The 53,423-nt window shown below is 72.1% G+C and carries 58 protein-coding genes (2 of these 58 only partly in view); 20 read left to right on the top strand and 38 right to left on the bottom strand.

The features are described from left to right. The 3 genes from ACWGJM_RS09925 to ACWGJM_RS09915 form a co-directional block, all read right to left on the bottom strand. Window positions 1–303, bottom strand: partial view of a hypothetical protein gene (locus ACWGJM_RS09925; protein ID WP_453411150.1) — the 5' portion only. It extends 243 nt beyond the left edge of the window; only the first 303 of its 546 coding nucleotides appear in the window; the start codon lies at window positions 301–303; its stop codon lies off the left edge, out of view. A gap of 232 nt (window positions 304–535) precedes the next feature. Further along, window positions 536–2,425, bottom strand: coding sequence for a rhamnogalacturonan lyase (locus tag ACWGJM_RS09920; RefSeq protein WP_453411149.1), 1,890 nt, complete (start codon window positions 2,423–2,425; stop codon window positions 536–538). Between the two features lie 37 nt (window positions 2,426–2,462). Further along, entirely contained in the window at window positions 2,463–3,440 is a 978-nt protein-coding gene (locus tag ACWGJM_RS09915; protein ID WP_453411148.1) for a helix-turn-helix transcriptional regulator, read from the bottom strand. A gap of 39 nt (window positions 3,441–3,479) precedes the next feature. Between ACWGJM_RS09915 and ACWGJM_RS09910 the strand changes: the two genes are divergently transcribed. Both ACWGJM_RS09910 and ACWGJM_RS09905 read left to right on the top strand, forming a co-directional pair. After that, window positions 3,480–3,959: a hypothetical protein gene (locus ACWGJM_RS09910; protein ID WP_453411147.1), complete on the top strand. Its 480-nt coding sequence runs from the start codon at window positions 3,480–3,482 to the stop codon at window positions 3,957–3,959. Then, window positions 3,956–4,438: a hypothetical protein gene (locus tag ACWGJM_RS09905; protein WP_453411146.1), complete on the top strand. Its 483-nt coding sequence runs from the start codon at window positions 3,956–3,958 to the stop codon at window positions 4,436–4,438. The genes ACWGJM_RS09910 and ACWGJM_RS09905 overlap by 4 nt, the downstream gene beginning before the upstream one ends. On the opposite strand, the gene ACWGJM_RS09900 is transcribed toward ACWGJM_RS09905, so the two are convergent. The 3 genes from ACWGJM_RS09900 to ACWGJM_RS09890 all read right to left on the bottom strand — a co-directional run bounded on the left by ACWGJM_RS09900 (window position 4,401) and on the right by ACWGJM_RS09890 (window position 6,778). Further along, complete coding sequence (locus ACWGJM_RS09900) at window positions 4,401–5,150, bottom strand: class I SAM-dependent methyltransferase (protein WP_453411145.1); 750 nt, start codon at window positions 5,148–5,150, stop codon at window positions 4,401–4,403. The two genes, ACWGJM_RS09905 and ACWGJM_RS09900, sit on opposite strands and share 38 nt — an antisense overlap. Window positions 5,151–5,155: 5 nt before the next feature. Then, on the bottom strand, window positions 5,156–5,461 hold the full coding sequence (locus ACWGJM_RS09895; protein ID WP_453411144.1) for a 4a-hydroxytetrahydrobiopterin dehydratase: 306 nt from the start codon (window positions 5,459–5,461) through the stop codon (window positions 5,156–5,158). Window positions 5,462–5,674: 213 nt separating this feature from the next. Beyond that, complete coding sequence (locus ACWGJM_RS09890; RefSeq protein ID WP_453411143.1) at window positions 5,675–6,778, bottom strand: ADP-ribosylglycohydrolase family protein; 1,104 nt, start codon at window positions 6,776–6,778, stop codon at window positions 5,675–5,677. A gap of 119 nt (window positions 6,779–6,897) precedes the next feature. Here ACWGJM_RS09890 and ACWGJM_RS09885 point away from each other — a divergent pair, with 119 nt between their 5' ends. The 3 genes from ACWGJM_RS09885 to ACWGJM_RS09875 all read left to right on the top strand — a co-directional run bounded on the left by ACWGJM_RS09885 (window position 6,898) and on the right by ACWGJM_RS09875 (window position 9,618). Next, window positions 6,898–7,734, top strand: coding sequence for a helix-turn-helix domain-containing protein (locus ACWGJM_RS09885; RefSeq protein ID WP_453411242.1), 837 nt, complete (start codon window positions 6,898–6,900; stop codon window positions 7,732–7,734). 98 nt (window positions 7,735–7,832) lie between these two features. Further along, on the top strand, window positions 7,833–8,696 hold the full coding sequence (locus ACWGJM_RS09880; protein WP_453411142.1) for a helix-turn-helix domain-containing protein: 864 nt from the start codon (window positions 7,833–7,835) through the stop codon (window positions 8,694–8,696). A gap of 106 nt (window positions 8,697–8,802) precedes the next feature. Continuing rightward, on the top strand, window positions 8,803–9,618 hold the full coding sequence (locus ACWGJM_RS09875; protein WP_453411141.1) for an SAM-dependent methyltransferase: 816 nt from the start codon (window positions 8,803–8,805) through the stop codon (window positions 9,616–9,618). 72 nt (window positions 9,619–9,690) lie between these two features. Here ACWGJM_RS09875 and dnaK read toward each other — a convergent pair whose 3' ends face one another. The 4 genes from dnaK to ACWGJM_RS09855 form a co-directional block, all read right to left on the bottom strand. Further along, a complete protein-coding gene (dnaK, locus tag ACWGJM_RS09870; protein ID WP_453411140.1) occupies window positions 9,691–11,553 on the bottom strand; it encodes a molecular chaperone DnaK in 1,863 nt (620 codons plus the stop codon). 153 nt (window positions 11,554–11,706) lie between these two features. Then, window positions 11,707–12,132, bottom strand: a complete 426-nt coding sequence (locus ACWGJM_RS09865; protein WP_453411139.1) for an OsmC family protein — start codon at window positions 12,130–12,132, stop codon at window positions 11,707–11,709. A gap of 168 nt (window positions 12,133–12,300) precedes the next feature. Next, the gene (locus ACWGJM_RS09860; protein WP_453411138.1) at window positions 12,301–14,391 is read right to left on the bottom strand and encodes a phage holin family protein; all 2,091 of its coding nucleotides are present in this window, start codon (window positions 14,389–14,391) and stop codon (window positions 12,301–12,303) included. Between the two features lie 97 nt (window positions 14,392–14,488). Next, the gene (locus ACWGJM_RS09855; protein WP_453411137.1) at window positions 14,489–14,920 is read right to left on the bottom strand and encodes a hypothetical protein; all 432 of its coding nucleotides are present in this window, start codon (window positions 14,918–14,920) and stop codon (window positions 14,489–14,491) included. An 84-nt stretch (window positions 14,921–15,004) separates the two neighbouring features. On the opposite strand from ACWGJM_RS09855, the gene ACWGJM_RS09850 reads away from it, so the two are divergent. Both ACWGJM_RS09850 and ACWGJM_RS09845 read left to right on the top strand, forming a co-directional pair. Beyond that, window positions 15,005–15,778, top strand: a complete 774-nt coding sequence (locus ACWGJM_RS09850) for an MBL fold metallo-hydrolase (protein WP_453411136.1) — start codon at window positions 15,005–15,007, stop codon at window positions 15,776–15,778. Beyond that, window positions 15,775–16,401, top strand: coding sequence for a DedA family protein (locus ACWGJM_RS09845; RefSeq protein ID WP_453411135.1), 627 nt, complete (start codon window positions 15,775–15,777; stop codon window positions 16,399–16,401). Before ACWGJM_RS09850 ends, ACWGJM_RS09845 begins: the two co-directional genes overlap by 4 nt. A 15-nt stretch (window positions 16,402–16,416) precedes the next feature. Here the strand turns inward: ACWGJM_RS09845 and ACWGJM_RS09840 are convergent, their stop codons facing one another. The 4 genes from ACWGJM_RS09840 to ACWGJM_RS09825 form a co-directional block, all read right to left on the bottom strand. After that, window positions 16,417–17,475 carry an MBL fold metallo-hydrolase gene (locus tag ACWGJM_RS09840; protein ID WP_453411134.1) on the bottom strand — a complete coding sequence of 353 codons (1,059 nt, stop codon included), beginning with the start codon at window positions 17,473–17,475 and terminating at the stop codon, window positions 16,417–16,419. After that, window positions 17,472–18,830, bottom strand: coding sequence for an aminotransferase class I/II-fold pyridoxal phosphate-dependent enzyme (locus tag ACWGJM_RS09835; protein ID WP_453411133.1), 1,359 nt, complete (start codon window positions 18,828–18,830; stop codon window positions 17,472–17,474). Before ACWGJM_RS09835 ends, ACWGJM_RS09840 begins: the two co-directional genes overlap by 4 nt. A gap of 61 nt (window positions 18,831–18,891) precedes the next feature. After that, on the bottom strand, window positions 18,892–19,611 hold the full coding sequence (locus ACWGJM_RS09830; protein WP_453411132.1) for a hypothetical protein: 720 nt from the start codon (window positions 19,609–19,611) through the stop codon (window positions 18,892–18,894). Window positions 19,612–19,811: 200 nt separating this feature from the next. Beyond that, window positions 19,812–20,606, bottom strand: coding sequence for an RNA polymerase sigma factor SigF (locus ACWGJM_RS09825; RefSeq protein ID WP_453411131.1), 795 nt, complete (start codon window positions 20,604–20,606; stop codon window positions 19,812–19,814). A 298-nt stretch (window positions 20,607–20,904) separates the two neighbouring features. Between ACWGJM_RS09825 and ACWGJM_RS09820 the strand changes: the two genes are divergently transcribed. The 5 genes from ACWGJM_RS09820 (at window position 20,905) to ACWGJM_RS09800 (ending at window position 26,528) form a co-directional block, all read left to right on the top strand. Further along, window positions 20,905–22,713, top strand: a complete 1,809-nt coding sequence (locus tag ACWGJM_RS09820; protein ID WP_453411130.1) for a thiamine pyrophosphate-requiring protein — start codon at window positions 20,905–20,907, stop codon at window positions 22,711–22,713. A 100-nt stretch (window positions 22,714–22,813) separates the two neighbouring features. Then, a complete protein-coding gene (locus ACWGJM_RS09815; RefSeq protein ID WP_453411129.1) occupies window positions 22,814–23,191 on the top strand; it encodes a DUF2795 domain-containing protein in 378 nt (125 codons plus the stop codon). Beyond that, complete coding sequence (locus tag ACWGJM_RS09810) at window positions 23,188–23,844, top strand: diguanylate cyclase (protein WP_453411128.1); 657 nt, start codon at window positions 23,188–23,190, stop codon at window positions 23,842–23,844. Before ACWGJM_RS09815 ends, ACWGJM_RS09810 begins: the two co-directional genes overlap by 4 nt. A 36-nt stretch (window positions 23,845–23,880) precedes the next feature. Then, window positions 23,881–24,423, top strand: coding sequence for a type 1 glutamine amidotransferase domain-containing protein (locus tag ACWGJM_RS09805; RefSeq protein ID WP_453411127.1), 543 nt, complete (start codon window positions 23,881–23,883; stop codon window positions 24,421–24,423). Continuing rightward, window positions 24,423–26,528: a catalase gene (locus ACWGJM_RS09800; RefSeq protein ID WP_453411126.1), complete on the top strand. Its 2,106-nt coding sequence runs from the start codon at window positions 24,423–24,425 to the stop codon at window positions 26,526–26,528. The genes ACWGJM_RS09805 and ACWGJM_RS09800 overlap by 1 nt, the downstream gene beginning before the upstream one ends. Window positions 26,529–26,592: 64 nt before the next feature. On the opposite strand, the gene ACWGJM_RS09795 is transcribed toward ACWGJM_RS09800, so the two are convergent. After that, on the bottom strand, window positions 26,593–26,880 hold the full coding sequence (locus ACWGJM_RS09795) for a DUF6158 family protein (protein WP_453411125.1): 288 nt from the start codon (window positions 26,878–26,880) through the stop codon (window positions 26,593–26,595). Between the two features lie 57 nt (window positions 26,881–26,937). On the opposite strand from ACWGJM_RS09795, the gene ACWGJM_RS09790 reads away from it, so the two are divergent. After that, entirely contained in the window at window positions 26,938–28,053 is a 1,116-nt protein-coding gene (locus tag ACWGJM_RS09790) for a baeRF2 domain-containing protein (protein WP_453411124.1), read from the top strand. A 27-nt stretch (window positions 28,054–28,080) separates the two neighbouring features. On the opposite strand, the gene ACWGJM_RS09785 is transcribed toward ACWGJM_RS09790, so the two are convergent. Beyond that, the gene (locus tag ACWGJM_RS09785; protein ID WP_453411123.1) at window positions 28,081–29,700 is read right to left on the bottom strand and encodes an ABC-F family ATP-binding cassette domain-containing protein; all 1,620 of its coding nucleotides are present in this window, start codon (window positions 29,698–29,700) and stop codon (window positions 28,081–28,083) included. A 42-nt stretch (window positions 29,701–29,742) separates the two neighbouring features. Next, entirely contained in the window at window positions 29,743–30,399 is a 657-nt protein-coding gene (locus ACWGJM_RS09780; protein ID WP_453411122.1) for a histidine phosphatase family protein, read from the bottom strand. 97 nt (window positions 30,400–30,496) lie between these two features. Between ACWGJM_RS09780 and ACWGJM_RS09775 the strand changes: the two genes are divergently transcribed. From ACWGJM_RS09775 to ACWGJM_RS09765, 3 genes are all read left to right on the top strand, one after another. Further along, window positions 30,497–31,990, top strand: a complete 1,494-nt coding sequence (locus tag ACWGJM_RS09775) for a phosphatase PAP2 family protein (RefSeq protein WP_453411121.1) — start codon at window positions 30,497–30,499, stop codon at window positions 31,988–31,990. 90 nt (window positions 31,991–32,080) lie between these two features. After that, entirely contained in the window at window positions 32,081–32,896 is an 816-nt protein-coding gene (locus ACWGJM_RS09770; protein ID WP_453411120.1) for a class I SAM-dependent methyltransferase, read from the top strand. A 48-nt stretch (window positions 32,897–32,944) separates the two neighbouring features. Further along, entirely contained in the window at window positions 32,945–33,115 is a 171-nt protein-coding gene (locus tag ACWGJM_RS09765) for a hydrophobic protein (RefSeq protein WP_453411119.1), read from the top strand. Between the two features lie 19 nt (window positions 33,116–33,134). Here the strand turns inward: ACWGJM_RS09765 and ACWGJM_RS09760 are convergent, their stop codons facing one another. From ACWGJM_RS09760 to ACWGJM_RS09700, 13 genes are all read right to left on the bottom strand, one after another. Then, window positions 33,135–33,416: a gas vesicle protein K gene (locus ACWGJM_RS09760; protein WP_453411118.1), complete on the bottom strand. Its 282-nt coding sequence runs from the start codon at window positions 33,414–33,416 to the stop codon at window positions 33,135–33,137. Continuing rightward, window positions 33,413–33,601, bottom strand: a complete 189-nt coding sequence (locus ACWGJM_RS09755) for a gas vesicle protein (RefSeq protein WP_361802846.1) — start codon at window positions 33,599–33,601, stop codon at window positions 33,413–33,415. Before ACWGJM_RS09755 ends, ACWGJM_RS09760 begins: the two co-directional genes overlap by 4 nt. After that, window positions 33,598–34,386, bottom strand: coding sequence for a GvpL/GvpF family gas vesicle protein (locus ACWGJM_RS09750; RefSeq protein WP_453411117.1), 789 nt, complete (start codon window positions 34,384–34,386; stop codon window positions 33,598–33,600). Before ACWGJM_RS09750 ends, ACWGJM_RS09755 begins: the two co-directional genes overlap by 4 nt. Then, window positions 34,383–34,718, bottom strand: coding sequence for a gas vesicle protein (locus ACWGJM_RS09745; protein ID WP_453411116.1), 336 nt, complete (start codon window positions 34,716–34,718; stop codon window positions 34,383–34,385). Before ACWGJM_RS09745 ends, ACWGJM_RS09750 begins: the two co-directional genes overlap by 4 nt. Next, window positions 34,715–35,863, bottom strand: a complete 1,149-nt coding sequence (locus ACWGJM_RS09740) for an SRPBCC family protein (RefSeq protein WP_453411115.1) — start codon at window positions 35,861–35,863, stop codon at window positions 34,715–34,717. The genes ACWGJM_RS09745 and ACWGJM_RS09740 overlap by 4 nt, the downstream gene beginning before the upstream one ends. Next, on the bottom strand, window positions 35,860–36,513 hold the full coding sequence (locus ACWGJM_RS09735) for a DNA primase (protein ID WP_453411114.1): 654 nt from the start codon (window positions 36,511–36,513) through the stop codon (window positions 35,860–35,862). The genes ACWGJM_RS09740 and ACWGJM_RS09735 overlap by 4 nt, the downstream gene beginning before the upstream one ends. Then, complete coding sequence (locus ACWGJM_RS09730) at window positions 36,510–36,773, bottom strand: gas vesicle protein GvpG (protein WP_453411113.1); 264 nt, start codon at window positions 36,771–36,773, stop codon at window positions 36,510–36,512. Before ACWGJM_RS09730 ends, ACWGJM_RS09735 begins: the two co-directional genes overlap by 4 nt. Window positions 36,774–36,799: 26 nt before the next feature. Then, window positions 36,800–37,570 (bottom strand): GvpL/GvpF family gas vesicle protein, encoded by a 771-nt coding sequence (locus ACWGJM_RS09725; RefSeq protein WP_453411112.1) that lies wholly within the window; start codon window positions 37,568–37,570, stop codon window positions 36,800–36,802. Beyond that, window positions 37,567–37,995 carry a gas vesicle structural protein GvpA gene (locus ACWGJM_RS09720; protein WP_453411111.1) on the bottom strand — a complete coding sequence of 143 codons (429 nt, stop codon included), beginning with the start codon at window positions 37,993–37,995 and terminating at the stop codon, window positions 37,567–37,569. Before ACWGJM_RS09720 ends, ACWGJM_RS09725 begins: the two co-directional genes overlap by 4 nt. Window positions 37,996–38,063: 68 nt before the next feature. Next, a complete protein-coding gene (locus tag ACWGJM_RS09715; RefSeq protein WP_453411110.1) occupies window positions 38,064–38,456 on the bottom strand; it encodes a gas vesicle protein GvpO in 393 nt (130 codons plus the stop codon). 105 nt (window positions 38,457–38,561) lie between these two features. Beyond that, window positions 38,562–39,503, bottom strand: coding sequence for a non-homologous end-joining DNA ligase (gene ligD, locus ACWGJM_RS09710; RefSeq protein ID WP_453411109.1), 942 nt, complete (start codon window positions 39,501–39,503; stop codon window positions 38,562–38,564). Further along, window positions 39,500–41,347: a transketolase gene (locus ACWGJM_RS09705; RefSeq protein ID WP_453411108.1), complete on the bottom strand. Its 1,848-nt coding sequence runs from the start codon at window positions 41,345–41,347 to the stop codon at window positions 39,500–39,502. Before ACWGJM_RS09705 ends, ligD begins: the two co-directional genes overlap by 4 nt. Then, window positions 41,344–42,966 (bottom strand): FAD-dependent oxidoreductase, encoded by a 1,623-nt coding sequence (locus ACWGJM_RS09700; RefSeq protein ID WP_453411107.1) that lies wholly within the window; start codon window positions 42,964–42,966, stop codon window positions 41,344–41,346. Before ACWGJM_RS09700 ends, ACWGJM_RS09705 begins: the two co-directional genes overlap by 4 nt. A gap of 174 nt (window positions 42,967–43,140) precedes the next feature. On the opposite strand from ACWGJM_RS09700, the gene ACWGJM_RS09695 reads away from it, so the two are divergent. Further along, window positions 43,141–44,100, top strand: coding sequence for an LLM class F420-dependent oxidoreductase (locus ACWGJM_RS09695; protein WP_453411106.1), 960 nt, complete (start codon window positions 43,141–43,143; stop codon window positions 44,098–44,100). 92 nt (window positions 44,101–44,192) lie between these two features. Here ACWGJM_RS09695 and ACWGJM_RS09690 read toward each other — a convergent pair whose 3' ends face one another. Further along, a complete protein-coding gene (locus ACWGJM_RS09690; protein WP_453411105.1) occupies window positions 44,193–44,675 on the bottom strand; it encodes a phage holin family protein in 483 nt (160 codons plus the stop codon). 135 nt (window positions 44,676–44,810) lie between these two features. On the opposite strand from ACWGJM_RS09690, the gene ACWGJM_RS09685 reads away from it, so the two are divergent. The 3 genes from ACWGJM_RS09685 to ACWGJM_RS09675 all read left to right on the top strand — a co-directional run bounded on the left by ACWGJM_RS09685 (window position 44,811) and on the right by ACWGJM_RS09675 (window position 46,286). Continuing rightward, window positions 44,811–45,362, top strand: a complete 552-nt coding sequence (locus ACWGJM_RS09685; protein WP_453411104.1) for a hemerythrin domain-containing protein — start codon at window positions 44,811–44,813, stop codon at window positions 45,360–45,362. Window positions 45,363–45,458: 96 nt separating this feature from the next. Continuing rightward, the gene (locus ACWGJM_RS09680; RefSeq protein ID WP_453411103.1) at window positions 45,459–45,806 is read left to right on the top strand and encodes a VOC family protein; all 348 of its coding nucleotides are present in this window, start codon (window positions 45,459–45,461) and stop codon (window positions 45,804–45,806) included. Between the two features lie 132 nt (window positions 45,807–45,938). Further along, window positions 45,939–46,286, top strand: a complete 348-nt coding sequence (locus ACWGJM_RS09675; protein ID WP_453411102.1) for a DUF6204 family protein — start codon at window positions 45,939–45,941, stop codon at window positions 46,284–46,286. Here the strand turns inward: ACWGJM_RS09675 and ACWGJM_RS09670 are convergent. From ACWGJM_RS09670 to ACWGJM_RS09640, 7 genes are all read right to left on the bottom strand, one after another. After that, window positions 46,264–46,809: a GNAT family N-acetyltransferase gene (locus ACWGJM_RS09670; RefSeq protein WP_453411101.1), complete on the bottom strand. Its 546-nt coding sequence runs from the start codon at window positions 46,807–46,809 to the stop codon at window positions 46,264–46,266. The two genes, ACWGJM_RS09675 and ACWGJM_RS09670, sit on opposite strands and share 23 nt — an antisense overlap. A gap of 60 nt (window positions 46,810–46,869) precedes the next feature. Beyond that, window positions 46,870–47,796 carry a S66 peptidase family protein gene (locus tag ACWGJM_RS09665; protein ID WP_453411100.1) on the bottom strand — a complete coding sequence of 309 codons (927 nt, stop codon included), beginning with the start codon at window positions 47,794–47,796 and terminating at the stop codon, window positions 46,870–46,872. Beyond that, window positions 47,793–49,745, bottom strand: coding sequence for a prolyl oligopeptidase family serine peptidase (locus ACWGJM_RS09660; RefSeq protein WP_453411099.1), 1,953 nt, complete (start codon window positions 49,743–49,745; stop codon window positions 47,793–47,795). The genes ACWGJM_RS09665 and ACWGJM_RS09660 overlap by 4 nt, the downstream gene beginning before the upstream one ends. A gap of 15 nt (window positions 49,746–49,760) precedes the next feature. Beyond that, complete coding sequence (locus ACWGJM_RS09655; protein ID WP_453411098.1) at window positions 49,761–51,065, bottom strand: M20/M25/M40 family metallo-hydrolase; 1,305 nt, start codon at window positions 51,063–51,065, stop codon at window positions 49,761–49,763. Next, the gene (locus tag ACWGJM_RS09650; RefSeq protein ID WP_453411097.1) at window positions 51,058–51,891 is read right to left on the bottom strand and encodes a M55 family metallopeptidase; all 834 of its coding nucleotides are present in this window, start codon (window positions 51,889–51,891) and stop codon (window positions 51,058–51,060) included. The genes ACWGJM_RS09655 and ACWGJM_RS09650 overlap by 8 nt, the downstream gene beginning before the upstream one ends. Window positions 51,892–51,968: 77 nt before the next feature. Next, complete coding sequence (locus tag ACWGJM_RS09645) at window positions 51,969–52,700, bottom strand: class I SAM-dependent methyltransferase (RefSeq protein ID WP_453411096.1); 732 nt, start codon at window positions 52,698–52,700, stop codon at window positions 51,969–51,971. Window positions 52,701–52,844: 144 nt separating this feature from the next. Continuing rightward, a protein-coding gene (locus ACWGJM_RS09640; protein WP_453411095.1) for a SpoIIE family protein phosphatase crosses the window boundary here: on the bottom strand, window positions 52,845–53,423 show its 3' end. 1,923 nt of this gene lie beyond the right edge of the window; only the last 579 of its 2,502 coding nucleotides appear in the window; its start codon lies off the right edge, out of view; its stop codon occupies window positions 52,845–52,847.

Here is a 53,423-nt window from a genome sequence, read left to right as displayed (position 1 = left end):
GCTGCCGCCATTCTTGATTTTCACCGTGAACCCCACGTACGACGTGTTCTCCGGATCGGCATAGGCGCCGGACACGGTTCGTTTGAAGCCGGAAAGGCTGACTTCGACGTCGGATTCGTAGGTGACCGTGTCGGTCAGGGCGTAGACCCCGTCGTCGGTCTCGTCGGGCGTGGGGCTGGCCTCTTCGTCGGCCGCGGCGGCACTGTCGTCCTCGCCGACGGTCCTGGTGACGGTCACGGTGGGGCTCGGCTCGGCCGCCGTGTCGCCTCCCGCGACACCAGCGGTGATCGCTGCCGCGACCACGGCGCCGATGGCGGCTGCCGCGGTCGCGACGACGACCGTGTTCGTCTTCTTGGGCGGCACCGGCGGCGGAACGGCCGGCCCCTATCCGGGCATGGGCGGTGGCGTGATGTTGGTGCTCATTGGTCCCCCCAGGGATGATCGTTGAGTGATGAATCATCCCTCACCCAGGCCCCAGTGTGAACTCCTCGTAATGAAAGTGTGCCCAAGATCGGTGTAGCCGTCATTTACCGGCTCAGGGGGTGTATACCGCAGGCCTCGGTGCCGTCGCCATCCCGTCGCCGATGAAGAAGCTCGGGTGGGGCGGTTGATTGTATGCGGTGTTCTGCCATGCGAGTGCCGTGCGGTACTGGGTGTCGTGCAGCAGCGTCGTGATGCGCGTGCCGGTCTCGTACGGCGTGGAGTAGATGCGCAGCGCCGTGTTGTCGGTGGTGGGCCAGGCGACCTCCTCGCGCCAGTCGCCGAGGATGTCCCCGGACAGGGACGGAGTCGCCTTGGTGCTGTTGTTGGAGTGGACGCCGGATCCGGTCAGCAGCCGGGTGTCGGACGAGGTGCCGTACTTGTCGATGTGGGTGTCGTCGAGGAGTTCACGGACGGTGTCGCCGTCCCACCAGCTCAGGAAGTTGATGCTGCCCGGCTTGCGGCTAGCCACCACGGTGCCCTGCGGGTTGCGCACCCCGTCGGCGTGGGACGACCAGGACTCGGCGCCGGGGCTGCCCGCCCAGACGTCTCCCGAGACGCCCCTGCCGTTGTCCCCGTCGGCCGCCGTCGACCACAGGATCTGCCCGGTCTTCGCGTCCGCCATCCAGGACGCCGGCTTCGAGGAGTCCTCGTCGACCTTGAACTCCTCCAGGCCGGGCCGGGACGGATCGAGGTCGCCGACGTGCATGGCGTCGCCGTGGCCGTTCTTCGTCGTCCACAGACCGTAGCCGTTGTCGTCGACCGCCATCGAGCCGTAGACGATCTCGTCCTTGCCGTCGCCGTCGACGTCCGCGACGGACAGCTGGTGGTTGCCCTGTCCGTCGTAGCCCTTGCCGCTGTTGGTGGAGGAGTTGGTGTCGAAGGTCCAGCGTCGGGTGAAGGTGCCGCCCCGCCAGTCCCAGGCCGCGATCACGGTTCGGGTGTAGTAGCCGCGGGCCATGATCAGTGAGGGGCGGGAGCCGTCCAGGTAGGCGGTGCCCGCCAGGAAGCGGTCGACGCGGTTGCCGTAGGAGTCGCCCCAGGAGGAGACCGTGCCGCGTGCGGGGACGTAGTCGACGGTCTGCATCGCCTTGCCGGTCTGCCCGTTGAACATGGTCAGGTACTCCGGGCCGGACAGGACGTATCCGCTGGAGTTGCGGTGGTCGGCCGACGCGCTGCCGATGACCGTGCCGGTTCCGTCGACCGTGCCGTCGGCGGTCTTCATGGCGACCTCCGCCTTGCCGTCGCCGTCGTAGTCGTACACCTGGAACTGCGTGTAGTGGGAGCCGGAGCGGATGTTGCGGCCCAGGTCGATGCGCCACAGGCGGGTGCCGTCGAGTGTGATGCCGTCGAGGACGGTGTCGCCGGTGTATCCGGACTGCGAGTTGTCCTTGGCGTTGGTCGGCTGCCACTTGAGGACCAGGTCCAGTTGCCCGTCGCCGTCGAGGTCGCCGACGGAGGCGTCGTTGGCGTCGTAGGTGTAGGCGACGCCGTCCGGTGTGGTGCCGCCGGCGGGCGGGGTGATGGGCACGTCCTTGTAGCCGGTGCGGAGTTGGAGGGCGTGCTCGGAGTCGGCCTGCTCCACGCCGTTGACGATGGCGCGGACCGTGTAGTCGGCGGAGGCCGGGGCGCCGGAGTGGAAGTAGTCGGTGGAGGCCGTGACCGGGCTGGAGTTGACCTTCGTACCGGCCCGGTAGACGTTGAAGGAGACGTTGTCCGGGTCGGTGCCCAGCCAGCGCCAGCTGATCAGGTTGCCGCTGTCGGTGTGGACGCTGACCAGGCCCCGGTCCAGCTTCTCGACCTGCCGGGCGGTGGCGGCCTCGGCGCTGCCCGGGGTGAGGGCGGTCAGTCCGGCGCCGACCAGCGACGCCGCGGCCACCACGGCGGCGAGGACGGCACGGCGGCCACGCTGCCGGTGCCGGGTGCGGGGGTGCGGGTGCTGCATGAGACGAACCTCCTGCGGAGAGGGACGGGTTCGCTTCTCAGTCGCCGCCGTGCGCACGGGAGTTGCCGCACCTGCCGTACCGCTCGGCCAACTCGGCCGCCGTCCGGGCGATCCGCTCGCGCAGTTCGGCGGGCTCGAGCACCTCGATGTCCGTGCCCAGACGCAGGAACTCCCCGTGGGCGTGCTCGACGGACTCGATGGGGACGGCGGCCAGTGTCCATCCGGACTCGTCCGTACGGCCGCCCGCGGCGACCGCCGCCGCGCCGGCTCCGGTGAGCCGGGCGCCGGGGGCGAGCCGGATCAGGGCCTCGGCCCGGTACAGACGGTCATGGAAGTCGCGCTGGTACGCCGTCCAGAACGCGGCCAGGTCGAAGTCGTCGGGGCGGGTGAACTCCTCGTCCCGGACGGTCAGTCGGAGGATCTGGTCGACGCGGTAGGTGCGCGGGCCGGGGCCGGCGACGACGTACCAGCGGCCCGCCTTGTGGACGAGTCCGTACGGCTCCAGGCGGCGCTCCACGTCGGTGGGTTCCCGCCAACGCCGGTATACGACATCCAGTATACGATTGTTCCATACGGCGTCGGCCACCGCGGACAGGTACGGTGCCTGGTCGGCGTCCGCGTACCAGCCGGGCGCGTCGAGGTGGAAGCGGCAGCTGATCCGGTCGGCGTGGGCGCGCAGTTCCGGCGGCAGGGCGGCGCGGACCTTGAGCTGGGCGGCGGCCAGCACCGGTCCGAGGCCGAGTTCGGCGGCGGGGCCGGGGGCTCCGGCGAGGAAGAGGGCCTCGGTCTCGCCGGTGGTCAGGCCGGTGAGGCGGGTGCGGTAGCCGTCGAGGAGACGGTACCCGCCGGCGTGGCCCGCGTCCCCGTACAGCGGGACGCCCGCCGCGCTGAGCGCCTCGACGTCCCGGTAGACCGTGCGCACCGACACCTCCAGTTCCCCGGCGAGCTGGGCGGCGGTCATCCGGCCGCGGGTCTGCAGCAGCAGGACGATCGAGACGAGGCGGCTGGACTTCACTGACACAGGATGTCAGGGAAGCCGTCCTAGCGTGCGGGTATGGCCTTCACGGAGAAACTGCTGACCGTGCCGCCGCCGGTCGAGGTGGCCGGGCGGCGCGTCAAGCGCTACCACGTCACCGCCGACCCGGCGGGCATCGCGCCCGAGGTGGAGAAGGCGGCGTACGCGATCCTGCCGGAGCTGCTGCCCGAACCGGACGGCACGCCGCCGGCGACGTTCGTCGTCCTCCACCGGGGAGGGGACGACGGCGTCTATCTGAACGCGTACAGCTGGGTGTGGGACAACGTGCTGCACTTCGGCGGCGCGGCGGCCGGCCAGCCGGTGCTCGGCTGCCCCGACGACGACCCGACGCACTTCGTCCGGCCCGGCCTGCCGTGGATCGGCTGCGTCTGGGAACTGCCGCCGATCCTGCACGAACGCGACGCGTGGGTGCGCCACATGCTCGCACCCGAACGCCCGGACCTGGCCGCCTATCTGGCCGACACCCTGCCCGAAGGAACCACAGGAGACCGCTCATGAGCAGCGCGCACGACTTCGACTTCTTCCACGGCGAATGGACCGTCCTCCATCGCCGCCGCACGGACTTCCTCGATCCGGACAGCGGCTGGGTGGAGTTCCGGGCTACGAGCCGCTGCTGGTCCCTGTTCGACGGGGCCGCGAACATCGACGAGATCGACATACCGCACCTGGGCTCCAAGGGGCTGACCCTGCGGCTGTTCGACCAGGAGAACCGTCAGTGGTCGCTGAACTGGTCATCCAGCCGCAGCGGGAAGCTGTTCCCACCGGTCGTCGGCCGGTTCGCGGGCGACCGGGGCGAGTTCTACGGCGACGACACGCACGACGGGAAGGACGTGCGGGTGCGGTTCGTGTGGTCGAGGGTCTCCCCCGCCGCCGCCCGCTGGGAGCAGGCCTTCTCGGTGGACGGCGGGGAGACCTGGGTGGCCAACTGGATCATGGAGTTCACCCGGCTGGAGGCTTCCGGAACGAGCGCAGGCTGAAACAGGGGTCGGCGCGGGGCCGGTCCTGGTCCGGGAGGGCCGCCAGCCGCTCGGCGAACCGTTCGGTCAGCGGGTCGCCGGGCGGCAGTACCGTGAACCAGCCGCGGCGCAGGTCGGCGATGGTGCCGCGGGGACTGCGGCCCTGTCCGAGGCCGCGGAAGGACGTATGTCCGGCGGGACGCAGACCGTGCCGGGCGGCGTGCTCGGCGACCGCGCCGGCGGCGTCCTGGGCGGGGCGGCGCGGGCGCGGGGCGAGGACGGCGTCGAGGTCGCTGCCGACGTCGTGCGCGGCCGCCTTGTCGACGGTGGTGACGTAGACGCCGCCGGGTCTGAGGACGCGGGCGCACTCGGCGACGATGCGGTCGGCGTCGGCGGGGTGGTCCAGCAGGTGCAGCAGCCACACGCTGGTCACGGCGTCGAAGGTGCGGTCGGGGAAGGGCAGGCGGCGGCTGTCGGCCCGGACCACCGCCCCGGGCAGCCGGGCGGCGGCCATCCGGGTCATGCCCTGGGCCAGGTCCGCGCCGGTGACCCGCATGCCGGGCCGGGCCGCGGCCAGCCGGCGGGTGACGATGCCCGTGCCGCAGGCGACATCGAGGAGGCGGTGGGCGCCGTCGGGTATCAGCCCGAGGACGGCCTCGGCGGCCGCGGCGGCACGGGCCTCGCCGCCGCGCGTCGCATCGTAGGCGTCGGCTTCTTTCTCGTAGTCGAGCACGTGGCTCAGTGTGCTCCGTGGCCTGCGGCGAGTTCCTCCACCCTGCGGGCGAGTTCGAAGTCCTTCTCGGTGACGACACCGCCCGCGCTGTGCGTGTTCACGGTGAGCGAGACCGTGTTGTATCCGAGGGTGAGGTCGGAGTGGTGGTCGAGTTCGTCCTGGACCTGGGCGATGTGCACGACCATCGCCGTCGCCGCGAAGTGCGAGCCGAGCCGGTAGGAGCGGGCGATGCGGTCGCCGTCGATGGACCAGCCGGGCAGTTCGGCCAGCCGGTCCTCGATCTCCTTCTGCGACAGCGGTTCGACGGCCATCCCTGGCTCCCTTCCTGGGTGTCGGGTACCTGTTCAGCCTGCCACAGGCGGACCGCCGGGGCGCTGGTCAGGATGGTGTCGTGGGGTGGTGCCGGGGGTCGGGGCGGTGATCGTCGACTGGGGACGACGACTGTAGACGAGGACTGTAGACAATCATCGTCGACAATCGACCGTCGGCAATCGGCAATCGGCGTCGGCAATCGGCCGTCGGCGTCAGCCCCGCACACACTCCGCCGCCAGGTCGTCCGCCAGCGCCGCGATCCGGCCCCGCCCCTCCACCTGCTCCACCCACGCGTGCGGCAGCCCGTGGTCGCCGTACCGGGCGCCGAGGATGTTCCCGCAGATGGAGCCGGTGGAGTCGCTGTCACCCGAGTGGTTGACGGCGAGCAGCAGGGCGTCCTCGACGCGTGGCGCGGCGAGGGCGCTGTAGACGCCGATGGCGAGGGCCTCCTCGGCGATCCAGCCGGCGCCGAGTCTCTCCAGCTTCTCGGGGGTGCCGTCGCCGTCGGCGGCCAGGTCGAGGGCCCGGGTCAGGGCGGTGGTGGTCTCGTCGTGGCCGGGGTGGCGGGTCAGTAGGCGCAGGGTGCGCAGGACGGCGCCCTCGACGGAGTCCCCGGCGACGATGTGGGACACGATCGTGGCAAGCGCGCCGGCCGCGTAGTAGCCGGTGGGGTGGCCGTGGGTCATCTGGGCGCAGCGGGCGGCGAGGCCGAAGGCGCTGCCGGCGTCGGTGCTGGCGAGTCCGAAGGGTGCCGAGCGCATGACGGCGCCGCAGCCCTTGGAGTCGGGGTTGACGGGTCCGGGCGGGCCGAGTTCAGCCCAGGGCTCGGGTACGAAGTCCTGGGCGAGTCCGGACAGGCAGGCGTTTCCGGGGGCGCGCCGGGCGTACAGCCAGGGTTCGGTGACGAGGCCGCCGCGGGGGCCGTCGTAGGAGCCGCCGGTGGGGCGGGCCGGGTCGCTCGCCTCGGGGCCGGGTTTGAGCTGGGTCTCCAGCCAGCGTGCGTAGGCCCGGCGCAGCAGGTGGGACCAGCCGCCGCCGATGCCCTTGAGCCGTTCGCGTTCGACGGCCTGCCGGATGCCCTCGACGGTGAAGAGGGTCATCTGGGTGTCGTCGCTGATGCGGCCGGTGACGCCGTCGGCGTCGGGGACGAGCCCGGTCACGCCGCGTGGGCCGTGTGCGGCGCGGATGGTGTCGAGGGAGTTGAACTCGACGGGGTAGCCGAGGGCGTCGCCGAGTGCTCCGCCGAGGAGGCAGCCGCGGACTCTGGCCCGGTACACCGCCGTGGCCTCCCAGGACAGCTTCCAGGGGTCGTTCATGCGCACACTCCTCGACTACGGTCGTCCGTATGACCATTGTGTCCTCGCGTCCCGCCGCCCCGGCCGGGCCCCCCGCCGTGTCCGGCACCGCAACGGCCGTGTCCGGCACCGCAACCGCCGTGTCCGGCAACGCAACCGCCGTGTCCGGCAACGCAACCGCTGTGATACCCGCCGACAAGGGGGTGGGGCCGCTGTTGCGGGCCTGGCGGGAGCGGCGGCGGATCAGTCAGCTGGAACTGGCGCTGCGTGCCGACTCCTCCGCCCGGCACATCAGCTTCGTGGAGACGGGCCGGTCGCGGCCGAGCGAGGAGATGGTGCTGCGGCTGGCCGAGCATCTGGACGTGCCGGTGCGGGAGCGCAACGCCCTGCTGCTGGCGGCAGGTTACGCCCCGCACTATCCCGAAACCCCCTTGAACGACCCAGGGTTGGACGCACTGCGGGACGGAATGGAGCGGCTGATCGGGGGTTATGAGCCGTATCCGGCGCTGGTGGTCGACGCGACGTACACGGTCGTCGCCGCCAACCGGGGCATCGCGATGCTGCTGGAGGGCGTACCGGAGCCGCTGCTGGCGCCGGCGCCGAACGCGATGCGGCTGACTCTGCATCCGGAGGGGCTCGCGCCGCGCATCCGTAACCTGAGGGAGTGGCGCGGGCATCTGCTGGAGCAGATGGAGCGGCAGATCGCGCTGCACCGCTCGGACGCGCTGCGCGCGCTGTACGAGGAGGTGGCCGCCTATCCGGTCCCCGAGGAGGGGGCCGAGGACGAACCGGCGGAGCCGGTGGCGTACTTCGCGCTGCCGATGCGGATCGAGCATGAGGGCCGGGTCCTGTCCTTCGTGTCCTCGATCTCCACTTTCAACACGCCGATGGACGTGACGGTCGCCGAGCTGGCGATCGAGACGTTCCTGCCGGCGGATCCGGCGACGGCCAAGTACCTGCATTCGCTGCTCGGTTGACCGGAGCCGTGACGTCCCTTTCGGCGTCGACCAGGTGTGCGAGCCCGTTTCGCGTGGCACACTGCTCGCGTACTTGGGCGCGTAGGGGAGGGCGTGGCGTGAGTGAGCGGCGGGCTGCGCCCACCGTGGGCCAGGTGGTGCTCGGCAAGCGGTTGCAGGAGCTGCGGGAGGCGGCCGGGCTGGGGCGTGACGAGGCGGCCCGGGTGCTGCGGGTGGCGTCGGCGACCGTGCGGCGGATGGAGATGGCCGAGGTCGCGCTGAAGATCCCGTACGTGCAGGTGCTGCTCGCGACGTACGGGGTGCCCGAGGAGGAGGCCACGGCGTTCGTGACGCTGGCCGAGGAGGCGAACCAGCCCGGCTGGTGGCAGCGGTTCCATGACGTGCTGCCGGACTGGTTCAGCATGTACGTGAGTCTGGAGGGCGCCGCCCGGGTCATCCGCTCCTACGAGCCGCACTTCGTGCCCGGTCTGTTGCAGACGGAGGAGTACGCGCGGGCGGTGATGGAGGCGGGCACGATCGGCCAGACCGGGCCGGAGACGATCGAGCGCCATGTGTCTTTGCGGATGGCCCGGCAGGGGCTGTTGGAGCGGGAGGATCCGCCGCACCTGTGGGTGATCATGGATGAGACGGTGCTGCGGCGGCCGGTGAGCGCGCAGGCCGAGGTGATGCGCGACCAGTTGGACAAGCTGCTGGAGTACGCCGAGCGCGACCGCGTCACGCTCCAGGTCGCCGAGTTCGCGGACGGGCCGCACCCGGGGACGTACGCGCCGTTCTCGCTGTTCCGTTTCGCCGAACCGGAGTTGCCGGACATGGTCTACACCGAGTACCTGACCGGCGCCCTGTACCTGGACTCCCGCAAGGAGGTCTCCGCGCATCTGGAGGTCCTCGACCACATGACGGCGCGCGCCGCGTCGGTGCAGCGGACCCGGAAGTTCCTTCAGGAGTGCCGTGCGATGTACTGATCCGGCACCTTCACCGCGCACCGTCCGATCGATTCAGATCCCCGTCGGCTCAGCCGACTCAGCCGACTCCCGACTCAGCCGACTCACGCCGAGGAGCACACACCGCATGACCGGATCCGACGCCGCCGTCCCGCGCATAGACACCAGCCGGCCTCATCCGGCTCGTGTGTACGACTGGTGGCTGGGTGGCAAGGACAACTACCCGGTGGACGAGGAGCTGGCACGGAAGATCCTCGCTGTGGACGGCACCGTGGTGCGCGGGGCGCGGGCCAACCGCCGGTTCATGCAGCGGGCGACCCGCGCGGTGGCCGAGGCGGGGGTGCGACAGTTCCTCGACATCGGTACCGGTATCCCCACGGAGCCGAACCTGCACCAGGTGGCCCAGCGGGTGGCTGCGGAGTCGAGGGTCGTGTATGCCGACAACGACCCGATCGTGCTTCGGCACGCCCAGGCGCTGCTGCACGGCTCCGCCGAGGGCAGCACCGACTATGTGCACGCGGACGTCCGCGATCCCGACACCATTCTGCGGCTGGCCGCCGAGTCCCTGGACTTCTCCCGGCCCGTCGCGCTGTCGTTGGTCGCGCTGACGCACTATCTCGGTGACGCGGCCGACGGGGACGACGTGCACGGCCTGCTCAAGCGGTACGTCGACGCCCTCGCTCCCGGCAGCTGTCTGATTCTCTCCCAGGTCACCCCCGACCTGAACCCGGAGGCCATCGAGAAGGCCGCCGCTCTGTTCCGCCGCAACGGCACCCCTTTCCACCCGCGCGCTCTCGCCGAGTTCTCCCGTTTCTTCGACGGGCTGGAGCTGCTGGGCCCCGGAGTCATCCCGGTGACCGGCTGGCGGCCGGAGCCCGAGGACGTGGCGGTTCAGGCGGAGGGCATCGTGCCCGTGTACGCGGGGGTGGCCCGCAAGCCCTGAGGGTCGCGGACCTTGGGCGGAGCGGCCGTTGCGCAGTACGGCGCCAGGCCCCTGGGCCTGGACGAGTAACGTCTAGGCCGCTCCGCCCTTGGTGTTCTTGTCGTCGTCGACGATCTCCGCGTCCACCACGCCCTCGTCGTCCTGGGGTGCGGAGTGCTGTTCGGCGGTGTCCGTGGGGGTCTGCTGGGCCTGGGCGTACATGGCCTGCCCCATCTTCTGGCTGACGGTGGCGAGTTTCTCGACGCCGGTGCGCAGGGCACTGGTCTCGGCGTTCTGTTCCAGGAGGCTCTTGACCTCCGCGCACGCGGACTCGACCTCGGGTTTCGTGTCGGCCGGGATCCTGTCGCCGTTGTCGCGCAGGAACTTCTCGGTCTGGTAGACGAGTTGTTCGGCCTGGTTGCGGGTCTCTGCGGCCTCTCGGCGTTTGCGGTCCTCCTCGGCGTACTGTTCGGCCTCCCGCATCATGCGGTCGATGTCGTCCTTGGGCAGGGCCGAGCCTCCGGTGACGGTCATCTTCTGTTCGCGGCCGGTGGCGAGGTCCTTCGCGGAGACGTGCATGATGCCGTTGGCGTCGATGTCGAAGGCGACCTCGATCTGGGGGACGCCGCGCGGGGCGGGCGGCAGGCCGGTGAGGTCGAAGACGCCGAGCTTCTTGTTGTAGGCGGCGATCTCGCGTTCGCCCTGGTAGACCTGGATGCCTACCGAGGGCTGGTTGTCGGTGGCGGTGGTGAAGATCTCCGAACGGCGGGTGGGGATCGTGGTGTTGCGTTCGATCAGCTTGGTCATGATGCCGCCCTTGGTCTCGATGCCCAGGGACAGCGGGGTGACGTCGAGGAGGAGGACGTCCTTGACGTCGCCGCGGATGACGCCCGCCTGGAGGGTGGCGCCGACGGCGACCACCTCGTCGGGGTTGACGCCCTTGTGCGGGTCCTTGCCGGTGAGTTCCTTGACGAGGTCGGTGACGGCGGGCATGCGGGTGGAGCCGCCGACGAGGATGACGTGGTCGATCGCGGAGAGCTGGACGCCGGCGTCCGTGACCGCCTGGTGGAAGGGGGTCCTGCACCGGTCGAGCAGGTCGGCGGTGAGTTCCTGGAACTGGGCCCTCGTCAGTTTCTCCTCGAGGTGCAGCGGGCCCTCGGCGGAGGCGGTGATGTAGGGGAGGTTGATGCCGGTCTCGGAGGACGACGACAGTTCGATCTTGGCTTTCTCGGCTGCCTCGCGCAGTCGCTGCACGGCCATCTTGTCGCCGGTGAGGTCGATGCCGTACTGCCCCTTGAAACGCCCGGCGAGGTGTTCGACGATCCGCTGGTCCCAGTCGTCGCCGCCGAGGTGGGTGTCGCCGTTGGTGGCCTTGACCTCGATGACGCCGTCGCCGATCTCCAGGAGGGAGACGTCGAAGGTGCCGCCGCCGAGGTCGAAGACGAGGACGGTCTGCTCCTCGCCGCGGTCGAGGCCGTAGGCGAGGGCGGCGGCGGTCGGCTCGTTGATGATCCTGAGGACCTTCAGACCGGCGATCTCGCCGGCCTCCTTGGTGGCCTGCCGCTGGGGGTCGTCGAAGTACGCCGGTACGGTGATCACCGCGTCGGTGACGTCCTCGCCGAGGTAGGCCTCCGCGTCCCGCTTGAGTTTCTGGAGCACCCGGGCCGACAGTTCCTGGGCTCGGTAGCGGGTGCCGTCGACGGTGCCCTGTTCGGGGAAGCGCCAGTCGGGGTCGCCCATGTGCCGTTTCACCGAGCGGGCGGTGCGTTCGACGTTGGTGACGGCCTGCCGTTTGGCGACCTCGCCGACGAGTACCTCGCCGTTCTTGGCGAAGGCGACGACCGACGGTGTGGTCCGTGCGCCCTCGGCGTTGGTGACGACGGTGGGCTCACCGCCTTCCAGGACGGCCACCACCGAGTTCGTGGTTCCGAGATCGATTCCCACCGCGCGTGCCATCTGTCGTCCCCTTCCGCCAGGGCGCCGGCTCGTTCCGCCTTCCCAGCACAGGATGCGAGTGGGCCGTTGTCAATGGCGGGTACCCCGGGAGCGGCGGACAAGACGGTGCCGCGCCCTTGATCGAAGGGCGCGGCACAGGTCCTGGGGCAGGGGTCAGGCGAGCTTCGCCGACAGGGTGATGGTGGTGCCGGTGAGGGCCTGGCTGACGGGGCAGTTCTTCTTGGCGTCCTCGGCGGCGGCGACGAACGCGTCGTTGTCGATGCCGGGAACGGTGCCCTCGACGGTGAGGTGGATGCCGGTGATGCCCTCGCCCGGCTGGAAGGTGACGTCGGCGGAGGTGACGATCTTGGTGGGCGGGGTGCCGGCGCCGGTCAGGCCGTGCGACAGCGCCATGGAGAAGCAGCTGGAGTGGGCGGCGGCGATCAGCTCCTCGGGGCTGGTCTTGCCGTTCGCCTTTTCGGCGCGCGACGGCCACGACACCGGCTGCTGGCCGATGCCGGAGGAGTCGAAGGTGACGACGCCGTTGCCCTCGAGCAGGTTGCCTTCCCAGGCGGTGTGTGCGGTGCGCGTGGTTGCCACGGTGTGTCCTTTCGCGTGTGGTCCCGGGTCCGGGTTCCGTTGTCCGGATCCGGGTCCGGATTCCGTTGTCCGGGTCCGGTGTCCGGGTTCCGTCGCTCCCATCCGATCACATTCCGGCCCGTCGTACCCGCAGGACCCGGTTCACCCCGGGTGAACGGCGAGCGGCGCTCAGGCGGCCTTCCTGTCCCGCTCCGTCTCCGCCCCGGCGTCCGTGACCGGTATCTCGGGTCCGTTGGACTCGCGCAGCCAGCGGCGCAGGACGCGGTGCACCTGCTCGGCGCCGGTGATCCGCTCCCCGTCGCCGGCGGGCGGGGACAGGGTGAGCGGGGACAGCAGGAAGGGGCGGGCCTGGGCGCCGCCGAGGCCGCCGTGGGAGCCGATCTGCTCCTCGAAGGCGAGGACTTCGCCGTCGGCGGGGTCGTGGAAGGAGTTGACCATGATGTCGGCGGTGTGCGGGAAGGAGTGGGTGCGGCGGACGGCGTCGGCGGCGCCGGGGCCGAAGACGGCCAGCGGACCGGGTCCGTCGTCGAGTCGTTCGAGGGGTATCTCGGCGCCGTACGCGCCGAGCACCACGCCGTCGTGTTCGGCGCTGCGGACCAGCAGGAAGCCGACGCCGGGATGGTTGGCGAGGGTGGCGAGCAGGGCGGGGTGGCGGGCGTCGATCTCCTCCTTGGTCATGCGGTGCGGAACGTCCGGGAAGGAGATCAGGCCGAGGTTGCCGGAGGCGAGCACGATCGGCTCCGAGTGGCGGGCGGGGCGGTTGCGTTCGCCGCGGGTCTCGGCCGGGCGGCCCAGGGCGGCGCGGACGGCGGCCCGGGCCTCGGCGCCGCTGTGGGTTCTGTCGGCCTTGCGCGGGACGGGCAGGCCGCAGCCGGCCCGGACGAGGTCGGCGAGGGTGAGGCCGTAGCGGGCGCGGAAGGTTTCACCGGGGCTCTGTCCGTGGTCGGACAGGACGACGATCCGGTAGGGGCGGGGGGCGTGTTCGGCGACGTTCTCGATCAGGGCGAGGGAGCGGTCCAGCCGGGCGAGGACCTTCTCGGCGTCCCGGCTGCGCGGCCCGGAGTGGTGGGCGACCTCGTCGTAGGCGACGAGGTCGGCGTAGACGGCGGTGCGGCCGGCGAGCATGTCGCCCATGACGGCGGTGACGACGACGTCCCGTTCCACGACGGTGGCGAAGGCGCGCACGAACGGGTACAGGCCGCCGCGGCCCACGCGCGGGCGCTGCTTGCGCAGCCGGGCGTGGGTGGACTGGCCGATCTCGCGGGCGACCTCGGCGATGAAGGACAGTGCGGTGCGGACGGCGTTGGCGGGGTCGGAGAAGTACGCGAAGTAGCCGGCCCGCGAGCGGTTCTCACGGCCGCGGCGGCGGGTGGCGATGGACAGCACGAGGGCCTGTTCGTCGGCGCCGCCGCTGAAGAGGTTGCCGCGGCTGGCGCCGTCCACGGTGAGCAGTCCGCCGTCGCCTGTATGCGATGTCGCGCGGCGCTGAAGTTCGGCGGCACTCGTCGGTCGATTGCATACCATCACCTCGCCCCGGTCCTTCTCGTACCAGCGGAAGGCGGGGACGTCGAAGGTGCTGCCGTGCAGGATGCCGAGCTGGCTGGCGCCGGTCTGGCTGGACCAGTCGGTGCGCCAGGGGGTGAGCCGGTGCGTGGGCCGTGTGCCGTCGCCGGCGGTGAGCCAGCGGCCGACGGTGGGCATCACGCCCTTGGCGACGGCGTCGGTGAGGACGTCGTGGCCGACGCCGTCGAGCTGGACGAAGACGGTGCCGGGTCCGGCCGGGCAGGGCGGGCGGGCTCTTCGGCGGCGGTCGGCGAGCCGGTGCAGCCTGCGCCGGTAGGCGTCGTCGTCGCGGACGGTGAGGGCGGCGCCGGTGGCCGAGGCGACCGCGGACATCACGGCGGCGACGATGACGGCGGTCTCGGGTGCGGCCTCGCTGTCGCCGGAGGGGTTGATCCGCAGGGCGAGCAGCAGCAGCGAGCCGTTGAGGAAGAACACCAGCAGGCCGAGGACGAGGGCGGGCACGAGCAGCAACAGCCGTACGAGGAGGGGCCAGACGACGGCCGACAGGACGCCGAAGGCGCCGGCGCCGAACGCGGCGGTGACGGCGATGCGGGTGGCGCTGTCGCCGTCGGCGGACTGAAGCTGGAAGTCGGGCAGGAGGCCGGCGAGAAGGAGCATGGTGAGGGTGGAGACCACCCACACCGCGATGCTCCGCCCGATCTGACCGGCGATCCGCCGCCACCGCGCGCCACGCACGCCCGTACCCCTTTGACGTCCCCGGCCCGCGGCCGCCGCGGGCGTTCGGTCCCCCACCCTGTCATACGGGCCGTGCGACCGCCCCGGCTGCCCGCGGCTACCGGCCGTCGTAGCCGGCGGTGGGCATCGACAGTCTGCGGTGCACCTGTGCCTTCATCTGCGCGTCGTAGCGGGGTTCGGCCCGTCCGACGGTCTCCACGCGCACTCCGCGCCGGGCGCATTCGGCGGTGAACTCCTCGACGGAGGACAGCGCGGACTCCAGGACGCGGTGGCTGGGGGCGACGAAGAGGTCGAGTCCGGGGCGGACGCCGTCCCAGAGCGCCGCGTGGTCGTGGCGCAGCCGTCGTACGAGGAGTTCGCGGGCGACGACATAGCCGTGCTCGGCGGCCCAGCGGGCGCACATCGCGTGCTGGCTGCGGGAGTCGACGAGGAAGGGGTCGATCTCCAGCTCCTCCAGGGGAGTCAGGCTGGCGATCGCGGTGACCCGTACCAGCGCGGCCCTGCCGGAGGCAACCCGTACCTGTCCCATGGCGTCCCCCCTCACCTCCGGGTTTTCCCGCCGACCCTACTCCTGCCCGTAGGCTTCGGGGAGTCGCGCGAAGGAGGCAAAGCGGTGCCGGTGGAGATCACCTGGTGGGGTCACGCCACCTGCACGGTCGAGGACTCGGACACGCGAGTGCTCACCGATCCCCTGTTCGCCCGCCGGCTCGCGCATCTGCGCCGGCGCCGGGGTGCGCTGCCGCCGCCGGGGGCGTGGCACGCGGACGTGGTGCTGGTGTCGCATCTGCACGCCGACCATCTGCATCTGCCCTCGCTGGCGCGGCTCGTGCCGGGCACGCGCCTGCTCGTGCCCCGGGGTGCGGCCCGCGCGGTGCCGGGGCTGCGCCGGCTCGACGGGCTGCGGATCACGGAGGTGGTGCCCGGGGACCGGGTGGAGGTGGGTCCGCTGGTGGTGCGGGCGGTGTCCGCGCGGCACGACGGGCGGCGGCTGCCGGTGGGTCGGCACCGCTCCCCCGCGCTCGGGTATGTCGTCCAGGGGGAGGCGCGGACGTACTTCGCCGGGGACACGGGCCTGTTCGAGTCGATGGCCGAGGAGGTCGGGCCGGTGGACGTGGCGCTGCTGCCGGTGGGCGGCTGGGGCCCGTACCTCGGTGAGGGGCACCTGGACGCGGGGCGGGCGGCGCGCGCGCTGGCCGGGCTGGCGCCGCGGGTCGCGGTGCCGGTGCACTACGGGACGTACTGGCCGATCGGCATGGACGCGGTGCGCCCGCACGAGTTCTACGCGCCGGGTGACGAGTTCGTGCGGCGGGCGGCCGCGCTCGCGCCGGGGGTGGTGGTGCACCGGCTCGGGCACGGGCAGAGCGTGCGCCTGGAGGTTGCCCGGTGATACGGCTCGCCGCCGTCGTGACGGTCGTGCCGGCCGAGTCGACCCAGCAGGCCATCGGGTATCCGTCGCTGTTCCTGCTGGTGTTGATCGGAGCGCTGGTGCCCGTGGTGCCGACGGGGGCGCTGGTGAGTTCCGCCGCGGTGGTGGCGTTCCATCAGACGGCGCCGTTCTCGCTGGCGCTGGTGTTCGTGGCGGCGTCGCTGGCGGCGTTCCTCGGGGACGCGGCGCTGTACTGGCTCGGGCGGCGCGGAATGGGGTCGAGGAACGGGTCGCGGTGGCTGGCTGCGATCCGGGAGCGGGCGCCGGAGGACCGGCTGACGCAGGCGCAGGGGAAGCTCGCCGAGCACAATGTGGCGGTGCTGGTGCTGTCCCGGCTGGTGCCGGCGGGGCGGATCCCGGTGATGCTGGCCTGTCTGATGGCCGAGTGGCCGCTCAGACGGTTCGCGCGGGGCAATCTGCCCGCGTGCCTGGCCTGGGCGGCGACGTACCAGGTGATCGGGATCCTCGGCGGGTCGCTGTTCCCCCGCCCGTGGGAGGGCGTGGTCGCGGCGGTCGCGCTGACCGTGCTGGTCAGCGTGACACCGAGCGTGTGGCGCCGGGCCCGCCGGGCCGTCAGGGCCTGAGCGTCCGACGGGCGGTCACGGCAGGATCCGTGAGCCTCCCACCGGCAGGTCCCACAGGTCTTCCCGGTCCAGACCCGCCTTCTCCCAGGCCGCGTGGACGCGCGTGAGCGGTTCCAGGACCGGCTCCGCCGACAGGACGAACGTACCCCAGTGCATGGGGGCCATACGCCGCGCGCCCAGGTCCAGGGCGGCCTGCACCGCCTCCTCCGGGTCGCAGTGGACGTCGCTGAGCCACCAGCGCGGGTCGTAGGCGCCGATGGGCAGCAGGGCGAGGTCTATGCCGGGGTAGCGGCGGCCGATGCGGGAGAACCAGTGGCCGTACCCGGTGTCGCCGGCGAAGTGGACGCGCTGTCCGTCGGGGGAGGTGAGGATCCAGCCGCCCCACAGGCTGTGGCAGGTGTCGGTGAGGGTGCGCTTGGACCAGTGGTGGGCGGGCACGAAGTCGAAGCGGACGCCGGACAGTTCGGCCGCCTCCCACCAGTCGAGCTCGGTGATGGCGGTGAACTTGCGGCGGCGGAACCAGCTGCCGAGGCCGGCGGGCACGAACACGGGGGTGTCGCGCGGGAGTCGGCGCAGGGTGGGGGCGTCCAGGTGGTCGTAGTGGTTGTGGCTGATGACGACCGCGTCGACGCGGGGCAGTTCCTCCCAGGCGACGCCCACGGGGGTGATGCGGGCGGGGGTGCCGAGGATACGGCGGGACCAGACGGGGTCGGTCAGGACGGTCAGCCCGCCGATGGACACCACCCAACTGGCGTGGCCCGCCCAGGTGACGGCGACGGTGCGGGCGTCCACGCGGGGCGGTGGGCCGGGTGCGTAGGGCAGGCGGGGGACGTCGGCGAGTCCCTCCTTGCCGGGGCGCACGGCGCCTTCGCGGGCGAAGCGGGCGATGGCCTTGAGGCCGGGCAGCGGAGCGGTCAGCCGGTCGTGGAAGGTCCGCGGCCACACCCGTATCTCGCCCAGCGGGCGGGGCGGGGCGAGCGGCGGACAGGGGGGTGCGAGGGGTGACGTGGCCGTCGGTTCGTCGGCTTCCGTGGGGGCGGTGGTGGTGGTGGTCGACTCGGACTGCTGCGTCATCGAGGAGGCTCCCATCGCTGAGCGTCGTCGCGGAGATCGTCGAAGACCGACTTCAAGGAGAGCAACGCGCGTTGCACGTGTGGCAGTTCCAACGGCGCGGGTGCCGTGAGGCATTCCGTGCGTTCCTCGTCCGTGCCGCTCAGCAGCGGCCCGGTGGCAAGACGCACGCGCAGCGCCGCCAGGTCGTCGCCGAAGCGGTGGCCGCCGGGTGCGGGCATGCCGAGCCGGGCGGTGAGGAAGTCCTCCAGTTCCTGCGCGTCGCCGACGCCTTGGGCGGCGAGCGCGGTGCGCAGCGGTTCGAGGTCGGCGTACAGGTGCCGGCCGGCCTGTGGCGGCCGGGCCAGGGCGCCCGCGGCGGTGACGGCGGCGTGCGCGGCGGCGGCCACGCGCGCGTGCAGCCGTACGGCTGCGGCGCGGCGTTCGGTGACGGGCTCGGGTTCGTCCAGCGCGTACCCGGCGGCGGCCGCGACCGGCCCGGCGACGCTCGCGCCCAGCGCGGTGAGTACGTCGAGCACGCGCGCGTGGAGCCCCGTTCCGGTGTCCGAGGCGGGGAAGCGGGCGACGGCGGCGGGCCAGGCGGGCGGCAGCAGGGAGCCGGCGAGGTCGGTGACGACGGTGACGTGGTCGGGCAGCATCTCGGCCGGGCTGAGCAGCACGGTCTCGTGCGGGGCGTGCAGGGTGTCGCGCCAGGTCTCGTCGCTGACCAGGTGCAGTCCTTCGCCGACGGCGGCCTCGAGAGTCTCGTGCAGCAGTTCGGGCGGTGCGACGGTGGCGGTGGGGTCGTCGGCGACGGAGAGCACGAGCAGCCGCGGGTCGCCGCCTTCGGCACGGACGCGGCGTACGGTCTCCAGCAGCGCGTACGGGTCGGGCACGCCGCCGGACTCGGCGGGGGTGGCGACGTGGAAGGCGGGCCTGCCCAGCAGGCGCGCGTACGGTGCCCACCAGGCGGCGCAGGGCCGGGGCACGAGTACGTCGCCGCCCTGCGCGGCGGTCAGCGCGAGCAGCAGCGACGGCGCGCCGGGGCCGGCCGCCACCTGGCCGGGTTGCGTGGGCAGGCCGCGCCGCGTCCAGTAGCCGCACGCCGCCTCCAGCAGCGCCGGGCCGCCGCCGGCCGGCTGGCCCTCGGCGCGGCCCGCGGCGGCGGCGAGCACGGCGGACAGTTCGGGCAGGACGGGCAGTCCGTCGCCGGGCAAGGTCGGGCCGTAGCGCACCGGACCGTGGCCTTCGGGGCTGTGGCCTTCGGAGGCGTGGCCTTCGGGGGCGTGGCCTTCGGGGCTGTGGGCACCGGCGTTCCGGCCGCCGGTGCCCGGGTCGGAACGGACGGAGCCGTCGCCTTCCGGGTCCGTCCGCCGCATGTCTGCCTCCGCGCTGTCCGTGTGCCGTGTCCGGTCGTGTCCTGGCCCCGTCCTGTCCCCGTTACGGGCCATCGCTGTGCCGGGATGCTCCGGGCACTCTCCAGTGCCACGGGTACCCAGAGGTGCGCCCCTGCATCCGGTACACCGCGCCCGCGCCCGCAGCCGCGATCAGTACCGCGCCGGCCGCCAGCGCGGGCACGGACCCGTCGAACGTGCCGCCCTCGCCCGCGTTCGCGCCGTGCGGAACGGTGGGCGGGGCGCAGGAGGGGTCATCGGGGGACTCGGCGCAGTCGTGACCGGTGTCGTCCCGTCCACCGGTGTCCCGTCCACCGGTGTCCTGTCCACCGGTGTCCTGTCCACCGTCGTTCCATGCGCCCTCGTCCCGGCCTCCGGCGTCCCGTCCACCGGCGTCCTGCCCACCGGCGTCCCACACGCCGTCATCCCGGCCGTCCTGGTCCTGCCCGGCCGCGCAGGGCTTGGCGTCCGGAACGGTGGTATTCGGACCGGTGGTATTCGGACCGGTGGCGTCAGGTCCGACTGCATCAGGCCCGACGGCATCAGGCCCGACGGCATCAGGCCCGACGGCATCCGCACCGCCCCCGGCAGCGTCGCCGGAGTCTATTCGGGCGGTGCCGCGGTCGGCGGGCCCGGTCGACCGGCCGTCCGTGCCGGTGGCCGCGCCGCAGGACGCGGAGACGGGTTTCGCGTACGCGTCCGGCGCGACGGCGAACGCGGCCGCGGCCAGGGCGGCGACGGACAGGGCGCGTGCGGTGCGGCGCATGGTAGGGGCTCCTCGAACGACGGCTGCGACGGCGGCTGCGACGGGCGCGGCCTGCGCGTCCTGTCTTGCCATCACAGCCCGCCGCGCCGCGTGCCGCGCGCGGCCGGAGCCCATTGGCGGGACGCCCGGGGGCCTTCCGGGTGATCCGGCGGTCCGGCGGGTTTCGGTCCGGCGGGTTTCACCTCACGTCCGGCGCCGTCCTACGCCACGTCCCTCATCACCTGCTCCCGCAGCCGGTCGCAGCAGCGGCTGATCAGCCGGGAGACGTGCATCTGGGAGATGCCCAGCTGCTCGGCGATCCGGCTCTGGGTCATGTCACCGAAGAACCGCATGTACAGGATGGTCCGCTCGCGTTCGGGCAGGGCGGCCAGCCGGGGCTTGACGGCCTCGCGGTCGACGACCGTGTCGAGCGCGGGGTCCGGGGCGCCGAGGGCGTCGCTGAGGGAGTGGCCGTCGTCGCTGCCCGGCAGTTCGGCGTCCAGGGAGAGCGCGGAGAAGCTCTCCAGTGCCTCCAGGCCGACCCGGACGTCCTCCTCGCTCATGTTGGCGTGCTTGGCGATCTCCGCGACGGTGGGACGGCGGCCGGGGATGGTCTGGGACAGGTCCTGGCCGGCGAACCGGACCCGGTTGCGCAGGTCCTGTACCCGACGGGGCACGTGCAGGGTCCACATGTGGTCGCGGAAGTGCCGTTTGATCTCGCCGGTGACGGTGGGCACGGCATAGCTCTCGAAGGCGTTGCCGCGTTCGGGGTCGTAGCGGTCGACGGCCTTGACCAGGCCGAGGGCGGCGACCTGCCGCAGGTCCTCGTAGCTCTCACCGCGGCTGCGGAACCGTCCCGCGATCCGTTCGGCCATGGGCAGCCAGGCCTCGACGATCTCGTCGCGCAGGGCGTCGCGTTCGGCTCCGGGCGGGAGGGCGGTGAGGCGGCGGAAGGCGTCCGCGGTGTCGGGAGCGTCGTCGTGGGGGTGGCGCTTCGTGCTCGCTCGGTTCGGCATGGTGCGTCGCAACTCCCCTGGAGTGCATGGGTTCGACGGTCACCGCGGGAGCGCATCCGATCCGGACAGACGCACCCATGGCGACGACTCGCCGCTCCCACGGAGGTGTGCCTCCTGTCCGAAGCACTGTGCTGCTGCGCCTGCCCCCGGCCCGAGGGGGCAAACACCCGTCCGGCGCCCCGTCGGCCCCCGGGGAACCCGCGCGGGAGAGCCCGTACAGGTTTTCAGCATGCCCGGGGGGTGACTCGGAAACCGCTGACCGGATCGTCCGCTTCCTCACCACCTGGAGGTTGTCTCCATGAGCACCAAGGTCTCCGACCACATCCTCGCGCGGCTGCGCGAGTGGGGTGTGGAGCAGGTCTTCGGCTATCCCGGCGACGGCATCAACGGCCTGCTCGCGGCCTGGGGACGGGCCGATGACCAGCCGCGGTTCATCCAGTCCCGCCACGAGGAGATGTCCGCCTTCCAGGCGGTCGGCTACGCCAAGTTCTCCGGGCGTCTCGGGGTGTGCGCGGCGACTTCGGGACCGGGCGCCATCCACCTCCTCAACGGGCTGTACGACGCCAAACTCGACCATGTGCCGGTGCTGGCGATCGTCGGCCAGACACACCGGACCGCGATGGGCGGCTCCTACCAGCAGGAGGTCGACCTGCACACACTGTTCAAGGACGTCGCCTCCGACTTCCTGGAGACGGTGACCGTCCCCGAGCAGCTGCCGAACGTGCTGGACCGGGCGATCCGCACCGCGTACGCCCGTCGCTGCCCGACGGCGATCATCATCCCGGGTGACGTGCAGGAACTGGACTACTCGGCGCCCACGCACGAGTTCAAGATGGTGCCCTCCAGCCTGGGCATGAGCGAGTCGACGGCGATCCCGACCGACGACGCGCTGCGCAGGGCCGCGGAGATCCTGAACGCCGGTGACAAGCCGGCCATCCTGATCGGGCAGGGTGCCGCGGGGGCGGTCGCGGAGGTGCAGCGGATCGCGGAGCTGCTCGGCGCGGGCGTCGCCAAGGCGCTGCTGGGCAAGGACGTGCTCAGCGACGAGCTGCCGTACGTCACCGGTTCGATCGGCCTGCTGGGCACGCGCCCGTCGTACGAGCTGATGCGGGACTGCGACACACTGCTGACCATCGGCTCCTCGTTCCCGTACACGCAGTTCATGCCGGAGTTCGGCAAGGCTCGGGGCGTGCAGATCGACCTCGATCCGCACATGGTAGGGATGCGTTATCCGTACGAGGTGAACCTCGTCGGCGACGCCAAGGCGACCCTCCAGCGGCTGATCCCGCTGCTGGAGGCCGACCGCGGGGGCCGGCCCGAGGACCGGGAGTGGTTCGACACGGTGTCCGCGAACGTGCGGCGCTGGCACGAGACGATGGAGCGGCGGGCGCATCTGTCGGCCGACCCGATCAACCCGGAGTACGTGGCGCGGGCGCTGGACCCGCTGCTGCCGGACAACGCGATCCTCACCTCGGACTCCGGTTCGGTGGCCAACTGGTACGCGCGGCACATCACCATGCGACCGGGCATGCGCGGCTCGCTGTCCGGGACGCTGGCGACGATGGGCGCCGGGGTGCCGTATGCGATCGGCGCGAAGTTCGCGCATCCGGACCGGCCTGTGTTCGCGCTGGTCGGTGATGGTGCGATGCAGATGAACGGGCTCGCGGAGGTGATCACCGCGGCGAAGTACCAGGACCGGTGGACGGATCCGCGGCTGGTGTTCGCGGTGTGGAACAACCAGGACCTCAACCAGGTCACCTGGGAGATGCGCGCGATGGAGGGCGCTCCGTCCTTCCTGCCCTCGCAGGAGCTGCCGGACGTGCAGTACGCGGCGTTCGCGCGTTCCCTGGGGCTGACCGGGATCCGGGTGGAGAAGCCGGAGGACGTGGAGGCGGGCTGGCGCGCGGCGCTGGAGGCTGACGGGCCCGCGGTGGTGGAGTTCCTCACCGACCCGGCGGTGCCGCCGATTCCGCCGCACGCCTCCTGGGAGCAGATGGAGGCGACGGCCGAGTCGATCCTCAAGGGCGACGCGGACCGCGGGTCGATGATCAAGCAGGGGTTCAAGGCGAAGGTGCAGGAGTTCCTGCCGGGGCACGACGGGAAGTAGACACGGCTGCGCATTCCGGCGCGTTTTCACCCCGTGGATCCCGTGTCGGTGTGCGGTCGCCGGGTACGCGGTGCGGACCCCCGAAGATGTGGAGGGAGACATGCAGCGAGGCAGTGACCGGCTGAGCGTCCATCGGGACGAAGAGATGAAACACGAGCTCCAGGGCCTGCTCCGGTCCGGGCACCCGACGCGTACGGAGGAGTGGCACGACCCGGAGCCGACCGCCGAGGACGACCCGGAGGTCTGGGGCGGCCCGGTGGCGCCGGGGCGCTCCGGGGCCACGCTGGAGACGGTCCGGTTCGAGCTGGCCCGGAATCTGGGGCGCAGCGCGTTCCCGGCGGGGCCTGCCGACCTGGCGCGGACCCTGCGTCGCAAGAACGCGCCGGACGCCTTGATCGAGGCGGTGGCGCGGCTGCCGCGCCAGCGGCACTTCGCCACTGTGCAGGAGCTGGCCGAGGAACTGGTGGGCCGCGGATGAGCCGGGGCCAGGCAGCGGAGATCGCCGCCACTGGCGTCACCGTCGATGTCGGTGACGCCACCACCCGGTACCTGCTGTACGGGCTGCTGCCCGGCTGGTTCGTACCGGGTCTGGCCGACTGGGTCATGCACCGGCGCACCCGCATCGAGGACACGGCGGGGACGAAGGAGTCCCTGATCCACTCCCTGATGATGGCCGAGGTGGGTCTGCCGATCGCGCTGACCCTGCGCTACGAGGTCAACCCGCTGCTGCTGTCGGTGCAGCTCGGGGCGACGGCCGTGCACGAGGCGACGGCGCTGTGGGACGTGCGGACGGCGGTGGACAGCGACCGTGAGGTCAAGCCGGTCGAGCAGCACATCCACAGCTTCCTGGAGTCGCTGCCGTTCGCCGGGCTGAGCGCGCTGATGTGCCTGCACCACGACCAGGTGCGGTCGTTGCTGCGCGGCGGCCGGGGCGATCGGGACGCGTGGCGTCTGGTGCCGCGTCGGCGGCCGCTGTCGCCCGGCTATCTGGCGGCCGTCGGCGCCGCGATCGGCGCGTGCGTGCTCCTGCCGTACGGCGAGGAGCTGCTGCGCTGCCGGCGGGCGGCCCGGGCGAAGAAGAAGCGCCACGGGGACGACAGCGCCCGGTGGCGGGCGACCGACGAAGGCTGAGACGTTGCAATTGCGTATACGGAAAGGAGGCCGGCCATGCGCATCGCATTCCTGGTGGCCCCCGAAGGGGTCGAGCAGGTCGAGCTGACCGAGCCGTGGAAGGCGGCTTCGGAGGGCGGGCACGAACCGGTGCTGGTGTCGACGAAGTCCGGGAAGATTCAGGCATTCAACCATCTGGACAAGGGGGACACGTTCCCCGTGGACGAGGTGGTCGGCGAGACGTCGGCCGGCTCGTTCGGGGCGCTCGTCCTGCCCGGCGGGGTGGCCAACCCGGACTTCCTCAGGATGGACGAGAAGGCCGTCGCGTTCGTGAAGGACTTCTTCGACCAGAGCCGTCCGGTGGCCGCGATCTGCCACGCCCCGTGGACGCTGGTCGAGGCGGATGTCGTACGCGGCCGGACGCTGACCTCGTGGCCGAGTCTGCGGACGGACATCCGCAACGCGGGGGGCACCTGGGTGGACGAGCAGGTGAAGATCTGCGACGCCGGCCCCAACCAGTTGATCACCAGCCGCAAGCCGGACGACCTGAAGGCGTTCTGCGACGCGTTCCTGCATGTGTTCGCCGGGGAGGCCGGCTGATGGGCACCCCTTCCGACGGCAAGCAGCGGCAGCGCGAGGCGTATCACGCCGAGGACCCGGCGTCGGGTCCGCTCACCACCGACCAGGGCGTCGACGTCGACCACACCGACGACTCGCTGACGGTCGGCGAGCGCGGGCCGACCCTGATGGAGGACTTCCACTTCCGGGAGAAGCTCACCCACTTCGACCACGAGCGGATCCCGGAACGGGTGGTGCACGCGCGCGGTGCGGGCGCGTACGGGTACTTCGAACCGTACGAGTCCTGCGCCCAGTTCACGCGGGCGGCGTTCCTCCAGGACCCGTCCGTGCGGACGCCGGTGTTCGTGCGGTTCTCCACCGTGCAGGGCCCCAGGGGGTCGGCGGACACGGTGCGGGACGTGCGGGGCTTCGCCACGAAGTTCTACACGTCCGAGGGCAACTACGACCTCGTGGGGAACAACTTCCCGGTCTTCTTCATCCAGGACGGCATCAAGTTCCCGGACTTCGTGCACGCGGTGAAGCCCGAGCCGCACAACGACATCCCCACGGGCGCGTCGGCGCACGACACCCTGTGGGACTTCGTGTCGCTGCAACCGGAGACGCTGCACGCGATCATGTGGCTGATGTCGGACCGGGCGATCCCGCGCAGCTATCGGATGATGCAGGGCTTCGGCGTGCACACGTTCCGGTTCGTCGACGCCGAGGGGCGCGGGACGTTCGTGAAGTTCCACTGGAAGCCGAAGCTGGGCGCGCATTCCCTGGTGTGGGACGAGGCGCAGGAGTGCCAGGGCCGCGATCCGGACTTCAACCGGCGGGACCTGTGGCTCGCGATCGAGGCGGGCGAGTACCCGGAGTGGGAGCTGGGCGTCCAACTGGTGCCGGAGGAGGACGAGTTCGCGTTCGACTTCGATCTGCTGGACGCGACGAAGATCATTCCGGAGGAGCAGGTGCCGGTCCGGCCGATCGGCCGGATGGTGCTGGACCGCAACCCGGAGAACTTCTTCGCGGAGACCGAGCAGGTCGCCTTCCACACGGCGAACGTGGTGCCCGGCATCGACTTCACCAACGATCCGCTGCTGCAAGCGAGGAACTTCTCGTACCTGGACACCCAGCTGATCCGGCTGGGCGGCCCCAACTTCACCCAGATCCCGGTGAACCGGCCGGTGGCGCCGGTGCGCACCAACCACCGCGACGGCTACCACCAGGGCGCGATCCACCGGGGTACGAACTACTTCCCGAACTCCCTCGGTGGCGGCTGCCCCGCGCACGTCGGGGCCGGCGGGTCGGCGTTCACCCACTACACCGAGCGGGTGGACGGCGCGACGATCCGCCGGCGCAGCCCCAGCTTCCAGGACCACTACAGTCAGGCCGCGCTGTTCTGGCACAGCATGTCCGACTGGGAGAAGCAGCACATCGTCGCCGCGTTCCGGTTCGAGCTGGGCAAGGTCGACGCGCGCGCGGTGCGGGCGCGGACGGTCGAGCAGCTGGCCAGGGTGGACGGCGGGCTGGCGGCGGAGGTGGCGCGGGGTGTCGGGGTGCCCGAGCCGTCGGCCGAGGGGGCGGCGCAGGTCAAGCAGGTCTCGCCCGCGCTGAGTCTGGAGTCGCTGCGCGGCGACGGTTCGATCCGGACCCGGCAGATCGCCGTGCTGGTCGCCGATGGTGTGGACGCCGGGCAGCTCGGGTCGGTGCGGGAGGCGCTGGCGGCCGAGGGAGCGATCGTGGAGGCGCTGGCGGCGACGGAGGCACCGGTGACGGGGACAGACGGTCGATCGTATACAGTCGACCGCTCATTGCCTACGGTCGCTTCCGTCCTGTACGACGCGGTCCTGCTGCCCGGCGGGCCCACCGGCACCCCCGCGGTCACCGGCGACCCGGACGCGATGCGTTTCGTCCGCTCCGCCTACCGGCACGGCAAGCCGATCGGCGCGCTCGGGTCGGGCGTCGGGATCCTGTCGGCGCTCGAGCCGGAGGGCCTGAGGCTGTCGACGGAGTTCCACCACATGATCAGCGACCGGGGCGTGGTCACGGACACCGCTCCCGGTGCCGCGCACACGGACTTCGTCCGGGCGTTCGTGGCCTCGATCGCGGCCCACCGGCACTGGGGCCGGCCTCCGCTGCGCTGCTGACGGCGGGCCGGCGGCGCCGGTCGCGTCGACCCTTTGGGGGCTCCCCGCGCGGGGAGCCCCTTCTTCAGGTGCCGGAGCCGTCGGGCGTCGCCGTCTCCGCGCAGCTGCGTTCCCGGGCGCCCTCCCGGGTGCGGCCGGCGGCGACCAGTCGGCGCGGATTGCGGCGCAGGTACTCGCCCTCGAGCTGGGCCATGCGTTCGTTGTGGGCCCGCAGTGCGTCGTTCGAGGCGTACAGCAGGGTGTCGTGGCGCGTGCGGTGGATCGTCTCCAGCTCTTTCATGAGCTGCTGATCGTCCAGGCGGCTGGGGTCGACTCCGGTCATCGTGATGTCCCGCTCGTCGTGTTCGTTCATGTGGTACGGGTACCCGCCCGGGACGCAGTACCCCCGAGCGGCATCCGGGAGGGAGCCATGGATCTCGCGTTTCTCAATCCACTGTACGAACAGTCCGGCCCTTGGGCCTCCGTGTACGTCGACACCTCCCGGCACGCGGAGGACACGCCGCACGAGCTGCACCTGACCGCCCAGGCGATGGGGCGCGAGCTGAGGGAGCAGGGCTCGGACGACGCCACCTGCCGGGCGGTGGAGGAGGCGATCGAGGCGCTGGGCCATTCCCCCGATCCGCATGGCAGGGCCCTGTTCGCGCGGCACGGCGAAGTGACCCTGGACCCGGTGCTGGCGCACGCCCCGCCGGGCAACCGGGCGGTGTGGGCGCCGCTGCCGCGGGTGGCCCCGCTGCTGGACCTGGCCGGTGAGGACCCGCTGGCGATCGTGTCGTACATCGACCGCCGCGGCGCCGACTTCGAACTGCGCAGCGCGCTGGGCCGACGGAAGGCGGGTGCGGTCGTCGGCCGGCAGCATCCGATCCACCGCACCTCCAGCGCCGACTGGTCGGAGCGGCACTTCCAGCTGAAGGTGGAGAACACCTGGGAGCACAACGCGGCGGAGATCGCCGACGCGCTCGCCGTCTGCCAGGACGAGACCCGGGCGGACCTGCTGATCCTGGTCGGTGACGAGCGCGAGCGGCGCGAGGTGCACGAGCGGCTGCCGAAGCGGCTGCACGCGCGCGTGGTCGAGTCCGAGCACGGCACCGGCAGCAGGCTGCTGGACGACGAGGTGGAGCAGGTGCGCGTCGCCCACGTGCGCCACCGTATCGAGGCGGAGCTGGACCGGTTCCGTGCCGCGCGCGCCCCGGACGGCGAGGGCCGCGTCGGCGCCGTCGAGGGCGTGCCCGGGCTGGTGGAGGCCGCCCGGGAGCACCGTCTGGAGGAGCTGCTGATCAGGCCGGACGGGCCCGACGTCCACCGTGAGGTGTGGATCGGCGAGGACCCCGACCAGCTGGCGGTGCGCCGTACCGAGCTTCAGGTCCTCGGCGAGCAGAACTCCTGGTCCGCGCGCGCGGACGACGCGCTGCTGCGCTCCGCCGTGACGACAGACGCCGCCGCGCTGTCCGTGGCGGCGGTGCTGGAGGGCACGGGGGACGACACTCCGGCGGGCGGCCTGGGCGCGCTGCTGCGCTGGAAGTGACAGGAGTGGCGCTCCGGCCCGGTGCGGCTACCGGGCCCGTTCCACCCTGCGCTCGTCCCACACCGGTTCGGGCGTCTCGCGGACCCGGCCGTCGCTGCCGAAGACCAGGTAGCGGTCGAAGGAGCGGGCGAACCAGCGGTCGTGGGTCACCGCGAGGACCGTACCGTCGAAGGCTTCCAGGCCCTCCTGGAGGGCTTCGGCGGACTCCAGGTCCAGGTTGTCGGTCGGCTCGTCCAGGAGCAGGGCGGTGACGCCCGCCAGTTCCAGCAGGAGGATCTGGAAGCGGGCCTGCTGGCCGCCGGAGAGCCGGTCGAAGGACTGCTCGGCCTGCTGGGTGAGCTCGTAGCGGCGCAGCCGGGACATGGCCGCGCCCCGGTCCTGGGCGTGTTCCTTCCACAGGATGTCGAGCAGGGTGCGGCCTTCCAGCTCCGGGTGGGCGTGCGTCTGCGCGAAGTGCCCGGGCACGACCCGCGCCCCCAGCCTCCACTCCCCCGTGTGGGCGACGTCGCCGCCGGCCAGCAGGCGCAGGAAGTGCGACTTGCCGGAGCCGTTGGAGCCGAGGACGGCGACCCGTTCGCCGTAGAAGACCTCCAGGTCGAACGGTTTCATCAGGCCGGTCAGTTCGAGGCCTTCGCAGGTGACGGCCCGTACGCCGGTGCGGCCGCCCTTCAGGCGCATTCGGATGTCCTGCTCGCGCGGCGGCTCGGGCGGCGGCCCGGCCTCTTCGAACTTGCGCAGCCTGGTCTGCGCCGCCTGGTAGCGGGAGGCCAGCTCGTGGCTGACGGAGGCCGCCTGGCGGAGGCTGAGGACGAGCTTCTTCAGCTGGGCGTGCTTCTCGTCCCAGCGGCGGCGCAGTTCCTCGAAGCGGGCGAAGCGTTCGCGGCGGGCCTCGTGGTAGGTGGCGAAGCCGCCGCCGTGCACCCAGGCGTCGGCGCCGGCCGGTCCGGGCTCCACGGAGACGATCTTCTCGGCGGCGCGGGCGAGCAGTTCACGGTCGTGGGAGACGAACAGGACCGTCTTGCGGGTCTCCTTCAGCCGTTCCTCCAGCCAGCGCTTGCCGGGCACGTCCAGGTAGTTGTCCGGCTCGTCCAGCAGCAGCACCTCGTCGGTGCCGCGCAGCAGCGCCTCGAGGACCAGCCGCTTCTGCTCGCCGCCGGAGAGGGTCCGTACCTGCCGCCACTGCGCCCGCTCGTAGGGGATGCCGAGCGCGGCCGTGGTGCACATGTCCCACAGCGTCTCCGCCTCGTAGCCGCGTGCTTCGGCCCAGTCGGCGAGGGCCTGCGCGTAGGCCAGCTGGGCGGCCTCGTCGTCGACGGTCATCACGGCGTGCTCGGCCTTGTCGACGGCCCGCGCGGCCTGACGGATGCGGGGCGGTGCGACGGAGACGAGGAGGTCGCGCACGGTCGTCTCGTCCCGTACGGAGCCCACGAACTGGCGCATGACGCCCAGGCCGCCGCTGACGGTGACCGTGCCGCCGTGCGGCTTCAGCTCGCCGGCGATGAGCCGGAGCAAGGTGGTCTTGCCTGCGCCGTTGGGACCGACCAGGGCGACGGCGGCGCCTTCGCCGACCCGGAAGGACACGTCCCCGAGCAGGGTCCTCCCGTCGGGGAGGTGGTATTCGAGGTGCGCGGCTTCCAGGTGTCCCATGGGCAGGCATTCTCCGGGGCGCCCGCGACCTGGGGCAAACGCTTATCCGGCCGCGTCGACGGGCTGCCCGGCCGGTCCGCTCTCCCCCGCCGGGGCCACGACCGTGCCCTGCCAGGTGAGTGCCTTCCAGCCGTCGGACGGGGAGCCCTCCAGCACCACCACGCCGGTGTTGTCCAGGGGGCGGGCGGCGGCGAAGGGCACGTCGACGTTGTCCGCGCGGGCGGCGGTCCACATGCGGATGGCCGCGCCGTGGCTGACCAGGGCGACGGTGCCGGCGCCGCTGTCCGCGGCTTCGGTGACGACGGCGTCGTACCGGGCCAGCGCCTCGGCGCCGCTCTCCCCGCCCGGTATGCGCAGCGCGGTGTCCCCGGCCGCCCACGCGAACACCGTGCGCATGTACAGCTCGCCGCGCTCCGAGTGGCCGGGCAGCATCTCCAGCTCGCCCGCGGACACCTCTCGGATGCCGTCCCGGACGATCACCTCGAGGCCGTGGGCGGCGGCCAGCGGGGCGGCCGTGAGCCGGGTGCGGACGAGGGTGGAGGCGTAGACGGCCTCGATGTCCTCGCCCGCGAGGGCCTCGGGGAGGGCGGCGGCCTGCCGCTCGCCGAGCTCGGTCAGACCCGGGCCGGGTACGGCGGTGTCCAGCAGGAAGTCGACGTTGGTCGGGGTCTGGCCGTGCCGGATGAGGAGCAGGCGCATGCAGCGGTCCTTCCGCGTCGGGGTGCTTCCGCGCCGGGCGGCCCCGGGCACACCGTGGGCCGACAAGAAACGGCCACTTCAGGGTATCCGGACCCACATGAGCCCAGACGTCGACCTCACCGTCCCCCTGCCCGGCCGGCACATCCCGCGTGACAAGCTGCTCGCGCTGGACTGCCGGCTGTTCGAGGTGGCCGCCGAGCGGCACTGGCCCGGCGCCGAGCGGGTGCTGCCGCGGCTGAGCCGCAGCGCCAACCACGGAGTGCTGTGGTTCGCGACCGCCGCCGCCATGGCCGCCGTCCGCACCCCGCGCGCCCGCCGGGCCGCCGTCCGTGGCCTGGCCTCGCTGAGCCTGGCCTCCCTGACCATCAACACCCTCGGCAAGCGGTCGGTGCGCCGCCCGCGGCCGGTGCTGGATCCGGTGCCCCTGGTGCGGCAGCTGAAGCGGCAGCCGATCACCACGTCCTTCCCGTCGGGTCACTCCGCGTCGGCGGCCGCGTTCGCCGCCGGGGTGGCGCTGGAGTCGCCGGGCTGGGGCGCGGTGGTGGCGCCGGTGGCGTTCTCCGTCGCCATGTCCCGGGTCTACACCGGTGTGCACTTCCCGAGCGACGTCCTCGCGGGTGCCGCTCTCGGCGTGGGCGCCGCGTACGCGGTCCGGGGCCTGGTGCCGACCCGGGGGCAGAGCAGCCCGCCGGCCCGGCCCCGTGCCGAGGCGCCGGCACTGGAAGGGGGCGACGGTCTGGTGGTCGTCGCCAACAACGGCTCGGGCACCGCCGACCGGGCCCGCGCACTGCGGGACGCCCTGCCCGCGGCGGAGGTGGTGGAGTGCGCGCCGGAGGAGGTGCGGACCGAGCTGGAGAAGGCGGCGGCACGGGCCCGGGTGCTCGGGGTGTGCGGCGGTGACGGCACGGTGAACGCGGCCGCCGGGGTCGCCCTGCGGCACGGCCTGCCGCTCGCCGTGCTGCCGGGCGGCACGCTCAACCACTTCGCCTACGACCTCGGCGTGGAGGACGTACGGGACCTCGCCGGGGCCGTCCGCCAGGGCGAGGCGGTACGGGTGGACGTCGGCCGGTTCCGGGCCCGCGACCGCGAGGGCGTCTTCCTCAACACCCTCAGTCTGGGCGTGTACCCGGAGCTGGTGCGCGAGCGGGAGCGCTGGTCGGGCCGGATCGGCGGCTGGCCGGCGGGGGTGCTCGGGGCGCTGCGCGTGCTGCGCGCCGACCGGCACCCGCTGGCGGTGGAGGTCGGCGGCGAGACCCGCCCGCTGTGGCTGCTGTTCGTCGGCAACGGCGTCTATCACCGCAGGGGCCTGGCGCCCGGCCGCCGTGCCGATCTGGCGGACGGGCTGCTGGACGTCCGGGTGGTGTACGGCAGCCGCAGGCCCGCGCTGCGCCTGCTCGCCGCCGCGGCGGCGGGTCCGCTGACCCGCTCCCCGGCGCATGGGGCGGTGCAGGTGGGCCGGCTGCGCCTGGCCGGGGTGGAGCCCGGCACGCCGCTGGCGTACGACGGCGAGGTCACCGAGGTGTCGGGCGAGGTGACGCTGGAGAAGCTGCCCGAGGCGCTGACGGTCTACCGCCCGCTGCCCCAGATCTGACACTCCGTCAGTCCATATGTCAAAACGCGGGTCTCACAATGCGGCATGCGGGCGTACGGTGATGCCACCGACGACACAGGGGGTACAGCGATGCCGAAGCCGCAGGAGACCGCCGTATACACGCACGGGCACCACGAGTCGGTGCTGCGCTCGCACACCTGGCGGACCGCCGCCAACTCCGCGGCGTACCTGCTCGGCTCGATCAAGCCGCACATGCGGATCCTGGACATCGGCTGCGGCCCGGGAACCATCACCGCCGACCTGGCGGCGCTGGTCCCCGACGGGCACGTCACCGGCGTCGACCACGCGCCGGGCATCCTGGAGCAGGCCCGGGCCACGGCCGCCGGGCGTGGCCTCGCGAACGTCGACTTCGCGGTCGCCGACGTGCATGCCCTGGACCACCCCGACGACACCTTCTGCGTCGTCCACGCCCACCAGGTGCTGCAACACGTCGGTGACCCCGTGCAGGCGCTGCGCGAGATGCGCCGGGTCACGAAGCCCGGCGGCTTCGTCGCCGTCCGCGACTCGGACTACTCGGCGATGACCTGGTATCCGGCGGTGCCGGGCCTGGACGACTGGCTCGGGCTGTACCTGCGGGTGGCCCGGGCGAACGGCGGCGAGCCGGACGCCGGACGCCGGCTGAAGTCCTGGGCGCTGGCCGCCGGGCTCACCGACACCACGGCCACCTCCGCCACCTGGACCTTCGCCACGGCCGAGGAGCGGGCCTGGTGGAGCGGGCTGTGGGCGGAGCGCACCGTCGCCTCCCCCTACGCCGACCGCGCCACCGAGGGTGGGCACGCGACGGCAGAGCAGCTCACGGCGGTGGCACGGGCGTGGCGGGAGTGGGGCGAGCGCGAGGACGGCTGGTTCGCCGTCCTGCACGGAGAGATTCTGTGCCGGAAATGAGCCTGATCCACGCATTCCGGGATACCCGGAATGCAGGAGGTTCACATCATGGTTCCCATCTTGCTGGTACTGCTTCTGGCGCTCATTCTCTTCGGCGCCGGATTCGCGGTGAAGTTGCTCTGGTGGATCGCCCTGGCAGTTCTCGTCGTCTGGCTGCTGGGTTTCCTGGTTCGCGGAACCGCCGCGAGCGGCGGCAGGGGCCGCTGGTACAGGTGGTGAACTGACCCCGGGGGCGCCGTCATTCCCGGGGCAGCAGAGGTCCGAGCGGCCCGAGGTCCAGATTCAGGTCCTCGGGCCGCAGTCCGTAGCGGTCGCGCAGCTCGGTCATGCGTTCCTCCAGCAGCATCAGGGTCAGTCCGACGCGCTCCTCCTGCTCCTCGGTGAGGTCGCCCACGTCGAAGCGGCGCAGCGCCTGCCGCTCCATGAGCTGGCGCAGCAGCTCCACCACGGTCAGGACGAGTTTCACCAGGTCGCGCTCGACGGTGTCGGGCTCGAGCTCCAGACGTTTGCGCGAGGTCATGACGGCTCCTCGAAGGGTGACGGCACCTGCGCGTTCACCGAGCTGATCAGCGCGTTGAGGTCGATGCGGACGAGATCGACGTCCGCGATGCGCAGCGTGACGTCCCCGGTGATGACGACCCCGCCGGCCAGCAGCCGGTCCAGCAGGTCCACCAGGGCGACCTCGCGGCGTTCTATGACGGTCACGTGCCTTCCCCACCCTCTTCCGGCGCCTCGGCCGGGTTGTCGCCGGTGAAGGAGTAGGGAGCCCAAGGGCCGGTGAGTTCCACACGCAGCCCGGGTGTCTCGTCCTTCGCACTGTCCACGATTTCCACGAATTCCTCGGAATCCGCGCGCGGTACGAGATAGGCCGCGTTGAGTACGTTACGCCCCGAAGCCCCGGAAAGCGCGGGATTCTGCGGGGCGTGCAGACGGGAATCCTCCGCCCATCCGGAAAGCGCGCTGTGCAAATGTTCCGCGAACGATTCCGCTTTCTGCCACATGTCCTCGTGCGACCGGGTCTGCGCGCGCCGCTGGCGCAGGTAGTCACGACCCGACGCGGGTTTGGACGCGGGCTGTTCCGGCTGGGCCGGCGCGAGGTCGGCGTACACCTTCACCCCCCATTCCACCCGGCCCGCGAGCCGGTCGAGGGTGCGCCGGAACTCGTCCTCGCGGGCCTCGATCATCGTCCGTACGCCGCTGTCGTCCCGGAAGACGGTGGCCAGGCGCAGCGGCAGCGGGGTGGTGACGGTGGTGAGCGCGTCGATCACGCCCTGATGGGCGCGAGCGGTCGCGGTCAGCCAGTCCATGTCCTCCAGGCGGACGCGCAGGGCGTCCTCGGTGAAGTCGGCCTCGGGGACCGTACTGACGACCGCGACCAGTCCGTGGTGGTGCAGCAGCGCGGGCGGGGCGCCCCCGATGCCGGTGAGCTGTGCTTGCAGGGGCGCGCCGAGGGGGCGGCAGACGGCGTAGACGTACCGCAGTCCGGTCATCGTTCCTCCTTCGGCACGCGGCTCGGCTCCAGTTCCTCCAGACGCGCCAGCCGTTCGCGCAACTCGGTGTTCTCGCGCGCGAGTTGGTCACGGCGGGCGCTGGAGGAGAGAGCGGGGTCACTCTCCCACCAGTCGATGCCCATCTCCTTCGCCTTGTCGACGGAGCAGACGATGAGCCGTAGTTTCACGGTGAGCAGTTCGATGTCGAGCAGATTGATCCTGATGTCACCCGCGATGACGACACCCTTGTCGAGCACGCGCTCGAGGATGTCGGCGAGGTTGGATCCCCCGCCCTGGCCGTAGGGCTCGGGGAGCCGACTGGGCGTCGTCATCGACGGCTCCCGCGCTCCGCGTACTCGGGCTCCTCTTCTTCCTGTTCGGCCTCTGCGCCTTCTTCCTGGCCTTCCTCGTACTCGCCCTCGGGCTCGTATTCGCCCTCCTCCTCGGCCTCGTACGGCTCCTCTTCCTCCTCCTCGGCTTCCTCGCCCTCCTCGGCCTCGTACGGCTCCTCGGCGCCCTCCTCGGCCTCCTCGCCCTCCTCGGGCTCCTCCGCGGACTCGGCCTCGGACTCCTCCTCGGCCACGGCGTCCTCGTGGCTGCGGACGACCTCGCCGTCGCGGATCTCGCCGCGCCAGCCGTCCTCCGCCTCGCCCTTGAGGGTGATGTAGCGGTCGAAGTTCTTGAAGTCGAGGCGGACCCGGCGGCCCTGAGCACGCCAGATGTTGGCGGTCTTCTCGAACAAGCCGCTGGGGTAGTACTCCATGACCAGCAGGATGCGGGTGAGGTTGTCGTCGAGCCGGTGGAAGGTGACGACGCCCTTGTTGGTGCCCTTGGCACCCTCCGACGTCCACTGGATCTTGTAATCGGGGATCTGCTCGACCGTGTGGGCCTTCCAGCTGCGGTTCGACCACCAGATCTTTCCCTGCCAGTCGGAGTTCGTGTCGTCCGCGCGGTTGGCGCTCTTCACGCCCTTGGCGAAGGTGCCGAAGTCGTGGTACTGGGTCCACTGGTCGTAGGCGGTGCGCACCGGCACGCCGACGTCGATGGACTCGACGATGACGGTGGGCTTGTTGCCGCCGCCCTTGCGCTTGCCCTTGCCCTTGCCACCGCCGAACAGGCCCTTCACCTTGCCCATGACGTTCTCCTTGATGCTGGAGCCGCCGAGCTCCAGCGCCGAGCGCAGTGGGCCCTTGCCCTCGGCGAGCTTGCGGCCGCCTTCGAGGGCCAGCTTGGCGAAGCCCGGGCTGTTGCCCTCGGCGATGTCGTTGAGCTTGACCGTGGTCTCGCCGAGCTTGCGGCCGACGCCGGCCAGCATGCGCTGGGCCTGAGCCGCCAGGTATTCCTGGACCTCCGCCTTGAGGCGGTCGGCGGCCTCGCTGTGGGCCAGGTCGGTCAGGGGATTGTCCTTCGTCGCGCCGGTGGCGCCGCCCGCCGCCTTGCCCGCCGCGGACGTCGCCGATCCGAGGGTCTCGGTCATCCTTCATCGCCGCCCTTCGACTGCCGGGGCCGGGTGGCACCGCCGGCCGCAGCCGTCTTCTTCGCGGCCGTCTTCCGGGCCGCGCCCTGGGTCTTCTTCGCCGTCTTCTTGGCGGGGGCCGTCCTGGCCGGAGCCTTCTTCGCCACCGCCTTCTTCGCGGGGGCCGCCTTCTTGGCCGGCGCCTTGCCGGCCGCCCGCTTCCTGGGCGCCGGGGCCTCGTCCTCGTCCTCCGCTTCCGCGTCCTCCTGCCGGTCCTCCGGCTCCTCGCGCTCCTCCGGTTCCTCGTGCGCCTCCTCGGCGTCCCCGGATTCCTCGGACCCGGTGTCGGGCGCCACGCCCGACAGCCCGTCGCGCACCTGGGCCGTGCGGCCGTGCAGCCGGTCGGCGAAGGCGTTCATCTGCCGCTCGACCATCGCGCCCGACGCGGCCTTGCCGACGCCCCGCAGGTCCCCGCGCAGCTGGTCGCCGATCTCCTTGAACTGCGGGTTGTTCCGCAGCTGCTGGTTCACCAGGTCGCCGAGCGCCCGCGGGCTCAGGTTCAGCTTCTTGCCGGCCACCAGGGAGCCGACCGCGAGGGCCATTTTCATCTTCTTGGTACGTCCGAGGACGTACCCGGCCCCTATCGCGAGGCCGAGTGCCGTTCGGTTCATAGTCCCGTCCCGTTGCCCGTCGTCTCGCCGGAGCCCATGCCGTGCTCCAGCCGGTCGAGGAGTTCGTCCTCGCGCCGGTCGAACTCCTCTTCGGTGATCTCGCCCGCCTCCAGCTGTTCCTCGAGGCGGGCGAGTTCGGCCCGTACGGTGGAGGGGTCGTAGTAGATCCGCTCCGCCTCGTGGAGCACCTGTTCGATCACCCACGCGCTGCCGCGCACCGGCGCGAACGGCAGCAGCAGCACTTCACCGATCAGTCCCATCCGCTACTCCCTCCGCTCACGCGGTGCTACTCAGCTCCCGCGTCCGCGCCGGCCGTGGCTCCCGCGGGCTCGGCAGGGCCGGGCTCGACGAAGCTGTACGGCGGCAACGGCCCGTTGACGCGCAGTTCGAGGTGGGCGAGGGACTTACGGGCCCGCTCCACGACGGACAGGAAGTCTTCGGCGGTGTCGCGGTCCACCAGGAACGACACGTTGACCAGCCAGCCCGTGGACTCGGGGCCCACGCTCACCGCGTCGGTGACCGGCGCCAGCAGCCGCTGCACCTCGGCGGCGTCCTCGGCCTCCTTGGCCTTGACCGCGGCGGCCACCATCTCACCGAGACGGATCTTGTCGTCGTAACTGCCGCCGCCCGACGTGCGGTTGGCCTCGGCGAGCGCCCGCAGTTCCGGGCTCTCGGCCATCACTCGGTGCAGGACGGCCTCTTCCACGTGAGAGGCCTTGACGTTGTACTCGACCTTGCCGTCCAGCGCCTGGAGGCGCTCCTTGTAGTGCGTGGCGCGTTCGGCGAGCACCCCGGTGACCGTGCCGTCGTCGGGGGCGACGCTGCCGAACCGCATGGGCAGCACACTGCCGGCCGCGCCCGTCTCGGCGAGCACGTTCTGGTGCGCGAGCAGGTCGCGGCGCTTGGGGCGCAGCCCCTCGGGGGCGTCGCTGACGATCGCGGCCAGGTCGCCCTCGGTCAGGATCCGCACCGGCATCGGCGGCTCGCCCACGCCGCCCATGCCGTCGGGGAGCGCGGGGTGGGAGGTCGCGGTGATGGCGTAGACGTATGTGCTCACTCCTGCTCCTCCTTCCGGCGGGCGGCCGTGGTCTTGCGGGGCCGCGGCCGGGACTCGGACTCACCCTCGCGCTCCCCGCGCGCCTGCTTGAACGCGTCGGAGACGGTCTCGGCGGCGCCGGACAGCGCTCCCTTGGACTTGCCGCGGGCGCCGGACTCGGTGAGCTCACCGACCATGTCGGGCAGCCCCGGGCTCTTGCGGGGGCCGGCCTCGAGGTCGAGCCGGTTGCACGCCTCGGCGAAGCGCAGGTAGGTGTCGACGCTGGCGACGACGACCCGCACGTCGATCTTGAGGATCTCGATGCCGACCAGGGACACCCGCACGAATGCGTCGATGACGAGCCCCCGGTCGAGGACGAGTTCCAGTACGTCGTAGAGGCCGCTGCTGCCGCCTCCGCCGGACTGCTGTGCCGGGACTACGGTCATGCCGACCGCGCCTCCTTGTCTGTGTGATGGTGTTGACGGTGTGCGGACGTGCCGGCTGTCGGCGCGGTCTAGCGGCCGCGCGCGTCGGCCCGTCCGCGTTCGTAACGGCGGACGCGCCGGTAGCCGGTGAGCTGACCCTCCGGGTCGAGCTCGACCTGGTAGGTCGCCATCAGGCTCATCGTGTCGGGAACCCTGGCGAGTTCGAGGACCTCCACCTCCAACGCCCAGCCGTCCTCGGTCTGTTCGAAGGACGAGACCTGCTCGGGGACGAGGCCGGTCAGCTCCGCGAGCTGGGCGCGCGCCTGGCGCAGCACCTCCATCGGGCTCGGCCGGTGCTCGTCAGCCGTGTGCCGGTCGGTGTCCTCCTGCGGCTCCTGTGAGTTCTGGGGTTCCTGCGATTCGCGGGTTTTCTGGGTTTTCTGTGAACCCTGCGAATCCGGTGTGTTGTGTGTGTTCGACATGGCCACCTCTTCCCTCCGTGTGGCCGGAAGGGCGTTGGCCAAACATCAAAGTGGGCATGCGTCGTCTGCGCGGGGCGTCAGGCCTGCGCAGACGCGGTATATGCATCAGCCACGCAGAGTGTCGAGCCGGCGCCGGGCCGGTCCCAGAGCGCGTCCGCGGCCGAGCAGGCCCGCCCAGGGATCGGTGCGGGCCTGCTCGACGGCGTCCTCGAGGGTCCAGCGGCGCGGGCCGAGGCCGGGGTCGTCGAGCTGGTCCCAGGAGACCGGGACGGCGACGGGAGCGCCGGGCCGCGCGCGGACGGTGAAGGGCGCGACGGCGGTCTGGGCGTAGGCGTTGCGCTGTACGTCCAGGTAGAGCCGCTTGCCGCGGTCCTGCTTGCGGGCGGCGGTGGTGAGCCGGTCGGGGTGCTCGGCGGCCAGCAGCTCGGCGACGTCCCGGGCGAAGGCACGGACCTCGTCGAAGTCGTGCCGGCCGTTCAGGGGCACGACGACGTGCAGTCCGCGCGAGCCGGTGGTCATCAGCGCCGAGGGCAGCCGCAACTCATCCAGCAGGCCGCGCAGGAGGCGGGCCGCCTCCCGTACCGTCGCGAAGTCGCCGGCCGTGTCGCCCGGGGGGTCGAGGTCGAGGACCAGCCGGTCCGGGTGGTCGGCGCGGTGGCCGCGGTCGGTCCGGGAGAGCCACCGGTGCAGGGTGAGGCAGGCCTGGTCGGCGAGGAAGACCAAGGTGGCGGTGTCCTCGCAGACCACGTGCGTGACCGTGCCGTCCTCCTTGGCGACCTCGGCCCGGGCGATCCAGTCCGGGTAGTGGTTCGGAGTGTTCTTCTGCATGAACCTCGGGCCGTCGAGGCCGTCCGGATACCGCTCCAGCATCAGCGGGCGGCCGCGCAGGTGCGGCAGCATGAACGGCGCGACGGACCGGTAGTAGTCGACGAGGTCGCCCTTGGTGTACTCCTTCGCGCCGCTCCCGCCGGGAAAGAGCACCTTGCCGGACCGGTGCACCTCGACCGTGCGGCGGCCCGCGCGTACCGTCCGCACGTCGTCGGTCATCGCACGACCGCCTCCCCCACCAGCAGCCGCCCGGCCGTGGCGATCGCCGTCGCGTCGATGCCCGCGGCGTGCAGCTGCTCGTCGGGCGCGGCCGAGCCCGGCATGGTGCGCACGGCGAGCCGGACCAGCCGGGGCACGGGCCTGCCGTCGGTGAAGGCGTCGAGGACGGCGTCGCCGAGGCCGCCCTCCTCGTGGTGGTCCTCGACGGTGAGCAGGCAGCCGGTCTCCTCGGCGGCCAGCCTGAGCGTCTCCCGGTCCACGGGCTTGACGGAGTACAGGTCGACGACCCGGACCCGGATGCCCTCCTCCTGGAGGGCGTCGGCGGCGGCCAGCGCCTCGTGCACGGTCACCCCGGCCGCGACCACGGTCAGCCGGTCCTCACCGGAGGAGCGCAGCACCTTGCTGCCGCCGACGGGGAACCGCTCCTCGGGGCCGTAGATCACCGGGGTCTCGCCACGCGAGGTGCGCAGGTAGCGGATGCCGTCCAGGTCGGCCATGGTTGCGACAAGCTGGGCGGTCTGGTTGCCGTCGCACGGGTACAGCACGGTCGAGCCGTACACCGACCGGAACATCGCCAGGTCCTCCAGGCCCATCTGTGAGGGCCCGTCCGGGCCGATCGCGACGCCCGCGTGGGAGCCGACGAGGTTGATGCCCGCTCCGCTGATAGAGGCCATGCGCGCGAAGTCGTGGGCGCGGGTGAGGAAGGCGGCGAAGGTCGCGGCGTAGGGCACGTAGCCGCGTACGGCCATGCCGACGGCCGAGGCGACGAGCTGCTGCTCGGCGATGTAGCACTCGAAGAACCGGTCGGGGTGCTCCTTGGCGAACTGCTCGGTGCGGGTGGAGTCGCCGACCTCACCGTCCAGCGCGACGACCTCCCCGCGGGCGGTGCCGAGCGCCGCGAGGGCCGCGCCGAACGCGTTGCGGGTGGCCACCTTCTCGCCCATGTCGTACGTGGGTAGCTCCAGGGAGCCGTCGGGCACGGCGTGCAGCAGGCGGGCGGCCGGCGGCTCCTGCACCCGGACGGTGAGGTCGCGCGGGCCGCCCAGTTCGGCGATCGCCTCCTCCGCCTCCGGCAGCGGCTTGCCGTGCAGGCCCTCGCGGTCCTCGACGGCGGCGACGCCCTTGCCCTTGAGGGTGCGGGCGAGGACCACGGTCGGCTGTCCGGTCGTCGAGGCCGCCTCGCCGTAGGCGCGGTCGATGGCGTCCACGTCGTGGCCGTCGACCTCCACGGTGTGCCAGCCGAACGCCTGGAAGCGGCGGGCGTAGGCGTCGAGGTCGTGGCCGTGCCGGGTGGGGCCGCGCTGGCCGAGGCGGTTGACGTCCACGATCGCCGTCAGGTTGTCGAGGTGCTCGTACGCGGCGTGCTCGGCGGCCTCCCAGATGGAGCCCTCGGCGAGTTCGCTGTCGCCGCACAGCACCCACACCCGGTAGCCGGTGCGGTCCAGGCGCTTGCCGGCCAGCGCTATGCCGACGCCGACCGGCAGGCCCTGGCCGAGCGAGCCGGTGGCCGTCTCCACCCACGGCAGCCGCCGCGGGGTGGGATGGCCCTCCAGCCTGCTGCCGAGCTTGCGGAAGGTCGCCAGTTCGCCGTCCTCGATCGCGCCGGCCGCCTTGTAGGCGGCGTACAGCAGGGGCGAGGCGTGCCCCTTGGAGAGTACGAAGCGGTCGTTTCCGGGATGGTCGGGGCGCTCGAAGTCGTATCGGAGGTGGCCGGCGAGCAGCACCGCCATCAGGTCCGCGGCGGACATCGAGGACGTCGGATGCCCTGATCCCGCGGCCGCGGCGGCCCGCACGCTGTCCACGCGCAGCTGCTGTCCGAGTTCGACGAGTTCGGCGCTGTTCATGAGTCTCCTTCCGACGGGGTGTCGGTGCGCTTGACGGGGCCCGGGGCGGGGTGGTCCCCCGGGGGCCTGGAGCCGGGCCGGTCCTTGGCGGGTTCGCCGCCCGGCTGGTTCTTCCCGGGTTCGCCGCCGGGCTGGTTCTTCCCGGGTTCGCCGCCGGGCTGGTTCTTCGCGGGTTCGCCGCCGGGCTGGTTCTTCCCGGATTCGCCGCCGGGCTGGTTCTTCGCGGGTTCCTCGCGCGGCTGGTTCTTCCCTGGTTCCTCGCCGGTGTCCGCGGCCAGGGCCGCGCCCGGTCCGGTCCCGGTCTGCTGCTCGCGTCCGCCGGGGACGCGCGCCAGTTCCGGGGAGGCCGTGTCCAGCGGCACGGACCAGGAGCGAACGAGGCCCAACTGGACGCCCTGGCGCGGCAGTACGGCGTCCAGGAGCCAGTCGGCGGCGACCCGGACGCGGTTGCCGGGCATCGCGGCCAGGTGGTAGCCGCGGGTGACGGCACCGGCGGGCAGACCGGACAGCGATACGCCGAGCGGGTTGGCGGCGGCCTTGACGCCGCCCAGGTCGACGACGAAGCCCAGGTCGCGGTGGCGGTAGGGGCGGCGCTCGCCGAGGCCGAGCGACGCGGCCACGTTGTGCGCGGCGGTCTTGCCGTGCCGCCAGGCGTGCTGGGCCGTCATCGGTGTGTACTTCCCCGGGTCGCCGAGGTCGGGCACGGCGGCCGCGTCACCGCACGCGAACACCTCGGGCCTGCCCGGGACCTGGAGGTACGGGTCGACGAGGAGGCGCCCCCGTTCCAGGGGCTGTCCGGTGCTCTCCACGAGCGGGTCGGGCCGGACGCCGACGCACCAGACGAGGCTGCGGGTCTCGACGAACTCGCCGTCGGTGAGCAGGACGCCGTCGCGGGTGGCCTCCTTCACGGAGGTGCCCATCCGCACGTCGACACCGCGTTCACGCAATACACGGTCGGCTGTATGCGATAGACGTTCGTCCATCTCCGGCAGTACGCGCGGCGCGATGTCCAGCAGCATCCAGCGGGGCCGCATGCCCAGATGCCGCAGCTGCCGGCGCGCCAGCCGGTCGGTGAACATCTGCATGTGCGCGGCCACTTCGGTGCCGGTGTACCCGGCGCCGACCACCACGAAGGTGCACCGGGCGGCGCGGCTCTTGGGGTCGTCGGACCCGGCGGCGAGCTCCACCTGCCTGGTGACGTGGTCGCGCAGGTACAGCGCCTCGGGCAGGCCGCGGAAGCCGTGCGCGTGCTCGGCGACGCCGGGGATGGGCAGCAGTTTGTTGACGCTGCCGACGGCCAGGACGAGACGGTCGTAGGACAGCGTGCCGGTGCCGCCCTCGGGGTCGGTGTAGTGCACGGCGCGCCCGTCCATGTCGATGCCGTCGGCCTCGCCGAGCACTGGGCGCACCCCGGGCAGGGTGCCGGGGAGGGAGACGGCGACCCGGCGGGGTTCCAGGATTCCGGCGGAGACCTGGGGCAGCAGGGGCAGGTACAGGAAGTAGTCGGTCGGGTTCAGCAGGGTGATGTGGGCGCGGTGCCGGGTCAGCCTGGACAGGGTGCGGGCGGCCCGGTATCCGGCGAAGCCGGCGCCGACGATCACTATGCGGGGTCGACTCACGGTGCGCCTCCGGCGGTATGGCTCGTCCGAGGCCTACCGCGTCCCCCTGGTCAGGGCCGCCAAACGCCGGGACGGCGGAGCGTTTCGCCCCGCCCCCGTCCGGTTACCCGAGGCGCGATCCGACCCGAACCCGTCCCAGCAGACACGACCTACCGTGTCGCGGAGGTACCCCCCATGCCTGAATACGGCTATTTCCTGTCGACCGAGGAACACGGTCCCGCCGAGCTCGTGGAGCAGGCCCGTATGGCCGAACAGGCCGGGTTCCAGGCGTTGTGGATCTCGGACCACTACCACCCGTGGAACGACGCGCAGGGGCAGAGTCCGTTCGTCTGGTCGGTCATCGGGGCGCTTTCGGAGGCGGTGTCGCTGCCGATCGAGACGGCGGTGACCTGCCCCACCGTGCGGATCCACCCGGCGGTGGTGGCGCAGGCCGCGGCGACCAGCGCGGTGATGACGGGCGGGCGCTTCCGGCTCGGCGTCGGCACCGGCGAGGCCCTCAACGAGCACATCCTCGGCGACGCCTGGCCGCCGCTGCACATCCGGCTGGAGATGCTGGAGGAGGCCATCCAGGTCATGCGCCGGCTGTTCACCGGCGAGGAGGTGAACCACCACGGCACGCACTACACCGTGGAGAACGCCCGCCTCTACACCGTCCCCGACGAACCGGTCCCGATCGACATCTCCGGCTTCGGCCCCAAGGCCACCCAGCTCGCGGCCCGGGTGGGCGACGGCTACATCACGATGATGCCGCAGGAGGAGATGGTCACCCAGTTCCGCAAGGGTGGAGGGGGCACCAATCTTGTCAGCGGCGGTACGAAGGTCTGCTACGGCGCCGATCGCGACGAGGCCGTCCGCCGGGTCCGCGAACTGTGGGCCAACGAGCTGCTGCCCGGCGAGATGGGCCAGATCCTGCCCACCCCGCGCCACTTCGAGCAGTTGCAGCCGCTGATCACCGAGGACAAGATCCGCGAGAGCCGGGTGTGCGGCGACGATGTCGACGAACACGTCTCCGCCCTGGCCGCGTTCGCCGACGCCGGGTTCGACCGGGTGTACGTCAACCAGATCGGCCCCGACCAGCGCGGCTTCTTCGACTTCTACCGTACGAAGGTGCTGCCGCAGCTGAAGGGGAACTGAGCCTAGGGGAGCTGACGGGGGAACGGAGGGTGAGCCGGGACGGGCCCGGCCGGCGGGTGCCGGTCGGGCCCGGTGGGGTGGTGCGGTGCCGGTCAGGCCCGGTGGTGCGGACCCTCGGGGTCGATGTCGCCGGGGCGCGGGGGCTCCGGCTCACGCGTGCCCGGTGCCGGCGTGCCCGGTGCTGTGGGCGGCATCGGCGGGTACGGCATGCCGAGGCCGCCGGGAGGTGCGACGGGCGGGGTGCCGCCGACCGCGTGAGCGGAAGCCGCCGCGTGGTCCGGGTGCTTCGGGCGGGCCGCGCCACGCAGCGCGTAGGCGACGACGCCCAGGATCGCGGCGGTGATCAGCGCGGCCGCCCAGCCGGGCAGGCCGATGGCGAGGGCCAGGCCCAGGGCCAGGGCGAGCGCAGCGCCCGCGTACAGGGCGACGGCGCCGGACGCCGCGTACAGCATGGCCGTGCGGCGCCGCTTGCGGCTCTGCTCGCGCAGCTCGTCGCGCACGGTTTCGCGCGCCACTTGCGCCAGCTCGTCGACCAGCTCCTTGTCCAGGTGCTCCAGATGTTCCAAGCGGTCCATACCTCGCGGGTACCCGCACACACGTACGGATAACGCGGTCCGTGACACCGTCGCACCGGCGCGTGAGCCGGTCGCCGCCGGGTACCCGCCCGGTCCGCACCCCGCTGCCAGGTCTGTCAGGAGGAAGAGACGAGGATGACCGCCGAACGCACCGATGTCGTGGAACTGCTCAAAGAGCAGCACGCTCAGATCCGACACCTGTTCGACGAGGTGGCGCATACGAAGGGCGAGGAACGGAAGCAGAACTTCCATGACCTCGTCCGCCTCCTCGCGGTGCACGAGACCGCCGAGGAGGAGGTCGTCCATCCCTTCGCCCGTCGGCACATCGACGGCGGCGAGCAGGTCGTCGAGGACCGGATCGCGGAGGAGGAGAGCGCCAAGCAGGCCCTCTCCGCCCTGGACGACATCAATCCCGACTCGCCTGAGTTCCTCGACCGGTTCGCGGCGCTGCGCCAGGACGTGCTGGCGCACGCCGAGAACGAGGAGCGGTACGAGTTCGCGCACTTCGACCGCATTGCCGACCGCGGCAGGCTGGAGACCCTGGCCCGCGCGGTGCGGGCGGCCGAGGCACTCGCACCGACCCGGCCGCACCCGGGCACCGACACCGCCCTGAAGAACGCGGTGGTGGGCCCCGTCGCGGCCGTGATCGACCGCACCCGGGACGTCGTGCGCAAGGCCATGGACTGATCCGGTACAACCCGGTACGGCGCTCCCGTGCGGCCGGGCGGAGGGGATCGGGTGAAGGATCTCCTCCCCCGGCCGCCGCCAACTAGGCTCGTCCCCATGGAGATTCAGGGCGCCGCACTGCGCATCTACGTCGACGACCTCGAAACCGCGATCCCCTTCTACGAGCGCCTGACCGGCGGCGCGGCGATGCGTTTCGCCCGCGGCGGAGTGCAGGTCGCCGCCGTGGGTTCCTTCCTGCTGATGAGCGGGCCCGAAGCGGAACTGGAGCTGCTGCGCAAGGTGACCGCGACCATCGCCGTGAAGGACGTCGAGGAGGCCCACCGGGTCCTCACCGGCCTCGGCGCCCGGATCATCGCGGGCCCGGTCACCACGCCGGTGGGCCGCAATCTGATCGCGATGCATCCGGACGGAGCCGTGTTCGAGTACGTGGACCAGGCGGGCTGAGCCGCGCTCCGAGCCTGCCGGAACGAAATTCCGCGTGCGGCTCGTCGCTCACGGCATACAGTCGGCGTTCGGCGCGGATCGTATGCACAGATCGCATACACGCGACGTGTACACGAAGGGACATGACGGCGGATGAGCGAGCAGCACACCTACCGGGTCATCGTCCGGGGCACCTGGGACGGGCTGACCGAGGAGTCGCGGGCGCGGCTGCTGGCGGAGGCTGCCGACCACGGGATGACGAGCATGCGGTTCACCGAGGAGGGCTCGCTGTCGTACGAGCCGTCGCCGTTGAAGCACTTCTCCATGCGGTACGTGGTGGTCTCGGACGCGGCGGACGGCGAGGAGATGGCGGCGGCGATCGCCGAGGACCGGGCGGAGACCGCGCTGCGCGGTCTCGGCCACGGCTTCACCGGCCTCAGGTCGACCGTCACGGATCTCGACACCATGAAGGTCAACGTCAAGCCCGCATCTCGGCGGTGATCGCCCACCGTTCGTGGTCCCGCCAGGCCCCGTCGATGTAGATCATGTTCGGTGAGAAGCCCTCCAGGCGGAAGCCGGCGCCACGGGCGAGGGCGATGGACGCGGTGTTGCGGGGCTGCGCGTTGATCTCCAGCCGGTGCAGCCGCATCGGCCCGAACGCGTGGCCCACCACCAGGTCGAGGCCCTCGCGCATCAGTCCGCGCCCGGCGGCGTGGGCGAAGACGCCGTAGCCGAGGGCGCCGCACTGGAAGCCGCCGCCGACGATGTTGTTGATGTTGATGAACCCGGCGATGGCCCCGTCGTCCTTCTCGCAGACCAGGAACCCGGCCTTCGTCGAGTCCTCGATCAGCCGCCCCGCGTACACCTCGTACGCCTCTTCGGTGATCGGCGGGAACAGCCACGGTTGGTGCAGGTCCTTGCTCTCCCGGGCGCGGGCGGAGAACTCCGGAGCGTCCTCGTAGCTGAAGTGGCGTATCCCCACGCGGGGGCCTTCGGCGAGGTATCGGGACACGGCATGGGGCATCCCGTCAGCCTACGACGCCCTCGGCCCGGCGTCTCGTGGACACGGGGAACCCGCGCGTGGTCAGCGCAGCGCGGGTTCGTCGAGCGTCAACGTACCCGCGTCCGCGTCGAGTTCCGCGGCCAGCCCGAACGGGATCGTCAGCGCTCCCTCGCAGTGGCCGAATCCGAACTCCTCCACGACGGGGACGCCGCCGAGGGCGCCGAGCCGGTCGGCGAGCAGGGCGCGCACACCGTCGTAGGCCTCGCACTGTTCCCAGGACCCGAGCAGCACCCCCTGCACCCCGTCGAGCCAGCCGGCGCGCAGCAGCTGGGTGAGGTAGCGGTCGAGGCGGTACGTCTCCTCGCCCACGTCCTCCAGGCACAGCAGCCCGCCGCGCGCCGAGGGCCGGGCGTGCGGGGCACCGCGCTCCGCGGCGAGCAGGCACAGGCAGCCGCCGAGGGTGACGCCCCGGGCCCGGCCGGGGACCAGGGTGCGGCCACCGGAGCGAATCGTGCGGACGGTCTCCGGGGCGAAGAGGGTGGCCCTCAGGTGCTCCTGTGCCCGCGTGTTCTTGATGAAGTCGACGCCGGCCGCCATCGGGCCGTGCAGTGTGGCGAGCCCCAGCCGGGTGGCGAAGGCCTCGTGCAGTGCGGTGATGTCGCTGAAGCCGACGAACACCTTCGGCCCGGCCGCCCGCATCGCCTCCCAGTCGAGCAGGTCGACGAGCCGCTGGACTCCGTATCCGCCCCGGGCGCACAGCACCGCGTCCACGGCCGGGTCGCACCAAGCGCTCTTCAGGTCGGCGGCGCGGTCCGCGTCCGTGCCCGCCAGGTAGCCGAACTCCGGGTGCCGGTCGAGGACGTGCGGCGCGACCACCGGATCGAGGTCCCAGCCGCGCAGCACGTCGAGCCCGGCCTGGAGCCGTTCCTCGGGCACCGGGCCGCTGGGGGCGACGACGGCCACCCGGGCGCCGGAAGCGAGGCGGGTGGGGCGGACCAGCTGCTTCATGTGAGGAGCTCCAGGGTCGGGACACCGGCCGGGTGCAGGCCGAACACCTGAGCGTACAGAGACAGCTCCGCCTCCAGCGCTCTGACCAGCGTCTCCGCCCGCCGGAAGCCGTGCCCCTCGCCTTCGAAGGCGAGGTAGGCGTGGGGTACGCCGCGTCCTCGGATCCGGGCGAGGAGGCGTTCGCACTGGGCGGGCGGGCAGATGACGTCGTCCAGGCCCTGGAGCAGCAGGAAGGGGGCGGTGATCTTGTCGGCGTGCTCGGCCGGCGACCGCTCGGCGTACCGTCCGGGCACTTCGGCGAGCGGTCCGACCAGGGTCTCCAGGTAGCGCGACTCGAAGTCGTGGGTCTCCCCCGATGCCCAGGTCGTGAGGTCGAGGACGGGGTAGACGATGGTGCCGCAGGCGTAGACGCCGGTGGTGGTCAGCGAGGCGGCGGCGGTCCAGCCGCCCGCGCTGCCGCCCCGGATCGCGAGTCGGTCGCGGTCGGCGGTGCCCTCGTCGGCGAGAGCGAGTGCGACGGCCGCGCAGTCCTCGACGTCGACCACGCCCCACTGCTCGCGCAGCCGGTCCCGGTACGCGCGGCCGTACCCGGTCGAGCCGCCGTAGTCGACCTCGGCGACGCCGATGCCGCGCGAGGTGAAGTAGGCGATGCTCAGGTCGAGCACGAGCGGTGCCCGGCTGGTGGGGCCGCCGTGCGCCCATACGATGTACGGCGGAAGTTCGCCGCCGGGTGCGACGCAGCCGGGGTGGTGGGGCGGGTAGATGTGGGCGTGCACCTCGCGGCCTTCCGGGCCGGTGAAGGTGCGGATCTGCGGTTCGGGGTAGTGGGCGGGGTCCACGGGGTCGCTGTGCGGGGCGCCGATCACGCGGGCGTGGCCGGTCCGTGCGTCCAGTTCGACGACTTCGTAGGCGCTGCGCGGGCTGGCTCCGACGGCCGTCACCCGGTCCCCGCGGACCGCGAGGGTGGGCGCGAACTCGGTCCAGGGGCCGGCCGCGTCGACGACCTCACCGGTCTCGGGATCCAGTATCCCGAGTGCGGTCGACCCGCGACCGTGGACGACGGCGATCAGCCCGCTCGCCAGCGGCGCGAACCAGCGCTGCCCGAGCCTCCACAGCGGGCCGGCGAATTCCTCCTCGCGGGGGCACAGCGGGACGCCGTCGCGGTACAGGTTCCACCAGCCGCTGCGGTCGCTCGCATACAGCAGACCGCCGTCCGTCGACCATTCGCACTGCGCGACAGACTCCCGCGGCCCCCCGGCCACCGTGCGTACGGTATGCAGCATGCCGTCGGAGCCGACCTCGGCGCGCACCAGCTCCGTACCGTCCCACGGCATCCGCGGATGGTCCCAGGCCAGCCAGGCGGCATGCCGTCCGTCGGGGGACAGCCGCGGCCCGGTCACGAACCGGTGCCGTTCGCCGGTGAGTTCACGGATCGCGTCCCGGTCCGAGGCGGCGGAACCGTCGAGCGGCACGGCGGCCAGGACGCGGCGCACGTCGCCGGGCTCCTCCCCGGTGAACTCCTCCAGGACGCACCAGACTTCGCCCCGCTCCGTCAGCAGCAGAGGATCGGCCCAGCGCAGTCCGCCGCCCACCGGCGACACCGGGGTCAGCGGGCGCGGCTCGGCGCCGGGTTCGAACCGGTAGAGCCGCTGGTCGGCGAAGTGGGTGAACACCACGAGGGGTGGTCCGTCGTCGACCGCTGCGGCCCACGGCTGTCCACCGTATTCGATCACCCGGCTGCGGACGTTCCACGGCGCGGGCAGCACCGACTCCTCAGTGCCCTCCGTCCGTCGCCGCACGAGGGTACGGCGGCCGCCCTCGCCCGGCCGGGGCTCCGTCCACCACGTCTCGTCACCGACGCGGCCCACCCAGTCGGGCTGCCCGTCGTGCGCGGCGGCCAGGGCCGCGTCGATGGGTGAGGGCCAGGAACCGTAGGCAAGCGTCCGCACACCGTCCCCCCTCGTCTAGGCCGACCGCAGGAAGCGGTCGAGGACGCGGACGCCGAAGTGGAGGGCGTCGACGGGGACCCGCTCGTCGACGCCGTGGAACAGCGCCTGGTAGTCGAGGCCCTCGGGGAGCTTCAGGGGCGCGAATCCGTAGCCGGTGATGCCCAGCCGTGAGAACTGCTTGGCGTCCGTGCCGCCGGACATGCAGTACGGCACCACGTGCCCGTCGGGCGCGAACTCCTCGACGGCGGCCCGCATCCGGGCGTATGTCGGGGAGTCCACCGGCGCCTGGAGGGCGACTTCGCGGTGGTGGAACTCCCAGTCCACGTCCGGCCCGGTCAGCCGGTCGAGGGTGGCGCGGAACTCGTCCTCGCCGCCGAAGAGATAGCGGCCGTCGACGTGGGCGACCGCCTCGCCCGGAATGACGTTGACCTTGTAACCGGCCTCCAGCATCGTCGGGTTGGCGCTGTTGCGTACGGTGGCCTCCACGAGTCTCGCGGCCGGGCCGAGCTTCTCCAGCAGCCGGTCCACGTCGTCCAGGCCCGCGTCGAGGCCGTAGAGGGCGGCGAGTTCGGTGAGGGCCGCGCGTACGGTCGGGGTCATCCGCAGCGGCCACTCGTGCTCGCCGATCCGGGTGACGGCGGCGGCGAGCCGGGTCACCGCGTTCTCCCCGTTGACCTTGGAGCCGTGTCCGGCGCGTCCCCGCGCGGTGAGCTTCAGCCAGGCGGTGCCGCGCTCTCCGGCGGCGATGGGGTACAGCTCCCGCCCGCCGCCGTCGTGGAAGGTGAACGCACCCGACTCGCCGACGGCCTCCGTGCAGCCCTCGAACAGCCCGGGGTGCCGGTCGGCGAGGAACCCGGCGCCGTCCTCGGCGCTGGCCTCCTCGTCGGCGGTGAAGGCCACCACGAGGTCCCGCCGGGGCCGTACGCCCTCCCGGGCCCAGGAGCGCACCACGGCGAGGATCATCGCGTCCATGTTCTTCATGTCGACGGCCCCGCGCCCCCACACGACACCGTCGCGGACCTCGCCGGAGAAGGGGTGGACGCTCCAGTCGCGGGCCTCGGCGGGCACCACGTCCAGGTGACCGTGGACGAGCAGCGCGTCGGCGGACGGGTCGGTGCCCTCGATCCGGGTGACGACGTTGGTACGCCCGGGGGTCCGTTCCAGCAGCACCGGCTCCAGCCCCGCCCCGGCGAGCCGCTCGGCCGCGTACTCGGCGGCCGGGCGTTCCCGGCAGTCGCCGCCGCCCCGGTTGGTGGTGTCGATCCGGATCAGGTCGGAGGTGAACCGGACGACCTCGTCCAGTGCCCGCTCGTCAGCCATACTGCTCCTCCACCGCGGCCGAGACGATCGTGGTGACCGCCTTGAAGGTACGGATCCCCTCGTACATGGTGTCGCTGGTGTACGCCACCTTCCGCTCCCCGATCCGGTCCACGCCCGGCACGACGGTCGCGGCCTGGGCGAGGTGCTCGGCGTCGAACTCCAGGGTGACCGTGAACGGGCCGCCGTGCACCGGCTTCTGACGGACCGCCAGAGAGGCCGCCTCCTTCGCCGCGGCGCGGATGTCCGCGGCGGTCCTGGCGGGCGTACGGCACACGGCCGCGTACCGCGACACATGGTCCTTGACGGCGACCTTGAGTGCCTCGGGCGCGTACCCGAGCGCGTCCTCGCAGGCCACGTCGTCGCCGGTGACGAGGACGACGGGTACCCCGAACTCGGCGACGACGTGGGCGTTGAGCAGGCCTTCGCTCGCCCGCTCGCCGTTCAGCCACACCCCGGTGATGGAGTTGGCCAGGTAGGTGTGCGCGAGGACGCCCTCCATGCCGGCGCCCGCGTGGTAGCCGACGAACGCGATGCCGTCGACGTCGCCGTGCTGCACGCCCTCGACCATGGACAGCGACTTGTGCCGCCCGGTGAGCATCTGCACCCGCTCGTCGAGCTGTTCGAGGAGCAGGTTGCGCATGGTCCAGTGGGCCTCGTTGACGAGGACGTGCTCTGCCCCGCCGTCGAAGAAGCCGAGCGCGGCGGCGGCCACGTCCGAGGTGAACATCGCGCGGCAGCGTTCCCACTGCGGTGTCCCCGGCAGCACGTCGGCCGGCCAGGTGACCCCCGTGGCGCCCTCCATGTCCGCACTGATGAGGATCTTCATACGACGTCACGCTACGCGTCGCGGAACCTCCGGGCCAGGACCGGGCACGCCTGGGCGTCCGACTCGGTGTGCGACGCTCAGCCGGCCGTCCCCTCGCGGGCGAGGACGAACCAGCGTGCGGGGAGGTCGATGAGGGTGCCGTCCGCCATGTGCTCGGTCTGCGGCAGGGTCGTTTCGCCGTCGGCGAGGATCTCCAGACCCGCCTCGTTCAGCAGCTTCGGGATCTCCTCGTCGTCCGCGTCGGCGGGCTTGAGTCCGTGCTGGAAGACCCGGAGCAGTTTGGGCGGCGGGCCGTCGGGGTCGGCGGAGGCGCGGTGCAGGACCTGCCGGGAGCCGGAGGTGAGTTCGACGACGAACGCCCGCCCCAGGGAGCCGATGATCTCGGCGACCGCGGCGGCCACCGAGGCGCGGGCTTCCGGTTCGCTCTGGTGTATGACGGCGCGCATGTACACGTTGCTGTCGCCGAGGCGGGTGTGCAGGGCGCGGACGGCCTCGGTGTCGGTCAGGTCGAGTTGCTGGAACTCGGCGGTGTCGCCGTCCGTGGCGCGGCGGGCGTGTTCGATGGCGGCGTGCGAGAGGTCGACGCCCACGGCACGGGTGAACCGGGTGGCGAGGTACCGCGTCTGGGTGCCGTTGCCGCAGCCGAGGTCGACGATGGTGCGTGTGGTGTCCGCGTACGGCAGGAGCAGTTCGCTGTGCGGTGCGGCGCTCAGTGACGGATCGGCGTCCCAGATGGCCTCGCCCCGTGCGGCGGACGTTTCCCGCCAGTAACTCTCCCAGTTGTTGCGGTAGTTCTCCGAGACCTTCATGCGAGCTCCCCAGGTTGGTTCCGTGATCGGAGTATCGCGGTCACGGGGTGCCGGACAAGGGGCGGGGTCCACCTTTCACCAGATGTTCGAGCCGGCGCACACCGGGGGGTACACGCAGGCGAATCGTGCGCCCCTGACGTCGCCTCAGTCCCGGTGGCGGGGTGGCGTCAGTGCCTGTTCGAACCACACCGTCTTGCGGTGCCCGGCGGCGCTGGAACCCCATTCGCGGGCCAGGCGGCTGACCACGCGCAGGCCTCGGCCGGACTCGTCGTGGGTGCCGGCGCTGAGCAGGGCGGGAAGGGCCGGTTCGTCGTCGGTGACCTCGCAGAGCAGCGCGTCGGTACGGACCAGCCGTAGCCCGATCCGGTCGCCGTCCCCGTGCAGTACGGCGTTGGTGACGACCTCGCTGACCAGCAGTTCCGCCGTGTCCGCCGCGTCGGCGAGGCCCCATTCGAGCAGCCGGCCGCGGATCAGCCGGCGGGCGCGGGCCACCTCGCGCGGGTCGCGGGCCAGGTGCCATTCGGCGACGTGGCCGACGGGGACCCCGTTGAGCCGGGCCATGAGCAGCGCGACGTCGTCCTTGCGTCCGCCGTGGGTGTTGAGGGCGCGGATGATCGTGTCGCAGGCGTCGTCCATGGAGGCCGCGGGGTGCGCGGCGGACTCGCAGAGCGCGGCGAGGCCGTCGCCGATGTCGGCTCCGCGTACCTCGACCAGACCGTCCGT

It is taken from the genome of Streptomyces sp. NPDC054834 (genome assembly GCF_053611185.1).
Note: the sequence above shows the minus strand (reverse complement) of the source record. Positions and strands in the feature narration are given on the sequence as shown.

What these genes read in the sequence shown, in the direction of transcription:
- ACWGJM_RS09920 (WP_453411149.1), bottom strand. Translation starts at nt 2,425, where the DNA reads ATGCAGCACCCGCACCCCCGCACCCGGCACCGGCAGCGTGGCCGCCGT.
- ACWGJM_RS09910 (WP_453411147.1), top strand. Translation starts at nt 3,480, where the DNA reads ATGGCCTTCACGGAGAAACTGCTGACCGTGCCGCCGCCGGTCGAGGTG.
- ACWGJM_RS09905 (WP_453411146.1), top strand. Translation starts at nt 3,956, where the DNA reads ATGAGCAGCGCGCACGACTTCGACTTCTTCCACGGCGAATGGACCGTC.
- ACWGJM_RS09895 (WP_453411144.1), bottom strand. Translation starts at nt 5,461, where the DNA reads ATGGCCGTCGAACCGCTGTCGCAGAAGGAGATCGAGGACCGGCTGGCC.
- ACWGJM_RS09890 (WP_453411143.1), bottom strand. Translation starts at nt 6,778, where the DNA reads ATGAACGACCCCTGGAAGCTGTCCTGGGAGGCCACGGCGGTGTACCGG.
- ACWGJM_RS09875 (WP_453411141.1), top strand. Translation starts at nt 8,803, where the DNA reads ATGACCGGATCCGACGCCGCCGTCCCGCGCATAGACACCAGCCGGCCT.
- dnaK (WP_453411140.1), bottom strand. Translation starts at nt 11,553, where the DNA reads ATGGCACGCGCGGTGGGAATCGATCTCGGAACCACGAACTCGGTGGTG.
- ACWGJM_RS09855 (WP_453411137.1), bottom strand. Translation starts at nt 14,920, where the DNA reads ATGGGACAGGTACGGGTTGCCTCCGGCAGGGCCGCGCTGGTACGGGTC.
- ACWGJM_RS09840 (WP_453411134.1), bottom strand. Translation starts at nt 17,475, where the DNA reads ATGACGCAGCAGTCCGAGTCGACCACCACCACCACCGCCCCCACGGAA.
- ACWGJM_RS09835 (WP_453411133.1), bottom strand. Translation starts at nt 18,830, where the DNA reads ATGCGGCGGACGGACCCGGAAGGCGACGGCTCCGTCCGTTCCGACCCG.
- ACWGJM_RS09830 (WP_453411132.1), bottom strand. Translation starts at nt 19,611, where the DNA reads ATGCGCCGCACCGCACGCGCCCTGTCCGTCGCCGCCCTGGCCGCGGCC.
- ACWGJM_RS09825 (WP_453411131.1), bottom strand. Translation starts at nt 20,606, where the DNA reads ATGCCGAACCGAGCGAGCACGAAGCGCCACCCCCACGACGACGCTCCC.
- ACWGJM_RS09820 (WP_453411130.1), top strand. Translation starts at nt 20,905, where the DNA reads ATGAGCACCAAGGTCTCCGACCACATCCTCGCGCGGCTGCGCGAGTGG.
- ACWGJM_RS09815 (WP_453411129.1), top strand. Translation starts at nt 22,814, where the DNA reads ATGCAGCGAGGCAGTGACCGGCTGAGCGTCCATCGGGACGAAGAGATG.
- ACWGJM_RS09810 (WP_453411128.1), top strand. Translation starts at nt 23,188, where the DNA reads ATGAGCCGGGGCCAGGCAGCGGAGATCGCCGCCACTGGCGTCACCGTC.
- ACWGJM_RS09805 (WP_453411127.1), top strand. Translation starts at nt 23,881, where the DNA reads ATGCGCATCGCATTCCTGGTGGCCCCCGAAGGGGTCGAGCAGGTCGAG.
- ACWGJM_RS09800 (WP_453411126.1), top strand. Translation starts at nt 24,423, where the DNA reads ATGGGCACCCCTTCCGACGGCAAGCAGCGGCAGCGCGAGGCGTATCAC.
- ACWGJM_RS09795 (WP_453411125.1), bottom strand. Translation starts at nt 26,880, where the DNA reads ATGAACGAACACGACGAGCGGGACATCACGATGACCGGAGTCGACCCC.
- ACWGJM_RS09790 (WP_453411124.1), top strand. Translation starts at nt 26,938, where the DNA reads ATGGATCTCGCGTTTCTCAATCCACTGTACGAACAGTCCGGCCCTTGG.
- ACWGJM_RS09785 (WP_453411123.1), bottom strand. Translation starts at nt 29,700, where the DNA reads ATGGGACACCTGGAAGCCGCGCACCTCGAATACCACCTCCCCGACGGG.
- ACWGJM_RS09780 (WP_453411122.1), bottom strand. Translation starts at nt 30,399, where the DNA reads ATGCGCCTGCTCCTCATCCGGCACGGCCAGACCCCGACCAACGTCGAC.
- ACWGJM_RS09775 (WP_453411121.1), top strand. Translation starts at nt 30,497, where the DNA reads ATGAGCCCAGACGTCGACCTCACCGTCCCCCTGCCCGGCCGGCACATC.
- ACWGJM_RS09770 (WP_453411120.1), top strand. Translation starts at nt 32,081, where the DNA reads ATGCCGAAGCCGCAGGAGACCGCCGTATACACGCACGGGCACCACGAG.
- ACWGJM_RS09765 (WP_453411119.1), top strand. Translation starts at nt 32,945, where the DNA reads ATGGTTCCCATCTTGCTGGTACTGCTTCTGGCGCTCATTCTCTTCGGC.
- ACWGJM_RS09760 (WP_453411118.1), bottom strand. Translation starts at nt 33,416, where the DNA reads ATGACCTCGCGCAAACGTCTGGAGCTCGAGCCCGACACCGTCGAGCGC.
- ACWGJM_RS09750 (WP_453411117.1), bottom strand. Translation starts at nt 34,386, where the DNA reads ATGACCGGACTGCGGTACGTCTACGCCGTCTGCCGCCCCCTCGGCGCG.
- ACWGJM_RS09745 (WP_453411116.1), bottom strand. Translation starts at nt 34,718, where the DNA reads ATGACGACGCCCAGTCGGCTCCCCGAGCCCTACGGCCAGGGCGGGGGA.
- ACWGJM_RS09740 (WP_453411115.1), bottom strand. Translation starts at nt 35,863, where the DNA reads ATGACCGAGACCCTCGGATCGGCGACGTCCGCGGCGGGCAAGGCGGCG.
- ACWGJM_RS09735 (WP_453411114.1), bottom strand. Translation starts at nt 36,513, where the DNA reads ATGAACCGAACGGCACTCGGCCTCGCGATAGGGGCCGGGTACGTCCTC.
- ACWGJM_RS09730 (WP_453411113.1), bottom strand. Translation starts at nt 36,773, where the DNA reads ATGGGACTGATCGGTGAAGTGCTGCTGCTGCCGTTCGCGCCGGTGCGC.
- ACWGJM_RS09720 (WP_453411111.1), bottom strand. Translation starts at nt 37,995, where the DNA reads ATGACCGTAGTCCCGGCACAGCAGTCCGGCGGAGGCGGCAGCAGCGGC.
- ACWGJM_RS09715 (WP_453411110.1), bottom strand. Translation starts at nt 38,456, where the DNA reads ATGTCGAACACACACAACACACCGGATTCGCAGGGTTCACAGAAAACC.
- ligD (WP_453411109.1), bottom strand. Translation starts at nt 39,503, where the DNA reads ATGACCGACGACGTGCGGACGGTACGCGCGGGCCGCCGCACGGTCGAG.
- ACWGJM_RS09705 (WP_453411108.1), bottom strand. Translation starts at nt 41,347, where the DNA reads ATGAACAGCGCCGAACTCGTCGAACTCGGACAGCAGCTGCGCGTGGAC.
- ACWGJM_RS09695 (WP_453411106.1), top strand. Translation starts at nt 43,141, where the DNA reads ATGCCTGAATACGGCTATTTCCTGTCGACCGAGGAACACGGTCCCGCC.
- ACWGJM_RS09690 (WP_453411105.1), bottom strand. Translation starts at nt 44,675, where the DNA reads ATGGACCGCTTGGAACATCTGGAGCACCTGGACAAGGAGCTGGTCGAC.
- ACWGJM_RS09685 (WP_453411104.1), top strand. Translation starts at nt 44,811, where the DNA reads ATGACCGCCGAACGCACCGATGTCGTGGAACTGCTCAAAGAGCAGCAC.
- ACWGJM_RS09680 (WP_453411103.1), top strand. Translation starts at nt 45,459, where the DNA reads ATGGAGATTCAGGGCGCCGCACTGCGCATCTACGTCGACGACCTCGAA.
- ACWGJM_RS09675 (WP_453411102.1), top strand. Translation starts at nt 45,939, where the DNA reads ATGAGCGAGCAGCACACCTACCGGGTCATCGTCCGGGGCACCTGGGAC.
- ACWGJM_RS09670 (WP_453411101.1), bottom strand. Translation starts at nt 46,809, where the DNA reads ATGCCCCATGCCGTGTCCCGATACCTCGCCGAAGGCCCCCGCGTGGGG.
- ACWGJM_RS09665 (WP_453411100.1), bottom strand. Translation starts at nt 47,796, where the DNA reads ATGAAGCAGCTGGTCCGCCCCACCCGCCTCGCTTCCGGCGCCCGGGTG.
- ACWGJM_RS09655 (WP_453411098.1), bottom strand. Translation starts at nt 51,065, where the DNA reads ATGGCTGACGAGCGGGCACTGGACGAGGTCGTCCGGTTCACCTCCGAC.
- ACWGJM_RS09650 (WP_453411097.1), bottom strand. Translation starts at nt 51,891, where the DNA reads ATGAAGATCCTCATCAGTGCGGACATGGAGGGCGCCACGGGGGTCACC.
- ACWGJM_RS09645 (WP_453411096.1), bottom strand. Translation starts at nt 52,700, where the DNA reads ATGAAGGTCTCGGAGAACTACCGCAACAACTGGGAGAGTTACTGGCGG.